Raw genomic sequence first — 40,544 nt, forward strand, 5'->3', positions numbered from 1 at the left:
CATTGGGTGTAAGAGATAATAATGAAGCATCATGGACGCAGGTATTAGATATACTTGAATTTATGAGTGATACGACAACAATTCCCATCCTATTAGATGGGGATACAGGATATGGGAATTTTAATAATGCTCGGAGGTTAGTTAGAAAACTAGAACAATTGCATATTGCTGGAGTCTGTATCGAGGATAAAATTTTTCCGAAAACGAACTCATTTATTAATGGAGAAACACAACCTCTCGCATCGATTGAAGAATTTTGCGGGAAAATAAAAGCAATGAAAGATGCTCAAGAGGATGAAGACTTTATGGTTGTAGCTAGAGTCGAGGCTTTTATTGCAGGCTTGGGATTAGATGAAGCCCTTAAACGTGCGGAAGCCTATAGGAAGGCAGGCGCCGATGCAATACTTGTGCATAGTAAAAAGTCAGATTTTAAAGAAATTGAAGCATTTATGAAGGAATGGAGTGGAAGGCATCCAGTGGTTATTGTGCCTACAAAATATTATACAACCCCAACTAGTGAATTCAGAAAAGTAGGAATAAGTACTGCAATCTGGGCTAACCATAACCTAAGAGCATCGATTACTGCTATGCAGAACATCTCAAAACAAATCCTAAAAGATGAAAGTCTCATTCAAGTAGAGAAATCGATCGTAAGTGTGCAAGAGATTTTTAGACTCCAAAATGCTGAGGAGCTTCAAAAAGCGGAGAAGAAATATTTGCCATCAACTAATAACCAATCAAAAACGGAAACGGAGTGATGGTATGTTAAATACAAGCGAATTTGGAAATGAGCTTAAAAGACATGGTTTTGACTTTTACAGTGGGGTCCCATGTTCGTTTTTAAAGAATCTTATTAACTATTCTATAAATGAGTGTGAATATATTGCGGCAGCCAACGAAGGTGATGCAGTAGCTATTGCTTCAGGAGCATACCTTGGGGGAAGGAAATCAGTTGTTTTAATGCAAAACTCTGGTCTAACCAATTGTATTTCTCCATTGACTTCCTTAAACTACCCCTTTCAAATACCTATACTTGGGTTTGTTAGTCTACGTGGAGAACCCGGGTTGAATGATGAACCCCAGCATGAATTAATGGGGCAAATTACTACACAACTATTAGATCTCATGCAAATAAAATGGCAATTCTTATCTCCTGATGATAGTGAGGCAAAGAGACAGCTTGAAGAAGCTAACAAGTGGATTGAAGTAAATCAACCATTCTTTTTTGTAGTGAGAAAAGAAACATTTAAAAGTGAGAAATTGAAGATAGAGCAACGTCTTAATCATATAAATAAGAAAAAAAGTGAAAAAATTGACTTAGATGAACTGCCAAGTCGATTTGACACTTTAAAAGTGATAAACGGACTTAAAGATATGAAAACAGTACTAATGGCCACAACTGGTAAAACAGGAAGGGAACTATATGAGGTCGAGGATTCTGATAATAATCTATATATGGTTGGCTCCATGGGTTGTGTCGGTTCTTTAGGCTTAGGCTTAGCCTATACACGAAAAGATATAGATGTAGTTGTTATTGATGGAGATGGTTCCCTCCTTATGCGAATGGGGAGCTTATCTACAAATGGCTACTATCAACCTGAAAATATGCTCCACATTCTTCTAGATAATCAAGTTCACGATTCAACTGGAGGGCAAAATACCGTTTCTCACAATGTTGATATTGTCAATATTGCTGCAGCTTGCGGTTATGAAAAGTCATATTATATCCATAATTTGCATGAACTTGAAAAGTATATTCAAGAATGGAAAATGACAAAAGGGCTGACTTTTATTTATTTGAAAATCTCAAAGGGATCTAAACAAAATCTAGGACGCCCAAAAGTTACTCCAAGTGAAGTTAAAAATCGTCTACAGAGATTTATTAAATAATTGTTCTGAAAATGAATATTAGCAGGTTGATCTTGCCTATAAGAAGCCCCTTTCAGTACTAAAACTTAGTTGGAGGGAGATAATTCGAACCGCGTATAAAAGTGTACTAAAAATTAAAGGGAGGAGTACCGTGAAGAAAATTAAAAGAAATATATTACTGAATCCCGGACCTGCTACTACAACAGATACGGTTAAATACGCACAAGTGGTACCTGATATTTGCCCTCGTGAAGATGACTTCAGCCAATTATTGCAATTTGTTACTGCTGAAATTACTAGTTTAGTTTCAGAAGAGAATCAATATACAACCGTTTTATTCGGTGGTTCAGGTACTGCTGCTGTGGAGTCAATCTTGAGTTCAGTAATGACTGATGGGGTTTTAGTAATCATTAATAACGGAGCCTATGGAAAAAGAATATGTGAAATTGCAGAAGCTTATCAGCTGGATTGGATTGAGTTTTTAAGTCCACCCGATCAACCGATTAAATTAGATCAGTTACATTCATTCATTCAAAAAATCCCACGAAAAGTTTCTTTTCTAGCTGTCGTGCATAATGAAACAACAACGGGATTATTAAATGATATAGAATCGATTGGCTCCATTTGTGAAGAAAATGAGATTAATATGATGGTAGATGCAATGAGTTCGTTTGCGGCTATTCCTATTAATATGAGTAAAATGAATATAAGTTATTTGGCGGCTAGTTCCAATAAAAACCTTCAAGGAATGGCAGGAGTCTCTTTTGTTATAGCTAAAAAAAGCGAACTAGAAAAAGGAAAAACAAAAAAGCCGACAAATTATTACTTGAATCTTTATTCTCAATATACCCATTTCATCGAGACGGGTCAGATGCGTTTTACTCCGCCTGTACAAACTATCTATGCGCTAAAACAAGCGATTGTAGAATTAAAAGCAGAAGGAATGGAAGAAAGATATGAGCGATACTCTAAATGTTGGGAAACCTTAATAGAAGGCCTCTCTAGACTTGGTTTAAACTATCTCGTCCCCGTCGAGCACCATTCAAAGATTATTACAGCAATAGTAGAGCCCGAAAGTGAAAAGTATAATTTTAAAGAAATGCATGATTATTTTTATGCTAACGGAATAACGATATATCCTGGAAAACTTTATCAATTAAATTCTTTTAGGGTAGCCAACATTGGTGATATTAGCAAAGATGATATCGAGCTCTTTTTAACTTTATTAGAAGAATATCTTCAAACCTGAATTATTCACGGAACAGTGGAAAACCTACAACTTATGTAGGTGATATTAATAAATTATTTTTAATGCTTTTCCTTGCTCAACTAATGGGGGTGCTTTAGTTGAAGATTCATATTCCGGAAAAATCAATCTTTATTAAAAAAATGATTAACGATAAACAGGTAAAACCTCGTATTTTGATCAAACTTTGTTCAAAATACGAGGCTTATTCTTTTATCCATTTTAATCAATCTTTTTTCAAAAGCTACAGAGGATGGGCGAATTCTTGCGGATCAGCGTCACAGATGAGCCCATGGAGTGAGCCAATAGCGTAAAGGCATCACGTCCTACGATAACGCCCAGCTGGAACGGAAATTACCCTCGTTTTGCCTAAGAGGTGTACTTTTTAATTTACGCCAAGGAGTAATTGATATTCCTTCCTAAAAATAGTGTAGTTCCTATAAGCGAATTATTTCAACTCTTTAGACGTTGTGCTAAAATAATACATATACTATAACGTGGAAAAACACGTAAACTAAGGGAGTCCTACAACATGACAAGTCGTTTAGTAGAAGAGTTTTTTGAGCTCGTACAAATCGATTCAGAAACAAAACATGAAGAAGTAATTGCGCCGATTTTAATCGACAAATTAACAGCGCTTGGTTTTACAGTAGAACAAGATGATGCACATACTCGTAATGGGCATGGAGCAGGTAATATACTTGCTACGCTAAAGGGTTCATTAGATATCGAACCAATTTATTTTACTTCTCATATGGATACAGTTGTCCCAGGTAAAGGGATTAAACCATCTCTTCGTGAAGATGGCTATATCGTTTCAGATGGTACAACTATTTTAGGTGCTGATGACAAAGCTGGTCTCGCCGCATTATTTGAAATGGTTAAACGCTTAAAAGAGCAAAATATTGAACATGGTGATATCGAATTTATTATTACAGCTGGCGAGGAAAGTGGACTCGTTGGCGCTAAAGAGTTAGATCCATCTAAAATTAAAGCAAAGTATGGCTTTGCTGTAGACAGTGATGGTAAAGTAGGAGGAATTGTAACAGCAGCTCCATTCCAAGCGAAAATTTCCGTTAAAATAATTGGGAAAACAGCGCACGCTGGTGTTGCTCCAGAAAAAGGAATTTCAGCGATTACGGTTGCTTCAAAATGTATTGCAAAAATGAAGCTAGGTCGATTAGATGAAGAAACAACAGCAAATATTGGTCGTTTTGAAGGTGGTCAGGCAACAAATATTGTGTGTGATGAAGTAACGATTCTTGCAGAAGCTCGTTCAATCGACAAAGCGAAGCTAGATGCACAGACTAAGCATATGCAGGAGACGTTTGAGCAAGTTGCTGCTTCATTAGGAGCAAAGGCTGAAGTTGAAGTGAAGCTAATGTATCCTGGATTCCGTGTAACAGAATCAGATAAAGTTGTTCAAGTGGCAATGGCAGCTGTTCACAACATCGATCGCACACCAAAGCTTGGTATTTCAGGTGGAGGCTCCGATGCTAATGTTATTGCGGGCTTTGGCATCCCTACAGTAAATCTTTCTGTTGGGTACGAGGACATTCATACAACAAATGAAAAAATCCCAGTAACAGAATTAGAAAAATTAGCAGATTTACTTGTTGAAATCGTAAAAGAGTCTGCGCAAAAATAACAACAGAATCGAAGGATGTGACCGCATGGAAAGTGTAAAGGCAGTAGTTTTTGCTTGTGGTACAGAGGAATATGCAGTGCCTGTGGAACAAGCGATTTCGATTGAAAAGTTAGAGCAAGTAACACCAATTCCTCATTTGCCTAATTATCTTCTAGGCTTCACAAGAATTCGTGGCGAGCTTGTCCCTGTGCTTGATTTTGAGCGTATTCTTTATAATCGTTCTTCTAATGCTGCAACAGCACGGATTATAGTGTTGAACACGGATGTTGTGAATTATGGATTACTTGTAACAGAAGCTCGTGAAATTCTTGATTTTGATGAGTCAGTATTAAAGCAAATGGGACTTGTCAATTATTCAAAAACACGCTACTTTACAGCTGTGGCTAATCTTGAAAATCGCATGATCACATACGTAGACCCGAAAATACTTGTAAATTCATTAGAAGGTATACGTGAAATTATTAATTATTTACACAAAATGCTTGAAAATGAAAAAGAAAATGTAGAGGCATAAGTTTTTGTAGGATTAAATAATTCAACACTTCATGTTGATGTTTTAGACAGAATTACAAATATGTGATTCTGTCTTTCTTCTTTTTAAGCGGTTTCCCAACAGTAAAAGGAAAATGAATACTCGATGTCGAATTTTAAACTTATTACCAAAACGTGTGGTTGATTTCCGTTCCGACTGATCGCTTTCCTGGGGACGTCGTGGCAACATGTGAAAATTATGAGTAAATATAAGACTTTGATTTTGTGTACATAACAAACAAGCATAATTATGAATATATCTATAGTATAAATACGTAAATATTAATAAGGGGAGGTATTTGTCATATGGATTCAAAGAAAACGGAAACACCTGAAGAAAAAAGAGAGCGTTTAAAACAAAGTGAATTAAAAAACAATCCTACTGGTTCTTTAAACGATGGAATAAATAGGGGAATTAGCGGAAATTTAAATGGTATGGGTTGGAAAGAGACAGTGGTATTAGTTTTAGTGTTATTTATAGGATACATTACATACAAATTGTTTTTCAGTTAAAGATATCGAAAGAAATCTTTAACTAATTTTGCATTTCATAATTCTCAATGGCTACACTTACATCTTCACTATCATCCATTCAATATGTTCACCTTCATAATTACTTCTACGTTTTATTCTAATATAGTAAAAATAACCTGTATTCTTATTATCTTATTTGAAAGTTATCAATAAAATTATGCGTTTTACCTACAGACATATTCATTCTAACATCGTATTATGTAAGGTAAGAAAACTACTGAAAAAGGCAAACTTCACCGAAAGGGAAGGACGCAAAGCCATGAGTCTAAACACTATTGTAGTGCATGATTGTCAGGTTGCCAGGTTCCGTTCTATGAGCCTCGGCAAATAGAATGGAGATGTAATCATATGGTAAGTCGTTCACTATCAAAAGCAATCATTGTTTTTATAGTAGCAATTGTAAGTACGCTAGGATCAACAATGGGAAAGGTAGACGCAATGGCCATGCAAGATAAGGCTACTTGGTTATGGGATACGACAAAGATTGTCGAAGATGAATCAGGAGTACTCTTATTTTTAGAAAGCAAACATATTAATAAATTATATTTACAAATTAATAGTGATATAGCAAGTAACTATTACAAAAGTTTTATCGATAAAGCAACGGCAAAAGGGATAAAAGTCTATGCGTTGGATGGTTCTGCAAGTTGGGTTTCAGCAGAGGGCTATGAAATGCAGGATCAGCTGTTTGATTGGTTACATACATATAATGAAAATGCAGCAGCAACAGAGCAATTTTCTGGAGTTCATCTTGATGTAGAGCCCTATTTAAATAGTGGTTGGAACTCGAACCAAGTAAAAACGATTGAATCCTATCAAGCGCTTCTTACTCGAGCGAAAGGGGATACAGATCGATTACACTTGCCATTGGAGGTTGATATGCCATTTTGGTTTGATGAAATTACATACAAAAACCAATTTGGTAAAGGTTTATTAGCTGAATGGGTGATTGACCAAGTGGAAAGTGTTTCGATAATGGCTTATCGAGATACTGCTAAAGACATTATTAATATTGTTGAACATGAAATAAACTATGCAAAAAAAGTAAAAAAATCAATTGTTATTGGTGTGGAAACAGGAGCCTCTGATGAAGGGAATAATATTACCTTCTATGATGATGGAAAAGCCTATATGAATAAACAGTTAGCACAAGTTCATCAACATTATGCCAATAAAAAAGGTTATAATGGTTTTGCCATTCATCATGTTGATAGTTGGATGAATATGCATCCATAAAAAAATCCTCTCCAGCATTAAGTTGGAGAGGATTTTCTTTGCCTTATGAAAGTCGGCCGCTATAGTCTTCAAATTTAAATTCACGAATAACTTTAATGCCTTCTTCATCGTTATAAGAAACGATGGATGGAAGATTTACACCATTAAACATATGATTTTTCACCATTGAGTAATGCGCCATATCTGTAAATACTAGACGATCGCCCGGCTGCAAAGGTTGTTTGAATGAATAATCACCTATTACATCGCCAGCAAGACATGTAAGTCCTCCAAGGCGATATGTGTATGCAAGCTCATTTGGTTGACCAGAACCGATAATCATTGGGCGGTATGGCATTTCTAGAACATCTGGCATATGGCAAGTCGCCGATGTATCTAAAATTGCTAGGTCCATACCGTTTTTCTGTACATCAAGAACAGTTGCTACTAAATAACCTGTATTAAGTGCCACAGCTTCACCTGGCTCTAAATAGACGAGAAGGTTATACTTGTCTTGAATGTAATTAATGATATTCACAAGCTTTTCTACATCGTAATCCTCACGAGTAATATGGTGACCTCCACCAAAGTTTAACCATTTCATTTGATGTAAGACATCACCAAATTTTTCTTCGACAACTTTTATAATACGCTCTAACGTATCAGAGTTTTGCTCACACATTGCATGGAAGTGTAAGCCATCAATACCGTCAAGCTGTGACTTGTCGAAGTTGGCTATTGTTGTGCCAAGACGAGAATTCGTGTAGCAAGGGTCGTAAAGTGCTGTTTCAATTTCTGAGTACTCAGGATTGATACGAATACCACATTCAATTGTTTTACCAGCAGATTTTACTTTGTCCTTATATTGATTCCATTGGTTAAATGAATTAAACACAATATGATCAACATAGCCAAGAAGTTCGTCCATTTCATGTTCCACGTAAGCTGGTGCATAGACATGAACTTCTTTACCCATTTTTTCATAGCCGAGTTGAGCTTCAAATAATGAGCTGGACGTAATTCCTGCTAAATATTCACCCACTAATGGGAATGTTGAATGCATTGAAAACCCTTTTAGGGCAAGTAAAATACGGCAGCCTGTGTGATCTTGAATCGATTTTAAAAGTTCTAGATTTTTTGTTAATAATCGTTCATCCACTATGTAAGAAGGGGATGGAACTTTTGAGAAATCAATTGGCTTCATCGACTTAATTCCTTTACATCTAACTCAAGGTCAAGTAATTCTGGATTATGGCTTTCTTGCCATGGTAGACCCCATTTATTTAGTGCATCCATAAATGGATCTGGATTGAAATCTTCGACATTCCAAACGCCAGGTTTACGCCATTGACCGTTCATCACAAGCATTGCACCAATCATTGCTGGTACACCAGTTGTGTAGGAAATTGCCTGTGAACCAACCTCGTTATAGCATTCCTCGTGGTCACACACATTGTACACATAATAAGTTTTTTCCTTACCATCTTTTAGACCACGAATAATACAACCGATGTTAGTTTTTCCTTTTGTACGTGGCCCAAGTGATGCTGGATCAGGTAGTACAGCTTTAAGGAAGTGAATTGGTTGAATCATTTGTCCTTCAAATTCAATAGGCTCGATAGAAGTCATACCAACATTCTCTAATACTTTTAAATGTGTTAAGTATTTTTCAGAGAATGTCATCCAGAAACGGATTTGCTTTAAGCCTTTAATGTTTTTAGCAAGTGATTCTAGTTCTTCATGGTATAAAAGGTAAATATCTTTTGGTCCGATTTCTGGTAAGTTATAAACCTCTTTTTTCTCAAGTGGTGCAGTTTCAACCCACTCGCCTTCTTTCCAGTAACGACCATTCGCAGTAATTTCACGAATGTTGATTTCTGGGTTGAAGTTTGTTGCGAAATGGTAACCGTGATCACCAGCATTTGCATCCACTATATCTATATAGTGGATTTCATCAAATTCATGTTTTTGTGCATGAGCTGTGAAAACGCCCGTTACACCTGGGTCAAAACCGCTACCAAGTAAAGCAGTTAAGCCAGCTTTTTCGAACTTCTCTTTATAAGCCCATTGCCATTTATATTCAAATTTTGCCGTTTCAGGTGGCTCGTAGTTTGCAGTATCCACATAGTGTACACCTGTCGCTAAGCAAGCATCCATAATCGTTAAGTCTTGATAAGGTAGTGCTACATTAATAACAACTTCTGGTCCGAAAGCTTTAATAAGCTCAATAACCTCTTCCGTATTGTCTGCGTCTACCTGTGCAGTATGAATCTTTGTTTTTCCGCCGTCTAGTTTTTCTTTTAGAGCGTCACATTTTGAAACAGTTCTACTTGCGATACAAATCTCCTCAAATACGTCCGAATTTTGAACACACTTGTGTACCACAACACTGGCTACTCCGCCAGCTCCTATAATCAATGCTTTACCCAATTGTCTACCCCCAAATTCAAATAAGTATTGTCAAACAAGCTGATTATACAGAAAATTGAATTACTACTCAATCATTCTTTTTAAATTTTCTACAAAATTTTTTATTTTTCAACAACAATAAGTCGAATTCATTGAGGAATACCACGAAAAAAGGAGCTTTTCGTGAAAAAAATCCCTTAACTACTGAAGTAGAAAAGGGGAAAATCATTTTTTGTTCAACGTTTGAAGAAATTTAAGGTCACTTCAAAACTGTAGTTTTAAGTCCCCGAGTTATTTAGAAAAACGATTCGATATTTGTTGTTTTTCATCCCCCCATAAATAAAAAAAGATCAGTAGTGATGTGCTTAAAAACCCCATCACAAGGGCATATGTGCTGAGGGCAACATCCACTTGACTTTGCATAGCATAAATGAAAATAGTTCCTAGTGTTAACAAATTTCCAAGAAAAAGCGATACAAAATGAAATCGTCTATTCATAGCACAAGCCCCCTATATATAGTTTACACGCTCTCAAAAAATGAAAATGCACTTCAATTATCTCATAATTCAGAACTTTAACCAACGTTTTTTAATCTGGGGATTACCGTCACAGATGAGGAGGCGGAAAGTCATGTCTTAGCGGCGGAAAACTACGGTCAAGCGGCGAAAAGCCATGTCTTAGCGGCGGAAAACTACGGTCAAGCGGCGAAAAGCCATGTCTTAGCGGCGGAAAATCACAGTCAAGCAGCGGAAAAGCATGCCGAAGCGACGAAACTCCATGCCGAACAACGGGAGTCAGGCTGCTCATCTGGCGCCCCAAGGAAAACGCCCTGTCGCAACGGAAATCAATCCTCGCTGTGTGAAGAACCACAAGGTGAACAAACTTTTATTTATCATGTGGTTTGATGATTCAGCTTTAAATTAAAAGAATTATAGAAAAATTATTGCTATTTAGTTTGTTTTAGATTGAAAGATGGTAAAATACCTATAAGACTTTTCTTTTGGTGAAGGTGAGGATTTAAATAGTGATCAAACAGTTTGATGAGCAAGTCCAACAAATAAATGAATTATTTTTAAACGGTCATGTAAAAGAAAGCTATCAATTAGCCAAAGCACTTATAGCTAATAGTGCGTTTACAGAACATGAATCATTGCCAACAATACAACAGCACGTCGCATTGTTGGAAGCGAACGGTTATGCAAATATGCCTATTCCTACTGCTGAAAAAGTAAAGCAAAGTGTTGAACGAACAGATGGCTCCTATCCAGAGCGTGATGTACTCGCTGCATACATAGGAAGTGAGGATGATCAGCAATTCGGTAAAGTAGTAGATGAATTATTAGCTGGATCGGTCGAGGCACAAGCGAATGCATATTATACAATGGCTGAATATTTTGTTCTTGCTAAGGAGCATGACAAAGCACTTGTGGAATATGCGGAAGCGATAAAACTGCAGCCAAATAAAGCTCTTTACTGGGGAGCATTCGCACAGTTTTTGATTCGAAATGAAGGCAGTCCGTATTTGGCTCTACGTCTTATTGAAGAAGCCATTCAGTTAGATGGCATGAACCCTCGCTGGTATTACATTCAAGGAAATATTTTTTTACAGCTAGTCGCAACTACAAAAAATTTAAGCTATTTACCTGCTCTAGAAGAAGCATGGGAAAAGGCTAAAAAGCGTTGCTCTGCCAAGCAAGTGGCATTAAAAGTGGACATTGCGAAATCCAATGACGTGCTAGTGCAATGGAAAAAGCAAATGCTCTAAAAGAAAAACATACTAACATTAGTAGTACAAACCAAGGTCATGGTTTGTGCTACTTTTTTATTGTAGAAGTGAAGAAAGGTCGAACAGCCTGGGATCTATCTAGTATGAATCCGTATTAAAAACCGACCAATTTCGCCCTTACTTTAAATAATACAAACTAAATGGATGGGGCCATCTCTACAGGAGTGTTTCCTTTTTTGCTCATAAACGCAGAAATGAATAGAATGAATTTTCGGAAAAATAAAAATAATAATAAAGTTTTAGATAAAGAGATTTCAAGCAGAAAAATATCATATAAATCAGTGAATTATCAAATTGTAGATGGTTATCACTTTATCTAGATAGAAATATATTGATTTTTGTAGAAAAAATAAGTATAAAGCAGAAAATTATTTTGTTCGATTTCACTATTTGAAATATAATGCATTTCAAGGAGAAGAGAAGTTGTTATGATTCTAATAATAAATGAAAGGGGGTGCTGTAAATGGATACAAAATTACTTAGACAAACATTTGGGAAATTTCCTACAGGAGTGACGGTAGTTACTTGGTTTGATGGGGCGAGTATTAATGGAATTACAGTGAACTCATTTACTTCCGTTTCGTTAGAGCCAGCTCTAGCACTAGTATCTATCGATAAAAAAGCAAATTCTTTATCTCAAATGAAAAACAAAGCTTTTACAATTAATATTTTGGCAGATCAACAAGAGTCTATAGCATGGCAATTTGCAGGACGAAAGCAAGAAGGGCTAGAAATTACATGGATTAAAGATGGTATAGCTCCGAAAATTGAAGGTGTGTCTGCTTTCATCGAATGTAAACCATGGAAAGAAGTAGACGCAGGAGACCATGTGTTATTTATAGGAGAAATAATAAATTTTGAACGCACTAAAAGGGAAGCGCTTACATTCTTCGAAGGCAAGATGGGCTCGACAAAACAGCTAATACAACAATAATTATTTCGGAGAGGAGGATTTTCAGTTATGGGAATCAGAACAGGACAACAATATATAGATGCATTAAAGTCAAGGAAACCGGAAGTATGGTTAAATGGCCGTTTAGTAGAGAGTGTTTACGATGAACCCTATTTTCATCAACCAATTCAAGAGATTGCAAAGTTATATGATTTACAACATGATCTAAAATACCAAGAAGATTTAACGCATGTATGTGAAGAAACAGGTGAGCGTGTAGCAACTTCATTCCTATTTGCTAAATCTTACGAAGACATCATGAAACGTAGTAAGGCTTTTGAAGTTGTAGCTCGACAAACATATGGTTTGATGGGCAGAACGCCAGATTTTTTAAATACAGTAGTGACTTCATTAGCACAAAATTCTTGGTTCTTAGCGGAATACAACCAAGATTGGGCTAAAAATATTGAAGCTTATTATCGTCATATACGAGATAATGATGTGTTCTTAACTCATGCAATTGTGAATCCGCAAAATGATCGAAGTAAAGCATCACATCAACAGTCAGATATGTTTACGCACTTAGGTGCAGTAGAAGAACGTCCAGAGGGGTTAGTCGTTTGCGGAGCAAAAATGCTAGCAACATTAGCAGCGTTTACGGATGAAGTAATTATCTATTCATACCCAGGATTTGCATCGGGAGATGAGCGTTATGCATTAGCTTTTGCTGTACCAATTGATGTGAAAGGATTAAAAATTATTTGTCGTGAACCAGTTCAAGATGGTACACGCTCAACATTCGATCATCCGCTGGCTTCTCGCTATGAGGAAATGGATGCTCTTCTCATTTTTGAAGATGTATTAGTACCATGGGATCGGGTGTTTTTATATAACAACGTTGAAGCTGCGAACTTATTGTATCCAATGACAGGTATTGCAGAACAGCCAGCACATCAGTCAGGTGTAAGAGGATACATCAAACTTGCATTTGCTGTAGAGGTGGCTTGCAAGGTTGCTGATTCGATTGGTGTAGATCAATTTTTAAATGTGCAACGTGACCTCGGTGAATTAGTGCAATCTGTAGAAGTCATTCGTGCATTGCTTCGAACAGCAGAGCATGAATTTACAATAACAGAGCACGGTGAAGCTCGATTAAACCCAGATGCCTTAGAAACAATTCGCGGCATGATGCCAGAAATGTATCCAAGAGCAATTGAAGTAATGCAAACAATTGGTGCAGGCGGTTTACTAATGATGCCAACTGAAGCGGATTTCCTAAATTCAGAACTCCGTCCAAGCATCGATCGCCATTATGGTGGTCGAGAAGGTGTAGATGCAGAACTAAGAATGAAAATCTTTAAGCTAGCTTGGGATCTATGTGGTGAAGGGTTTGGTATGAGAGCACTTCAATATGAACGCTATTATACAGGGGATCCTATTCGGAAACGTGCTATTTACTACAATAAATTTAAGAAAGGGTACTCTTTTGATTTAGTTGATTCAATTCTTGCTAAGAAAGAAGACGTAAGAGAGAAACAAACACTTTAAATTGAACTTGGAGGTGAAGGACTTGATTTCATCGGTTAAAAAAATCACACGCATTATCGATTTATTTTCGGATGACGAACCATCTTTGAGTAATAAAGAAATTGCAGATAAGCTAAATTTACCTCCGAGTTCAGTCCATCATTTCTTAAAAACAATGTGTAAAGAAAGTATTCTCTTGCAAGGCAGTGATAAGCGTTACCGACTGGGCTGGAAAATTCTTGAGTGGAGTAACAAAGTTATGTATTCCCAAGATATTAATTTTCAAGCAGGACCCATTATAAGTAATTTAGTTGCGCGTTTTAAAGGTACTTCTCATATTGGAATGTTTGATAATGGGGAAGTTCGATTTGTATACAAGGCCATGTCTCCACATGCGGATGTAGTACCAACGTTTGTCGGGAGGACTCGTTATCCTGCTTATTCAACAAGCATCGGAAAAGTATTATTAACGTATAATCCGACATTTATGATACCAATGATGGCAAAAGGAATGTTTAAACAAACGACCAATACCATCACTTCTGTGGATGACTTGAAAAAGGAGCTTGAAGTGGTATATAAAAACGGTTATGCCATTAGCGATTTAGAAAATGAATCTAATACTTATGGAATTGCAGCACCTATTAAAACCTATAATGGTCAGGTTGTGGCGGCTCTTAACTTAGTAGGTGAAAAAAGTTATATGAACGGTAAGGAAAAACATGCGATTGTTCGTGAAGTAATCCGTTCAGCAGAAATGATTTCGAGACAAATAGGCTATATGACAATTAATTATTAAATCTAATAAACAGGAGGAATTCGAATATGTCAAATTCAACGCAAGTAAGTAAATTACAAGCTCGTTCTCAAAACCTTTTAAAAATCATTGAGGAGAACAAGAATTTACTAAAACCGCCAGTGAATAATAAAGTACTATGGGAAGACTCTGAGTTTTTAATTATGTTAATTGGCGGTCCAAATGCTCGTCGTGAATTCCATGTTGACCCATCAGATGAACTATTCTATCAAATTAAGGGTTCTTGTTTTGTAGAGGTTATTAATGATGAAAATAAACGTGAAGTAATTGAAGTGAAGGAAGGCGAAATGTTCATGCTACCGGCGAACGTTCCTCATTCACCGCACCGTATAGCAGACACATATGGAATTGTCGTGGAGAGAAAGCGCAAAGAGGGCGAGTTAGAAGATTTAGTATGGCTATGCAGTGAATGCGACCATGAATTGTATCGTGTACGCATTCAAGTAACAAACATTGGTAAACAAATTGCAGAAGGTATTGATCACTTCAACTCTTCTAAGGAATTACGCCAATGTGATAGTTGTGGACATGTAATGCCTGATACGGTGAGTGAATGGCAATGCGAATAGATTTCCATACACATATTTATCCAAGAGATTTACCGAATTTTGCTATTAAGTATGAAAATGAAAAGTGGCCCGTCCTAGAGCAAAAATGTTCTTGTGGAGCGGATATTATGGTAAGTGGTAAAGTGTTTAGGGAAGTGACCAATCAAGTCTGGGATGCGAAAAAGCGTATAGAGGATATGGATAATGAGGGTGTAGATATGCAGGTTATTTCACCTGTACCTGTAACATTTTCTTATTGGGCACCTATTGAACAAGCGGTAGAGCTTGCACAATTCCAAAATGATTTTATTGCAGAGGTTGTTAAAGAACATCCCAATCGTTTTATCGGCCTAGGAACTGTACCGTTGCAAGATGCAAAAGCAGCAATCGTTGAGTTAATAAGGTGCAAGGGAATGGGTCTAGCTGGAATTGAGATTGGCACCAATATAAATGGAGAAAATTTAGACAGCGAGTATTTACTGCCATTTTTTGAAGCGGCAGAACAATATGAAATGCCACTATTTATTCACCCTTGGGAAACCTTAGCTCAAGATAGAACACCAAGACATAACTTTTTATATACAATCGGCATGCCAAGTGAGACAGCTTTAGCGGCAGCGAGCTTAGTGTGGAGTGGCGTAATGGAAAAGTGTCCGAATTTAAAGGTTTGTTTTGCACATGGTGGCGGATCATTCCCTTACATTCTTCCACGTTTAGACCAAGGGTGGGATGTTTGGCCAAACCTTAGACGTACAAAATATCCTCCAAGCCACTATACGAAAAACTTTTACTTTGATTCATTAGTATATGAATCACAAAATCTACATTATTTAATTGAACGTTTTGGCCATGAGAAAATTATTATGGGGTCAGACTATCCTTTTTTACTGAGAGAAATTAACCCAGGGAAAATTATAGATGAAACCTTGGACTTATCAGAAGAAGTACGTAAAGCAATTTTAGGCGAAAATGCTATGACATTTTTAAATGTAGAAAGGAGCAAGGTTCTAAATGGTAAATCAAGTGAAAACGCCTGAAGAACGATTGCAAGAACTTGGAATAGAGCTTGCTGAGCCTAGGGAAGCGGTTGGAAATTATGTTAGTTGCGTACGAACAGGTAATTTAATTTTTACATCGGGACAAGGCGTCGATCAGTATCATGGCAAATTAGGTGAAGATTTAACAGTAGAGGATGGCTATGCTGCTTGTCGCCAATCAATGATTAACCTGTTATCTGTATTGAGATCTGAATTAGGCGATTTATCGAAAGTGAAGCGTATTGTAAAAATTTTAGGGATGGTCAATTCTACGCCTGATTTTATACAACAACCAAAAGTTATGAATGGTGCATCAGATTTACTAGTGGATGTTTTTGGAGAACGAGGTAAGCATGCTCGTTCGGCAGTTGGAATGGCCCAACTCCCTAATAATACAGCAATTGAAATAGAAATGGTTGTTGAATTTTCTGAATAATCAAAAAGCGACTTTGAGAAATAAGGTAAGAGACTTTTTTTCTTAAAGTCGCTTCATAATTGAGGGAGTGAGAAAAGTGGTGCAACATGCAACGATTAACACGAAAAGTATCAATTGCCGTAATTTTATAAACGGTGAATTCATTGAGACTACAGATGGAAAAGTATTTGAAAATATAAATCCTGCGACAGAAGAAGTCATTGGATGGGTAGCAGAAGCGACTAGAGAAGATGTCGATGCAGCAGTACAGTCTGCAAAAGCTGCTTTGAAAGGCACATGGGGTAAATTCACTGTTAAAGAGCGTTCTCAACTTTTACGACGTATTGGCGACCTCATTTTAGAAAATGTTGAAGAACTCGCTGCTTTAGAGGCAACCGATACAGGCAAGCCGTATCATTTAGCTTTAGAAATGGACATTAAACGTGCGGCACATAATTTCCACTTCTTTGCGGATTATGTTACTTCACTTGGGAATGAATCTTACAACCAAGACAATATGGCACTACATTATTCAGTGACACGACCAGTAGGTGTTGTGGCCATGATAAATCCTTGGAATTTACCATTACTACTTTTAACTTGGAAATTAGCCCCTTGTCTAGCGGCAGGTAGTACCGCTGTCATGAAACCGGCGGAGCTTACACCAATGACAGCTACTCGCTTGGTTGAATTGTGTCAAGAAGCGGGGGTACCAGATGGTGTTGTCAATTTAGTTCACGGTTTTGGTGGGAATTCAGCAGGTGCGTTTCTATCGGAACACCCTGATGTAGATGCTATTACATTTACGGGGGAAACCAAAACAGGTACCACTATTATGAAGGCCGCCGCCCCTACATTGAAAAAAGTCTCATTTGAATTAGGTGGCAAAAATCCAAATATTATTTTTAAAGATTCGGACCTAGATGAAGTTCTTGCGACAACGCTAAAATCGAGCTTTATGAACCAAGGGCAAGTGTGTCTCTGTGGTTCTCGTATATATGTTGAACGTGATATTTATGAAGAATTTGTAGAGAAGTTTGTAGCGCGCACAAAAGAATTAAAGATAGGGGATCCATTTGATGCAACGACAGATATCGGCTCTGTTGTAGGGAAAGAACATTATGAAAAAGTAATGGGTTACATTCAAATTGCGAGAGAAGAGGGTGGCAATATTCTTACAGGAGGTGGTCGCCCGGCTAATAGAGATAAAGGATATTATATTGAGCCGACAATTATTACAGGTTTAACGGACCAAAATCGTTGTGTACGCGAAGAAATCTTTGGCCCGGTTGTTACAGTATTGCCTTTTGATACAGAAGACGAAGTGATTGCACGTGCAAATGATACAAATTACGGCTTAGGTGCAACTATTTGGACAAATGATTTAAGACGTGCACACCGTGTTGCAGGTCAAATTGAGTCAGGAATCGTTTGGGTAAATACATGGTATTTAAGAGATCTTCGGACACCATTTGGTGGTATGAAGCACAGCGGAATCGGACGTGAAGGTGGCGCACATAGCTTTGAATTCTACTGTGAGGTCTCAAACGTAACAATTAAATTATAACATGGGGTGAAAGCATGGTAGTGAATCTAATTGAATGGTCTAGCAAATTATTAGAAGCAGAAAGAACACGCATTGGAATTGCGCCAATTACTCAATCAGCTAAAGATATTTCATTGAAAGATGCTTACTCCATTCAACTTGAAATCATAAATGAGAAGTTACTGAACGGCCATAAAATTACAGGTAAAAAAATTGGTTTGACATCATCAGCAATGCAAAATCTATTAAACGTTGATGAACCGGATTATGGGCATCTTTTATCGAATATGGAAATTACAGAAGGAAAAACCGAACGAACTAGTTATTTAAAGCCAAAAGTGGAAGGTGAAATTGCGTTTGTACTCAAGTCTCCTTTAAAAGGACCTAATGTAACTGTTGAGGAGGTACTAGGAGCAACGGATTATATTGTAGCTAGTCTTGAAATCGTGGATAGTCGCATCGCCAATTGGCAAATAAAATTGCTAGATACAATCGCAGATAATGCTTCCTCTGCAAAATATGTCCTAGGTCAAGTGAAACGCGAGGTCTTCAATATTGACTTACCAGCAATCGAAATGCAGCTTTATAAAAATGGAGAGTTTGTGAATGAAGGTAAGGGAGAAGATGTTTTAGGTAATCCGGCAAGCTGTGTCGCATGGCTTGTCAACCGTCTAGCAGATTTCAACATTGGTGTTGAAGCAGGGGAAGTTATATTATCAGGTGCTTTATCGGCAGCATTAGAAGCTGAACAGGGTGATAAGTTTACAGCAGACTTTGGTGAACTATTAGGTACAGTCGAGCTAGAGTTTGTGTAAAGGGAGGAAGCTATCGTGACAAAAATTAAAGTGGGCATTATTGGCTCAGGTAATATTGGTACGGATTTAATGATGAAAATTCAACGATCTCCGTACATAGAAATGTCAGTACTTATTGGTATTGATCCTGAATCAGATGGTTTAAGACTTGCACAAGAGGCGGGTTTTCAGACGATTTCCAATGGTATTGAAGGATTTCTAGAACAACCACATTTGGCTGATATATTATTTGATGCAACATCAGCAAAAGCACATATTGCACATGTGGCAGCTTTAAAAGGTTTAAACAAAAGATTAATAGATTTGACCCCAGCGGCTGTAGGTCCGTTTGTTGTACCAACAGTGAATTTGACAGAGCATATTGAAAAGCCTGTTGTAAATATGATTACGTGTGGTGGCCAGGCAACCATACCAATCGTCAATGCCATTAGTCGTGTACAAAGTGTTGCTTACGCTGAAATCGTTGCAACGATTGCTTCCAAAAGTGCAGGTCCAGGAACACGAGCTAACATCGATGAATTTACAGAAACAACATCAAATGCAATCAAGCTGATTGGCGGAGCAAAAAAAGGGAAGGCAATTATTATTTTAAACCCAGCAGAGCCGCCTTTACTCATGCGTGATACGGTATTATGTCTACTTGAAGAAGAAGCTAATGCTGAAGAAATTATTAAATCCGTAAAAAATATGGTCGCAAATGTCAATGAATATGTACCAGGCTATCGTTTGAAGCTAGATCCAATTGTAGATGGCAAGAAAGTTACAGTATTTATTGAAGTAGAGGGATTGGGAGATTATTTACCGATCTATGCAGGAAATTTAGATATTATGACAGCCGCTGGGTTGAAAGTGGCTGAAGAAATTGCAAAAACAATGCATTTGAAGGAGGTGGAAGTGCGATGAATAAGATCTATTTAACAGAAGTTGCACTTCGTGATGGTAGTCATGTAGTTGCCCATCAATTTTCTTCTGAGCAAGTTCGTTATGTAACTAAACAATTAAGTGATGCAGGTGTACCGTATATTGAAGTCACGCATGGAGATGGTTTAGGAGGCTCGTCACTTCAATATGGTTTTTCTAAAGAGCACGATATTCAGTTAATTAGAGCGGCAGTAGAAGTTGCTGGGGATTCTAAAATAACAGTTTTACTTATCCCTGGCATTGGCACGATACATCAATTGAAAGAGGCTTATGAAGCAGGTGCTCGAGTTGTTCGTGTCGCAACACATGTAACAGAGGCGGATGTATCAAAGCAACATATTGAAACAGCGAAAGCACTAGGTATGGAGGCATTTGGTTTTTTAATGATGTCACATTCCGCATCACCTGAAAAAGTATTAGAGCAGGCATTGTTAATGGAATCATATGGGGCTGATGCTGTGTATGTTACGGACTCAGCGGGAGCTATGCTACCGTCTGATGTACAGGATCGTATTCGTTTATTGCGTGCTAATTTAAATATTGAGATTGGTTTTCATGCGCATAATAATTTGTCCCTAGCTGTTGCCAACACACTAGTAGCGATTCAAGAAGGTGCTACGCGTATCGATGGAAGTATCTGTTGTTTAGGTGCAGGTGCAGGCAATACACAAACCGAGGTATTGGTCGCTGTATTAGATCGCATGGGTATTGAAACAGGCATAGATTTATACAAAATGCTCGATTTGGCTGAATATGTTCGTGCCAATATTTTGCCACATCCTCAAGATATTACGACAGGTAGTTTAGTAATGGGTTATGCTGGCGTATATTCGAGCTTTTTACGTCACGCAAATATAGCAGCTGAAAAAGAGGGCGTTGATGCTAGAGATATTTTAGTAGAGTTAGGCAAACTAAATGTTGTAGGTGGACAAGAAGATACAATCATTGAAGTAGCACAGAAGATCGCACAACAGAAAGTGGGGAGTGCATAGTGTCTTTATTTGAATATGCTGAGCGAGTAGCAGAAGCACAAGCAACAAAAGAGGCAATTGAAAAGATTACCGAATCAAAACCAAATCTTACAGTAGAAGAAGCATATGAAATTCAAAAAATTAGTATGGAAAAAACGATAACAGCTGACAATCGGTTTATCGGTTGGAAAATGGGTCTCACAAGCATAGCTAAACAGCAACAAGTGGGGGTGGATTCTCCTATTTATGGACGTTTAACTTCACAAATGAATCTTAGGACAAATGAAATTACAGCTTCTGAATATATTCATCCTCGTGTTGAAGCAGAGGTAGCCTTTGTTTTTAAAAAAGAGCTACAAGGTGCGGATTTAACACCTTTAGAAGTATGGGATGCGGTTGAAAACGTATTTCTAGCACTTGAAGTAATTGATAGTCGCTATAAGAACTTTTCATTTACATTACCTGATGTCATAGCTGATAATGCTTCTTCATCGAAAATTTGGCTGAGTGCACAAGCGTTTTCACCTTATGCATGTGATTGGGCTTCTACAGAAGTTTTCTTGAAACAAAATGGAGAAGAAAAATTACATGGTACAGGAGCAGCGGTGCTAGGTCATCCAATTTATTCGGTCATCGAATTATTAACGATGTTAGCAAAAGAAGGTAGAGGTATTTTAGCTGGTCAACTAGTTTTAACAGGCGGCATTACAGATGCAATTCCAGTCAAAGCTGGTGATGACATAGAAGCAGACTATGGGACACTTGGCAAACTAACATTAGTTGTGAAGTAGCGAGGACTTAGTATGCCAATTGTTCAAATTCAGTTGTTAGAAGGACGGTCTGCGGAACAAAAGAAAAAAATTATTCAGGAAGTAACAGCTACCATTGTTCAAACGGCACAAGTTCCTATTGATAGTGTACGCGTTATTTTAACAGAAGTGCCACCCATTCATTGGGGAACTGGTGGAAAGACGAAAGCGGAGCAATAACCAATGCAACATAATAAATCAAAAGTAGAGGGGATATTTTATTATGAAAAAACCGCTAAAGTTTATGCTAGTTAGTTGTTTTTTAGCACTTTTATTTATATTGGCGGCTTGTGGTAACTCGAACGCAACAAAGGAAGCAGATGCAAAGACGGACAACACATCAGCTGAGTCAGATATTCCGGAGAAGAAATTTAAGCTTGCACATATTACACCAACAGATCATATGTGGCATAAAGCAGCTGAAAAATTTAATGAAGAATTAAAGGCACGTTCAAATGGCAAGATGGAACTTGAAATCTACCCTACGAGTCAATTAGGGACTGAAGCAGATATGGTACAACAAGTAGAAGCGGGCTCATTAGACTTTGCTTTTATTACAGCCGCTTATTTAAGTGCACGTACACCTGAGATGGCCGCGTGGTTCGCACCTTACACTTTTAAAAATTTACAAGAAGCTTCTGATGCAAGTAGTACGGATATTGCACGTGAGATTTTAGGGAAAATAGAAGGAACGGGCTTAAAAGGGTTAGATTACCTATTCGCTGGTCAACGTGCGATGGTATTCAAATCAAAAGAAGTAAAAAAAGCTTCTGATTTAGCAGGTTTAAAAATGCGTGTAACACCAAGTCCCCCGCTCCAATTGTTCTATAAAGAAGCGGGAGCTGCGCCAGAAGGCTTACCATTACCAGAAGTATATTCAGCTTTACAAACAGGCGTTATTGACGGAATGGATATGGACTTAGATGCGACTATCACAAATAAATACTCTGAAGTAGCCAAATATGTAGCTGTTACAAACCACATGGTATGGCCATCAATTATCGTAACAAATGAGAAGATGTTTAATGGATTATCTGAAGATGTTCAAAAAATTATTAACGATTCCTTACAAGCAGCAATAGCTTATGCAGTTGAAACACGCTCTGGACAAGAAGAAGAATTCAAAAAGGAACTTGCCAGTCAAGGAATGACTGTTTATGAACTAGGTGCAGATGTATTTAAAGAGCAAATCCAAGCATTCGATGACGAGTACAGTGCGAAATCAGATTTGATTAAAAAGTTTATCGAAGAATTCCGTAAGTAGTTAGGGGGAATTGCTAAGTGGCGAAAATTAGTCAAGGCATTACTAAAATCGAAGAACTTCTGATGATCATTTTAATGGCTGCGCTAGCTGTCTTAATGATATTTGCTGTTATTTTTCGTTATTTTTTAAAAGATCCCATCCCTTGGTCGGGTGAAGTTTCGATTTTCTTATTAATATGGACTTCGTTTATCGGAGGAAGCTGGGGCCTGAAATATGGTACCCAGGCTTCTGTTACATTTTTATACGATGCTGTATCAGAGCGTAATAAGAGAATTTTGAGGATTATTCAGGATTGCATCATGATTGCATTCTTATTTATATTAATCTATTACTCTTACAAATGGATGATGCACCCTTCCATGTTGCTACAAAAATCTAGCTCTTTGCAATTGCCAATGTGGATTCCTTATAGTGCAGTATTTGTTGGATTAATTTTTGCAGCCATTCATCTAATTTCACATTTGATTGACACAATTAAGAATAGAGAGGGAGAAAATACATGACATATATTGTACTCGTAATTTTCTTTCTTTTACTTATAATTGGTATTCCCATCTCGATGGTGCTTGGTATTACGACAGTTATTTATTTCATATTAAATGGTCAGATGACATTATTAGATTCTACACCATTACGTATGTATTCAGGTCTTGAAAACTTTGGACTATTAGCGATTCCGTTATTCATGTTAATGGGGGAAATTATGAATGAGGGAGGTATTACAACGAGGCTTGTTCGATTTGCTCGTGTACTTATTGGGCATTTTAAGGGAGGACTGGCTTATGTTACAGTTGTCGTTAATATGTTCTTAGCATCGATTTTAGGATCGGCTAATGCCCAAGCTGCGATGATGAGTAGAGTAATGGTACCGCAAATGGAAAAGGAAGGTTACAAACGTGAATTCGCAGCGTCTATAACACTAGCATCTTCTATTATCGCACCTATTATTCCACCAAGTATGATTTTCATTATTTATGGTACGTTATCAAGTACATCTGTTGGCGCTCTATTTATGGCTGGAATTGTCCCGGGGATTATCTATGGACTTGTTTTTATTTTAGTTATTTCTTATATGGGCTATAAACAAAATTTCCCGAAAAGTGAACGTGCTTCGTGGGCAGTTATTAGAAGCAATACATTACAAGTAGTTCCAGCACTATTAATACCAATTACAATTGTTGTAGGGATTTTAACGGGTGTATTTACAGCAACAGAAGCTGCTGCTATTGCTTGTTTACTAGCGGTAATTGTAGGTTTATTTTTCTATAGAGAGTTAGATATGAAAAAGCTCCCTAAAATGCTGATTAGTACGGTGACAAATACAGCAACGGTAACGTACTTAATTATTATGGCAAATATTTTTGGATGGATGATTGCATTTGAACGGATTCCACAATTGTTAGTAGAAAGCATGTTAAGTATTACAGAAAGTCCATGGCTATTCTTATTATTAGTGAATATAACATTGTTAATAGTCGGCATGCTACTGGATGGAATTGCAGCATTAATAATTCTAGTACCTGTTATGATGCCACTCGTAATAGCATTTAATATTGACCCGGTGCATTTTGGAGTCATCATTTGTATTAACTTAACGTTAGGCTTATTAACACCGCCAGTAGGTACAGGGCTTTTCATAGTATCATCGATGGCGGATGTGAAATTTGAAACGCTAGTAAAGAATGTTTTTCCATTCATTGTTATTTCATTTATCGTGCTATTATTCCTTACATATATTCCGGACCTTGTATTATTCGTACCAAAATGGTTGGGCATGTAAGAGTATTTAGCTAAAAGTTTTCAGGCGTGTTGATTAGGGAAATATTAGGTTGTATAAACGTATGTTAATGCATTTTTTAGTTGATTGTAGTGGAGGGTGCTCGACTAATAATTGTTTGCGAATGTGCTCATTAAGAGTAAAAGGTGGTTTTGATAAATAATGCAACAGATGAAATTTATTGCAATGTGGGTCATCATTGCTCAATTTTTAACTGCCTTTGTTGGGAGAAGTATCAGCCCTTTAATGTTCTATATTAGTGTTGACTTATCATTGAATAAAGGGCAGTTAGGATTCCTTCCAACTGCCCTTTTTATTGGTCAATTTATAGCAACGTTGCTAATTGGGTATTTAGCAGATCGATTGAGTACCCGCAAAATGATGGTTTGCTTGATGATTGTTGTAGGAGCGGGCTTTTTAAGTTTTGCTTGGATAGATAATTATGGGGTTGCCTTAGTATTTGTTGTACTAGCAGGGATGGGTTATGGAGGAATGCATCCTGTCACAAACCATTTTCTTGTGAATACATTTCCGGTAAATAAAGTGTCATTACTAATGGGGTTAAAACAGATGTCTATTACACTAGGTTCAGCAGGCTCGAGTGTTGTGCTGATTCCTTTGGTAGCGTACATCGGTTGGCGCTACACATTGTCTGTTGCGGCAGTTTCATTAGTATTGTATAGCTTGATAATACCTTTTGTATTAAAGCTAAAAGAAGATTCACAAACTGATCTGGCTACTAAAATGCCTTTACGTCAGCAGTTACGCATTTTCGTTCACTCAAAATGGCTCTTTTTTACGAATAGCTCTGCATTCGTATTAATGGGTGTTCAAATTACATTTAACACGTACGTTATATTATTTTTGTATGAAGTAAAGGACTGGTCGATTTATAGTGCTGGAATATGCTTGGCTATTTCTGAAATTAGTGGGGCATGCGGGCGAGTGCTATGGTGTATTATTAGTGATAAATTTTTTAATAAAAATCGATGGGGCGTATTATTAATCATTACTATACTAAGCACAATTGGGATAACCCTTATGTACTTTATACATTCCTCTATGTTAATAGTTATATGTATAGCTATTGTAGGTTTTTCTCTTGCTGGCTTTAATGGTATATGGATGACGCTAACTGTTGAAAGTGTGGAAAAATCTATGAGTGGTTTTGCAAGTGGATTTAGTATAATGGTTGCGTCCATTGGTGTATTTTTAATTCCACCGATTTTTGGTTCGCTTGTAGAATATTGGGGTTATACGGTAGGTGGGGTGTTTTTAATTAGTCTATTTGCTTGCTGTGCAATATTGATGGTAATTGCTCTGTTTACTGTAAAGAAAGTTAACATTCAAAACGGCTAACTGACCCGCATCGGTAAAAACACCATGTCCTGTGGTATTACCGAAATGACCGACATCGGCCAGGGCGCAATTCAAAATCCGGACGTAATTATGCCAAGGCGAATTAAATAGCAATAAGAATAGATTTACCAATAATATCATACAAATAGATTAACTAAGTATCAAAATATAAAAAAATGAATATTTATTAGTAAAAATAACATTTTATGTATTTTTATGCTATAATACAATTATAAACGGACGTATGAAACTTATCTTATCTTCATTTAATAGAAGACTCCCACCTCTAAATTTGAAGAAATGAATGCGGATGTGGTTCCTTTTCAGTGGGTGTCCAAACACCTACTGAAATAGAGGAACTCAGTCTAAGAACGCCACGTCCTGTGGCAACAACTGAGTGACCAACATCACGTTGGCCCAAAGTCTCCGGCGGATGTCACGGATTGTTTATCTGCGCGAAAGCGAAGCGTCAGCGGCAATTACGCCAAGGCGAAATTGATCATGAAAGAAGTGTTTAGTTGAGTTTATATGTAGCGTATGTATTGGTAGGACTTGCGATTGCCATGCCTGTTGGGGCCATTACAGTAGAAATGACAAAGCAAGGACTAAAAAATGGCTTTATGCATGGTTGGGCTGTCGGGCTTGGTGGTATGACAATTGATATTGTATTGGTTTTTGCATTGTATATGGGACTAGCGTCCATTTTAGCAATGCCTATCATTCAAATTCCAATGTGGATTATAGGGGCTGGCTTTTTATTCCTTTTAGGGCTGGATTCTATAAAAAATGCTGATCATGGTATTACGCTTGCAGGAGAGAAAGTGACAAAATCGTTTTTTGCTTCTTATCGTAATGGTTTACTAGTTGCAATTTCGCCCGGAAATCTAGTGTTTTGGGTAAATGTTTTCGGTGTTGTACTAGCTAAATCTTATGGACAAGGAGAGTCAGCAAACTTTATAGTGATCGCTGCAGGGGTTCTGAGTGGCATATTGTTGCATGATATTGGCTTGATGACCATTGTTTCAGTTACCCGTAAAGCGATGAGTCGTAAGGTCATCAAGTCGCTTACAATGGTAGCGGGTGTATTACTAATTGGCTTTGCCGGATATTTTATTTATGAATTTATACAAGCAATTAAGATTTATATATGAAAAGTGTGATCCCGAAAGATCGCACTTTTTTTATCCTATATTACCGATCAGTAAAAGATCAAAGTCTCATTTTATGCTGAAATCTCGGCATTTTCATGGATACAAGCTAAAATTTCTTCTGCTACTTGATGTGCTAAAGAAAGTTCAGAAGTGAAGCCTACACATGAACAATTCATTTCCCCTAGAATATAGCAATCTTCACCAGCTTCGTTTGTATCAAGCATGAAATCAGCAGTCCATATAAGCGGTAAAGCATAATTGCCCAGTAAACTAGTTACGAGTGGTAGCTGTGTTAAAAAGTTGTGGACAAGCTCTTCCCAATCCTCTGGTGCATCATAGCGATATTGCGCGCCTGAGAAAAGTGTTGCACTAAATGCGTCCTCAGAATCTGCCGGTTTTTTATGTACTACGTAAACTGGTTTATCTCGTAACATAAATAAGCGGATTTCGCCTTCAGTAATACGAGGTAGGAAGCGCATATCAACTAGCATGCCATTTGTGCCTGTAATATATTGCTCACAGAATGACATGAAGTCGCTAAGTTTCCAATATTCCACATGATTATCTTTTGCTTCTGTACATTTAATCTCTGCATCAAGTGGTACTTCTGTAATTCCCTCAGCAAGAGGTTCAACCAATTTAACTCGCCATATACCTTCGCCCGTCGATCCGCGATTTTGCTTTAGGACGCGTTCAGTCATAGCAAGAGAAGTAGGGAACTGAGCTTTAAATGCTTCAATTGTATAATATGCAAATGTATCATCAGGCACTAAAGCTGTTGAGGATAGCTTTGATAATGCATCTTTAGAACCATAGCCAATCATTGCATCAGGATGAGGTATGCCGATGACACTCGCATTACATAGTTCACGCAACATATCAAAATACTCTTGTTCATGCTGTAAGTTTCCTGGATTAATACGTGATACATAAGCAATACCATGCCCTTTGACGTAATTAAAAATTTCCTCTTTTTTTGTAACATCAAAGAAAATGACTTCTGCATCCTGTCCACGTTGTTTTAGCGCATTCACCATAGGCATTGTATCTTGTCGATAGCCGTCAGGACCCTTATCTGTGCCGCCACGAACCTCGAAAAAAATAACCTTTTTATCCATAAAAATACCCCCTTGAATGATGATATTTTCAGTATAATAGACAGCTAAGGAAAAAAGATATATATAATATGTAAATTTTATGTAGAAATTCATAGTTTATATATTTTGCGTAGTAATTTATGACTAAAAATTTATGAATTATCCTAAATTGGTTATGCCTTCCACTCGGTGCTTTTTCTGAAAAACTGTGAGATATAAAATCATGCAGAGAATCAGCATTGTCCCAATAAACTGAACCCCTCCAAAGGCAATTTTTAGCCAAACGACACTTGTAATAACAGCTGTTAGAGGCTCCAGGCTACCAAGTAAACTAGTTTCTTTTGGCGATAAATAATGCAAACTTGCAATATAAAACCAAAATGCTAGCATTGTCCCGAAAATCACAATAAACAGAAAGTAAGCAAATGTCGAAAATGCCCAGTTTGACATATCAATTTGCCATGGTTGATGGAAAAGACTCATAACACTCCCGCCTATAAGCATTGACCAGCCTACAACTAACAATGAATGAAACTGCTGTAAGAGTGAGACGGCATATAACGTATAAAAAGCAGCCGAAAGACCAGATAAAATCCCCCAAAAAACTGCCATCGATGGCACAGAAAGTGTAGACAACGAGCCATTTGTTAGTAATAAAAAAGTACCAACAAGTGTCAGAGTCACAGCTATTCCATCCTGCCTTGTCAATTGACTATGCTTCGTTATTAAATAATAGGCCATAATAAAAAGAGGTGCTAAATATTGCAATAATGTCGCAACAGCAGAATTACCTATAGCAATCGACATCATATAAGTATATTGAACCGCCAACATTCCTAGTAAACTAAATAAAATTTGTCTAAAAGCATTGTGCTTTGTCCGCCACATCACAAAAATAGACTCTTTACGATGTGTAATTTTATAGGCAGAAATGAGTAATAAGCCTGCTAAAAGAAGACGACTAGAAACGAGCCAGCCAACCTCTATATTTTCCTGCTGAAAAAGCTTTTGTGCGACGGTGCCACCAATACCCCAAAAACTAGCCCCTAAAATGACAAGAATAAAACCAAGAGTACGATTTTTCTGTGCTGATTGATTCATCTTAAAACATCCCCTAAACTATCAATATAAAACAATAATAAAGAAGTTTAAGCACAAGAAATATCGATTTATAGGGTTAAAAATATCAATATATTGAGGTGAACGAAGTAGTGGCGTTAACACATATTAAAATTGCGAAGGATTTACAAGAACTGACGTTACATGGGACGAAGGAATTTCCAGTTGCACTGTATGAGACGGTTTTACGACTAGATAGTTTGGATTTTTTACCGTTACATTGGCATAAGGAAATTCAATTTGTCTATGTGAAAAGCGGTCGTGTGGAATACCGAGTAGGGGCAAATGTTTTTGTACTTGAGGAGAAAGAGGGGCTATTTGTCAATGCATCGGGTTTACATGAAGCAAAACCTTTTCAAATAGACCAGGCAATAATTTTCTGTATTAATGTGGACCCATTGCTATTAGGCGGACACAAGGACAGTATTTTTGCTACTAAATATGTACTGCCATTTATAACGAGCAATAGACTGCCCTATGTAAAGCTGTCCGGCCAATTGGCGCAAAAAGTAGAAATCGTGGCCAAATTACTACAAGAGCAAGCCGTTTTTTATGAGCTAAAGGTATGGAGAGAGCTATCAGTCATTTGGGAAACTATTTTGTCACAGTCAATGCTAACAGAAGAAATACTGGATCCAGCAATTATTGTCCAGCATGAACGAGCGAAAGATATGCTTGATTATTTACATGCTCATTATCAGGAGAAAATATCTTTAGAAAATTTAGCTGCACATGTTTTTTTAAGCCGTGCAGAATGTAGCCGCTTTTTCAAGAAAATGGTTGGCATGACACCATTCACATATTTACTACACTATCGTCTTCGCAAAAGTATGGAGCTATTACGTGATAGTGAGCAATCCATCACTACAATTGCTACAACAACAGGCTTTAGTACAGTAAGTTACTATATTGAAAAATTTAAGAAATATACAGGATACTCCCCATATGTTTATCGTAAACAATTTTTTGATAAAGGATAGTAGAGCATAATCGCACGAAGCAAGAGGATCTCCGCGGAAGAGAAGCGAATTTCCGCACTTGCAATGAATCGCTTCACCTTAATCATAAATTATGAAAAATTTTTGAAAATAACCGGAATAGACCACGCTGTTTATCACTGGACATATTGACAATAATAACCATATATAATAAAGTAAAGTTAATAGTAAAGATGCCTTTACTATTAACTTTACTTAAAGGATTGAATTAGTTATGACAAAGGATGAAGAACTTATCTATAAGCTTGTGGAGGAAATAAATGAAGCTATTTATTCGATGGATAGCCATTTTATAAAGTTACATCAAAATTTATTAAGTGATGAATTATCCCCTAAACAAATAATTCTATTAGACTTTATTAAAAAAAATAGCCAAGTGACGATTGGACAGATTGCAAGTTATATGAATATAACTTCAAGTGCTGTCGGACAGTTAGTTAGTAAACTTGAAGAGCAGCAATATGTAACTCGGAGCATTAATCCTGAAAACCGACGTGAAATATTTGTAAATCTTGATACTTCAGGCATTAAGTATTTTGAACGAGAGGAAGAAATAAAACGATTTATTATCTTAAGATATTATTCGAAGCTTGAGCACAGTGAGATCGTGCAATTAAAAGAAATTGTTCAGAAGCTCAATCAAATTGTATTAAAGGAAGGAATTATACATGAAATAAATGATATTCATTTGAAAAAGGGGGAGATTTAACATGGTTGCATTAAAGAAAAAGCAAAATAGATGGCTAGCATTTTTGTTAGTCGTACTTGCTAGCAATTACACGCTTTATAACACTGGTTTCGGTTTATCTATTTTACCTTCTGAAACAAATGGAGTTGTTATTGGCTCATTACTTGATTTTGTTCTTGTTATGCCTGTTTTATTTCTGCTGTATAAAGGAAAGTTTTCTATAAAACAAGCGATTATTTTAGCAGCGGCTGGTTGTATTGCAGCTCGTTTTATTATTCCAGTAGAACATCTGCAGCCATTTGTTGCAGTGACTTGGACTGGGTTTGCGATTGAAGGTACGCTTATATTATTTGAAATTTTACTAGTTGCAACGCTTGTTCGTTATATGCCGAGAATTCTAGTGGATGTACGATCAACTACTTTACCCGATTTGTTCTCATTTCCAAAAGCAGTTGAAAAACATGCGCCGAAGCATCCTATTATCCAAGTGTTTTGCGCAGATTTTGTAGTATTTTACTACGCTTTTGCAAGCTGGAAGAGGAAAGAGCAACCTGGGTTAACCTTGCATAAAAATTCGAGCTATATTGCCTTTATCATCATGCTTATCCATGGAATCGCCATTGAAACAATAGGGATTCATTGGTGGCTACATGAAAAATCACTTGTTCTTTCTATTCTATTGCTTATTTTAAATGTATACTCTGTACTATTTTTTGTAGCGGATATGCAGGCTATTCGTTTAAATCCTGTCCATGTAACATCTGATAAATTGTATTTGTCTTTAGGATTGATGAAACGAGCGGAAGTTCGCTTTGAGCAGATTGAAGAGCTTATTGAGGATAAGGAACAATTGGAAAGAAAATTATCCAAGGATACAATTGATTTTATAGCACGTGATTTTGAAGTGGCATATCCACAGTTTATTTTAAAAATGAAGGAGCCAGTGGAAGTGACTTTCATGTTTGGGTTTAAAAAACGTTATAACAATATAGCCATTAAAGCCGACCAAACACAGGAATTTAGAAAAATGCTTCTACTAGGAATGGAAGATAATAAATAATATACAACAGGTGCTAGCAAACTAAGCTGGCACCTGTTTAATTTTTAAGTTGATTTCCGTTCCGACAGACGCTCCCAGGAATGCGCACATTGGGAACGGAAATCAACCCACGTTATGGTGAGGAGCCTTATTTTACAAGAGTAAAAATAACTAAGATAATAAGGACACACAACAATGGGAGATTTACAAATCCCTTTAGCAGCCGACTGTTAGCAGCCTGAATTTGTTCATTGGCTACTTGAAAGATTGACCAAATTTTATGCTCGAAAATTTGTTGGATCACCGATTGCATCATAGAGCGTAAAGTAAAATAAAGAATTCCAAGTATGATAAGTTTCGCCCACGATGGCACAATAATAGTTAGCCCGATACCCATTGATAAAAAACGCAGATAGCCGAAGAGATACTGTTTTTGGCGAAGCATCGTTTTACATACTATTTCCTCTATATAATAATCGGAACGTCGAAACATGCGCTTTGAATTTTTCCATAGTAGGCGAGGCTTTTTTAATTTCGGTACTAACTGACTTCGAAGCTCAGGAGCAATCTGGAATAAAAGACTTTGCCATTTATAAAAAGCTGCTTGATCGAGCTCCACCTGTTGATCAAAATATTTAGAACTATAAACAAAATGTCTATTATAATAGCTTGTGCAATAAACAAGAAGTATTAGATAAATAAGTGCAGTGATAATAACTGGCACATATAAAAAGCAAACTGTACCGAGAATGCACATAATAACTTTACTTAATAGCTGCTGCCATTAATGATGTTTTAATTGTAGAAGCACGTTAGTAAAATTAGTTGTCAATAGTAGCAGAAGTAAAATAAGTAATTCTAATATCGTTACATGATGAACGATTATTAAAATGGGCGCTAATAGAGCAAGGACAGAACCTAGTAAAATTAGGTGCTTACTTAACGTCCAATAAAGACCAGCTCGTTTTAACTGTATTATTTGTTTTCGGTTTTGGATTAAAAAAAGACGATCGGCTTGGTGCAAATAAGTACGAATAGTTTCAATACGTGTAATAAGAAATAACAGTACAATAAAGAAAATTAGCGGAATATGTATGACCCATGATGTACTTATGTTTAAGATAAAGTCTTTATAAAGGAAAAAGCCAATGACTAGAGCTGGCACAACAACATATAAGGAGACTGTCCAATCAATAATGCTTGCCAATAGCTTAAAATTGTGGGAGCGCTCTAATTTTCTTCGTTGCTGCAATATGTTAGTCATGGTGGTTTTCCTCAAGTAGTGTGTCGAAAATATCAAGAAGAGATGCTTTGTCCTGCTTCACAGCTATACGTAATGATGCGAGTGTACCTTGCTGTAAAATTCGCCCATGATCAATCAAGATGAAACGATCACATATTTTTTCTGCCGTATCGAGTGCATGTGTACTCATTAAAATGGCAGCACCTTGCGCTTTTAATTCTTCTAAAATCGTTAAGAGCTTGCGCATTGCCTGCGGATCTAGGCCCATAAATGGTTCATCTAATATATAGGTAGAATGCTTGTCGAGAAATGCTAAAATAAGCATCACTTTTTGTTGCATACCTTTGGAAAACGTTGTGGGATAATCGTGTAGCTTATGGTCCAAATGAAAAATTTTCAGTAGTTCATTTGCACGATTTGTTAAAGAATTCTCTTTACCAGCGACACGCAAATAGAAATCTATATGCTCCCATAATGTAAAATACTCATACAAAATGGGTCTTTCTGGTACGTAGCCGTAAGTTCCTATTGTCACTTGACCATCCACTATTGGTAGCACACCCATCATTGCTTGTAACGTTGTACTTTTGCCGGCCCCATTTGAACCGATTAATCCAACGAGCTCACCACTGTTTACTTGAAATTGAATGTTTGAAATAATGGCTTCGTTTTCAACATAGCCCCTTTATGTATGTTAATATCCATTGTCATTAACTTCCTCTCCTTATTTTATTTACGAGCGGAAGAGGAAAATGTTTCAAATTTTGAGACTTTCAGAAGAATATCGTTTAGAAGATGAGTTTACTGATAGAGGAATGAGGGAATTTAATAATATTCAAAGGATCGTCTTTGCAACTGCCCACCTACTTAATCTAGGTGAGCAATTGCATTTAATATATCTTCACTTACTGCATCCCAAAATTGTTGCTGTACAGAATCGCAATACACATATAGCTCTTTATTTTGGACGTGCTCATATAGCTCAGATATCGCTTCTTTATGAAAACGAAGTCGATGATTTAATGCTTCTCGTTCTTCCTCAATACAAAACGATTTATACATATCTGCGAGACGTTCAAACTTTGCTAATTTTTGTTTCGTTCCCTCGTATTGTGTTTGGTGAAATCGACCTACTGCTGTAGACATAGAGATCTTTGCTCGATGCTCGGTATTTAACGTTCGCAACTCTTCCTGACGAATAGCCACACGATACCAAAATTCATAGCGAATAGGTAAGTCTTTTAGCTCGTATGTGAGCAAGGATTTTAAAATAAAACTAACATGCTCATAAGAATCTATAGTCTTTTCTGATTCTTTAAAAATACCAAACATACAGCCACCCCCGTTTAGATTAATACTACGAACGAAGAGTAAAACCCTTTTAATTCCCCGTAATATTCAGAAAAGTAATAAAGCAATAAAATTCTCTGGATATTAATAGAAATATAGCTGAAATACAAGCTTTAAAGTTGATAAAAGGTTAGTGTGTTTATAAAAAAATAAATCTTGCTACATTTACTAATGTAACAAGATTTTAAAAGTTGAATTATAAAATTAAATTTAATTTAATTTATATTTTGAGGTTTAGTTTTTTTAATTATTCCCACTAATAACAAAATCCATAGTAAACTATTTCCAACAGAATGAGTTACAAAAGAAGCCCATGTTGAATTAGTAAATTGGGCGATCCATGGAGCAATAAGCATGCTAGGAAGCATATTGATAAAATGCCACTTCAAACAAGCATGAACAACCCAAGCCCAAAGTAATCCATTTATTACCCAAGCCCAATTCCCGAAAATCTCTTGTTGGATAGGAAGGAGAAAACCTCGCCACATTATTTCCTCACTTAGCATAGCAAAAAGGTGTAACGGAATAAAAATGGTTATCATTTTCCAATTACCATAAAGCGTAACACCGAAAAATTCTGTTGGAGGTAATTCCATCCTTTTTAATGGATTAAATGGAGCTGGAAGATAACTTGGTGGGGCAAGCATTGGAAGTCTCGCAAAAAACTTACCTAAAGGTTCAAGAAATAGGTCAGCGAATATTGTAACAACAATTGCTCCCACAACCCAATACCAATCGTTTTCTGTTAAAGGATTGAAACGAAATCTTTCCAAAATATTTTGCCATGTCCAAGTATTTCCCTCTAAATGATACAGTAGTAATGATACTGGAAATAAACTCATTACAGGAAACCATAGAAAGAACCAAAAAGCATACATTAATGGGACACCTTTTTTAATTAATAGTGGTGTTCCATAGTAAACACCATAGTATACTAACGAACCTGTTATGCCGAAAATGAGTAACTGCACCAGATAGGACATTAGAAAACCCCTTCTATATAATGGATATACTTACAAATAATATATAAACATAAATTATTATATTTTTCTATATATTTTTGTCATAGTTACATCTAATCTGCACTAAAGTTTCATAGGGCTCTACGTTAGAATAGCCTTCTAATTAATAAAAATGGACAAAGATGATTATTAACATACCTGTGAAAATATACATTAACCAGCACTAGATTTTGCCACATGGTAAAAATCTAGTGTTTTTTATTGATGAAAAAAACGTATAAGTTATCACAAAATTCTCTATCTTTCGCATAGAAAGGGGCTGTTTTTGAAGAAATATGGAAATAGCATTTACAAAATAAAATTAAATGTGTTAACTTAAAAAATATAAAAAGTTGACTTAAAAAGAGGGGGAGGTTAACGATGCAACATTTTTGGGTTGTTGGAACGGATACAGATGTCGGTAAAACAGTTATCACTACATTACTGATGCGACAGTTACAAAAACATGATTTACAAGTCACGCCTTATAAGCCCGTGCAAACTGGCGAAATTAATGACAATGGGCATTGCTATTACTACGATACAGCAATGTATGAAAAGTATTCATTACAAAGACTAAAGCAAGAAAATTTAAATGGCTATTCGTTTAAGGAAGCCGCATCACCACATTTTGCTGCACAACTGGAGGGTCAGCAAATAAATGTGGAGCATTTATTACAGCAAATGCAGTTGTTACAGCAAACATACGATGTCGTGATTTGTGAAGGAGCAGGAGGGCTGTTTGTCCCTTTAGATACATATGGAGAAAATACGCTTCTTGATGTCATCGTTAAAAGTAAGCTTCCAGTCGTTCTTGTCACACGAACAACACTAGGAACGATTAACCATACATTGCTTACACTTGAGGCATTACATGTTCGTAATGTTGAGGTTCTTGGCATTGTATTTAATAGAGATACAGGTAGTCAGATGGAACGAGATAATGTGAAAATGATTCTACAATATCATGATTTGCCATATGCGACGATCCCAAAGCATCAGGATATTTCACATATTATTGACTATTCCATTTCACACACATCTTTGTTTGAAAGGTTGTTCAAATATGAAACAAGCATTAACTGAATTGCAGAAGAGAGATTTACAGCATGTTTGGCATCCTTGCTCACAAATGAAGGACTATGAGCAATTTCCGCCTGTTGTTATTAAAAAAGGACAAGGTGTATGGCTTTATGATGAGAATAATAATCGCTATTTAGACGCTGTATCTTCCTGGTGGGTCAATTTATTTGGACATGCGAATCCGCGTATAAGTCAAGCATTAAACGATCAAGCGTTTACATTAGAGCATACGATCTTTGCGAATTTTTCACATGAACCTGCCATTAAGGTGGCAGAAAAATTAGTCGCCTTAACACCAGACAGTTTAAATAAAGTGTTTTTTGCAGATAACGGCTCGTCAGCAATAGAAGTAGCGTTAAAAATGAGTTTTCAATATCATATGCAGACGGGAAAAACAACGAAAAAGCGATTTTTAGCTTTAACGGATGCTTATCACGGTGAAACACTTGGTGCCTTATCTGTTGGCGGAGTAGGGCTGTATAACGAAGTGTATCAACCACTTTTATTGGATACCGTACGTGCGCAAGGACCAGATTGCTTCCGATGTCCTTTTCAAGAGAAGTCTGAAAGCTGTCAAGCTCAATGTATTCAATTTGTTGAAGAGGAGCTTAGTCAGCACCATGAAGAAATTACAGCTGTTATTATTGAGCCACTCATTCAAGCAGCAGCTGGCATGAAAATGTACCCTCCAATCTATTTGAAGCGATTACGAGAGCTTTGTACAAAATACGATGTTCATTTTATCGCAGATGAAATTGCAGTAGGGTTTGGACGTACAGGTACATTATTTGCCTGTGAGCAAGCGGGTATTGCTCCAGACTTTATGTGCTTGTCAAAAGGTTTAACGGGTGGTTATTTACCACTATCCGCAGTTTTAACGACTGATGATGTATACAACGCTTTTTATGATGATTACGGTACAATGAAAGCGTTTTTACACTCCCATAGCTATTCTGGAAATACATTGGCTTGTCGTGTAGCTCTAGAAGTTTTGACCATGTTTGAAGAGGAGCATGTGATTGACATGATTCAAAACAAAGGTGAACGTATGCGAAAGCTAGCTATGGAGGCATTTGAAAAGTTGCCGTTTGTTGGTGAATATCGACAGGTAGGACTAGTTGGCGCAATTGAGTTAGTCGCCAATCGTGAAACAAAGGAGCCGCTACCGAGTGAGGAACGTATCGGCTATCAAATCTATAAACGTGCCTTAGCAAAAGGCTTACTGATTCGCCCTCTCGGCAATATATTATATTTCATGCCTCCTTACATCATATCTGATGATGAAATGCGTTTTATGATTGATACAACAAAAGAGACAGTCATGCAATTTTTTGAGGAGAGGGAGGGAATAAGTTGTTCAAACGACAATCAACACTGTCACTTGTGATGATTGCGATGTTTGCCGCTTTAACCGCAATCGGTGCATTTATTAAAATACCGCTACCAATAGTGCCATTTACATTACAAATTGTTTTTGTATTTTTAGCAGGCTGTTTACTTGGCAGTCGCAATGGATTGCAAAGTCAGCTCGTCTATATAGGCGTTGGTTTAGTTGGTTTGCCAGTTTTTACACAAGGTGGTGGTATCACCTATGTATTGCAACCAACATTTGGCTTTCTTATCGGTTTTGCACTGTCCGCTTTCGTAATTGGATTCATGATTGAAAGAGTGGATACTCCAACGAGAAAACATTTTATCGGTGCAAATATTGTTGGGCTTATTATTATTTATGCGGTGGCAGTTCCATATTTATATGTGTCTTTGAATTTCTGGTTACATATGAAAACGAGCTGGTCGCATATTTTCGTAGTTGGCTTTTTAAATAGTATTGTTGCAGATTGTTGCTTAGCGATTGCTTCTGCATTTTTGGCCGAGCGACTTTACAAAGTATTTAATTCAGCAAGAACATTAAAAATTATCCAAGTTGAGAGGGAGAATGTTTAAATGAATTGGTTACAGTTAGCAGAGGAAGTTATTGCAGGGAAGATCATTAGCAATGAGGAGGCTCTTGCCATTTTAAATAGTGATGATGATGAACTATTGAAGTTGATGGACGGAGCCTTTGCTATTCGTAAGCATTACTATGGGAAAAAAGTGAAATTAAATATGATTATGAATGCTAAAAGTGGTTATTGCCCAGAGGATTGTGGCTATTGTTCACAGTCATCTAAATCAACAGCACCGATTGAAAAATATCCATTCATTACGAAAGAGGAAATTTTAGCGGGGGCAAAACGAGCATTTGACAATAAAATTGGCACGTATTGCATCGTGGCAAGTGGTCGTGGGCCAACTCGAAAGGATGTCAATGTAGTAAGTGAAGCTGTTACAGAAATTAAAGAGAAGTATGGCTTAAAAGTATGTGCTTGTCTTGGCTTATTAAAAGAAGAACAGGCACAGCAATTAAAAGAAGCGGGGGTGGATCGTTACAACCATAACTTAAATACATCAGAACGACATCACTCCTATATTACTACGTCCCATACGTATGAAGATCGTGTGAATACGGTTGAAATTGCGAAGAAACATGGAATATCACCTTGCTCAGGTGCCATCATTGGTATGAAGGAAACAAAAGAGGATGTCGTAAATATTGCGCGTGCACTTCATCAATTAGATGCGGATTCCATTCCGGTTAACTTCTTGAATGCGATTGATGGCACGAAACTAGAAGGGACGAAGGAATTAAATCCACGCTATTGTTTAAAGGTTTTAGCGTTGTTCCGTTATATTAACCCGACAAAGGAAATTCGTATTTCTGGTGGTCGTGAAGTCAATCTTGGGTCGCTTCAGCCACTAGGCTTATATGCAGCAAACAGTATCTTTGTTGGGGATTATTTAACAACTGAAGGACAAGAAGCAAACAGTGATTATCGTATGCTTGAGGATTTAGGCTTTGAAATTGAATTATCAGAGAAGCAAGAAGCAGCATTCTGCTAAATAAAAACTTATCCCGCATTAACGGGCAGTACAGAACTGCCCGTAAAAGCCCGATTGGTGAAGACTAATATTCAGTGGGGATAAAGAAACCCCACTGATTAAAGTTTCACTTTATGAAATAAAATCTACTACTACTTAATTATCATTGAATTGGAAAGCCGTATGTGCGTCGTGGGAAAGGCGTATATACGGCTTTTTCTGTTGGAAGGATAAAATCGTAGAAATGCTCAATTAGGGTTACCAAGAAAACGGCTCAGATCCGTCGAAAACCCAAGATTGGCTTATTAGAGATAAAAAGTGATGGATGCTAAAACGAAAAGAACTGTTTTTATGCCTTTAAAAATCTGGTTTTCACAAATTGTTCAATGAAAGCGTTTTGAAATTGAACAGTTTGTGAAGAGATTCACATAATGCTTTATTTTTAAAAAAATCGGCGTAAAATAAGAATCAAGTAAGGAATTGTTATAAAACAGTTTGAATAAAGTATCACGATTTTCGGTGGTTGTTATATTACAAAAACAAATTGGAAGGGAGAATTTAATTATGTGGGTTATTACAGTATTTGATAAAAAGGATGTTCGAATTTTTGAGTATACAAACAAAAATGAGGCAACACAAGCTTTAGCTAAATTCAAGAAAAATGCAGTTTTAACGTATACAAAATAATTTCAGATTTGAGCGATGCAACCCTTTTCGACGCTATAGTGCACGAAGAGGGTTGCTTTTTACTTTGTGCTGTATATCTTGCATCTATTTTTCAAACTAAATCGATAAACGGGAAAACCGTATAAGCACATAATAAAAATGAAGTGACCCCTAAAAGTTAGACACGGTTATTTCATTAGGCAGCTCGGGTAAAATGAGTTCGGTATTGCACCGGACTCATTTTTAATTTTGC

41 protein-coding genes, 1 pseudogene and 1 riboswitch (1 of these 43 cut by a window edge) are annotated in these 40,544 nt (G+C 36.9%); of the genes and pseudogenes, 33 read left to right on the plus strand and 9 right to left on the minus strand.

All coding sequences use genetic code 11. The annotated features are described in order from the left end of the window. From aepX to ACIQLB_RS15515, 7 genes are all read left to right on the plus strand, one after another. On the plus strand, window positions 1-758 hold the 3' portion of the coding sequence (gene aepX, locus ACIQLB_RS15485; RefSeq protein WP_400727400.1) for a phosphoenolpyruvate mutase. 145 nt of this gene lie to the left of the window's left edge; 758 of the gene's 903 nt are visible here — the last part of the coding sequence; its start codon lies off the left edge, out of view; it ends in the stop codon at window positions 756-758. A gap of 4 nt (window positions 759-762) precedes the next feature. Then, window positions 763-1,890 (plus strand): phosphonopyruvate decarboxylase, encoded by a 1,128-nt coding sequence (aepY, locus tag ACIQLB_RS15490; protein ID WP_400727403.1) that lies wholly within the window; start codon window positions 763-765, stop codon window positions 1,888-1,890. 130 nt (window positions 1,891-2,020) lie between these two features. Next, window positions 2,021-3,118 (plus strand): 2-aminoethylphosphonate aminotransferase, encoded by a 1,098-nt coding sequence (locus ACIQLB_RS15495; protein ID WP_400727406.1) that lies wholly within the window; start codon window positions 2,021-2,023, stop codon window positions 3,116-3,118. Window positions 3,119-3,647: 529 nt separating this feature from the next. Next, a complete protein-coding gene (locus ACIQLB_RS15500; RefSeq protein ID WP_400727409.1) occupies window positions 3,648-4,763 on the plus strand; it encodes a M20/M25/M40 family metallo-hydrolase in 1,116 nt (371 codons plus the stop codon). Between the two features lie 25 nt (window positions 4,764-4,788). Next, complete coding sequence (locus tag ACIQLB_RS15505) at window positions 4,789-5,277, plus strand: chemotaxis protein CheW (protein ID WP_053483746.1); 489 nt, start codon at window positions 4,789-4,791, stop codon at window positions 5,275-5,277. Between the two features lie 323 nt (window positions 5,278-5,600). After that, on the plus strand, window positions 5,601-5,807 hold the full coding sequence (locus ACIQLB_RS15510; protein WP_400727412.1) for a DUF6366 family protein: 207 nt from the start codon (window positions 5,601-5,603) through the stop codon (window positions 5,805-5,807). 236 nt (window positions 5,808-6,043) lie between these two features. Then, window positions 6,044-6,132, plus strand: a riboswitch (cyclic di-GMP riboswitch). Between the two features lie 44 nt (window positions 6,133-6,176). Continuing rightward, a complete protein-coding gene (locus ACIQLB_RS15515) occupies window positions 6,177-7,064 on the plus strand; it encodes an amidase (protein ID WP_400727415.1) in 888 nt (295 codons plus the stop codon). Window positions 7,065-7,107: 43 nt separating this feature from the next. Here the strand turns inward: ACIQLB_RS15515 and nspC are convergent, their stop codons facing one another. From nspC to ACIQLB_RS15530, 3 genes are all read right to left on the minus strand, one after another. Continuing rightward, window positions 7,108-8,247: a carboxynorspermidine decarboxylase gene (gene nspC, locus ACIQLB_RS15520; protein ID WP_400727418.1), complete on the minus strand. Its 1,140-nt coding sequence runs from the start codon at window positions 8,245-8,247 to the stop codon at window positions 7,108-7,110. Further along, complete coding sequence (locus ACIQLB_RS15525) at window positions 8,244-9,473, minus strand: saccharopine dehydrogenase family protein (protein WP_400727421.1); 1,230 nt, start codon at window positions 9,471-9,473, stop codon at window positions 8,244-8,246. The genes nspC and ACIQLB_RS15525 overlap by 4 nt, the downstream gene beginning before the upstream one ends. A 270-nt stretch (window positions 9,474-9,743) precedes the next feature. After that, window positions 9,744-9,950, minus strand: a complete 207-nt coding sequence (locus ACIQLB_RS15530) for a hypothetical protein (RefSeq protein WP_400727424.1) — start codon at window positions 9,948-9,950, stop codon at window positions 9,744-9,746. Between the two features lie 527 nt (window positions 9,951-10,477). Here ACIQLB_RS15530 and ACIQLB_RS15535 point away from each other — a divergent pair. The 18 genes from ACIQLB_RS15535 to ACIQLB_RS15620 all read left to right on the plus strand — a co-directional run bounded on the left by ACIQLB_RS15535 (window position 10,478) and on the right by ACIQLB_RS15620 (window position 27,088). Beyond that, a complete protein-coding gene (locus ACIQLB_RS15535) occupies window positions 10,478-11,218 on the plus strand; it encodes a tetratricopeptide repeat protein (protein WP_400727426.1) in 741 nt (246 codons plus the stop codon). 484 nt (window positions 11,219-11,702) lie between these two features. Further along, the gene (locus tag ACIQLB_RS15540; RefSeq protein WP_400727429.1) at window positions 11,703-12,173 is read left to right on the plus strand and encodes a flavin reductase family protein; all 471 of its coding nucleotides are present in this window, start codon (window positions 11,703-11,705) and stop codon (window positions 12,171-12,173) included. 27 nt (window positions 12,174-12,200) lie between these two features. After that, window positions 12,201-13,679 (plus strand): 4-hydroxyphenylacetate 3-hydroxylase family protein, encoded by a 1,479-nt coding sequence (locus ACIQLB_RS15545; protein WP_400727432.1) that lies wholly within the window; start codon window positions 12,201-12,203, stop codon window positions 13,677-13,679. A gap of 22 nt (window positions 13,680-13,701) precedes the next feature. Beyond that, the gene (locus tag ACIQLB_RS15550) at window positions 13,702-14,457 is read left to right on the plus strand and encodes an IclR family transcriptional regulator (protein ID WP_400727434.1); all 756 of its coding nucleotides are present in this window, start codon (window positions 13,702-13,704) and stop codon (window positions 14,455-14,457) included. A 26-nt stretch (window positions 14,458-14,483) separates the two neighbouring features. Beyond that, window positions 14,484-15,044 carry a 3-hydroxyanthranilate 3,4-dioxygenase gene (locus ACIQLB_RS15555; RefSeq protein ID WP_400727437.1) on the plus strand — a complete coding sequence of 187 codons (561 nt, stop codon included), beginning with the start codon at window positions 14,484-14,486 and terminating at the stop codon, window positions 15,042-15,044. Then, on the plus strand, window positions 15,029-16,060 hold the full coding sequence (locus ACIQLB_RS15560; RefSeq protein ID WP_400727440.1) for an amidohydrolase family protein: 1,032 nt from the start codon (window positions 15,029-15,031) through the stop codon (window positions 16,058-16,060). The genes ACIQLB_RS15555 and ACIQLB_RS15560 overlap by 16 nt, the downstream gene beginning before the upstream one ends. Continuing rightward, the gene (locus ACIQLB_RS15565; protein ID WP_400727443.1) at window positions 16,035-16,496 is read left to right on the plus strand and encodes a RidA family protein; all 462 of its coding nucleotides are present in this window, start codon (window positions 16,035-16,037) and stop codon (window positions 16,494-16,496) included. The genes ACIQLB_RS15560 and ACIQLB_RS15565 overlap by 26 nt, the downstream gene beginning before the upstream one ends. A 79-nt stretch (window positions 16,497-16,575) precedes the next feature. Then, the gene (locus ACIQLB_RS15570) at window positions 16,576-18,042 is read left to right on the plus strand and encodes an aldehyde dehydrogenase (RefSeq protein ID WP_400727514.1); all 1,467 of its coding nucleotides are present in this window, start codon (window positions 16,576-16,578) and stop codon (window positions 18,040-18,042) included. Between the two features lie 14 nt (window positions 18,043-18,056). Beyond that, window positions 18,057-18,836: a 2-keto-4-pentenoate hydratase gene (locus ACIQLB_RS15575; RefSeq protein WP_400727445.1), complete on the plus strand. Its 780-nt coding sequence runs from the start codon at window positions 18,057-18,059 to the stop codon at window positions 18,834-18,836. A 15-nt stretch (window positions 18,837-18,851) separates the two neighbouring features. Then, entirely contained in the window at window positions 18,852-19,739 is an 888-nt protein-coding gene (locus tag ACIQLB_RS15580; RefSeq protein ID WP_400727448.1) for an acetaldehyde dehydrogenase (acetylating), read from the plus strand. Then, a complete protein-coding gene (gene dmpG, locus ACIQLB_RS15585; RefSeq protein WP_400727451.1) occupies window positions 19,736-20,749 on the plus strand; it encodes a 4-hydroxy-2-oxovalerate aldolase in 1,014 nt (337 codons plus the stop codon). The genes ACIQLB_RS15580 and dmpG overlap by 4 nt, the downstream gene beginning before the upstream one ends. Continuing rightward, window positions 20,749-21,519 carry a 2-keto-4-pentenoate hydratase gene (locus ACIQLB_RS15590; protein ID WP_400727454.1) on the plus strand — a complete coding sequence of 257 codons (771 nt, stop codon included), beginning with the start codon at window positions 20,749-20,751 and terminating at the stop codon, window positions 21,517-21,519. Before dmpG ends, ACIQLB_RS15590 begins: the two co-directional genes overlap by 1 nt. Before the next feature lie 12 nt (window positions 21,520-21,531). Then, window positions 21,532-21,717 carry a 2-hydroxymuconate tautomerase gene (locus ACIQLB_RS15595; RefSeq protein WP_400727457.1) on the plus strand — a complete coding sequence of 62 codons (186 nt, stop codon included), beginning with the start codon at window positions 21,532-21,534 and terminating at the stop codon, window positions 21,715-21,717. Between the two features lie 43 nt (window positions 21,718-21,760). Beyond that, window positions 21,761-22,801 carry a TRAP transporter substrate-binding protein gene (locus ACIQLB_RS15600; protein ID WP_400727460.1) on the plus strand — a complete coding sequence of 347 codons (1,041 nt, stop codon included), beginning with the start codon at window positions 21,761-21,763 and terminating at the stop codon, window positions 22,799-22,801. A gap of 17 nt (window positions 22,802-22,818) precedes the next feature. Then, entirely contained in the window at window positions 22,819-23,304 is a 486-nt protein-coding gene (locus tag ACIQLB_RS15605; protein WP_400727463.1) for a TRAP transporter small permease, read from the plus strand. Then, on the plus strand, window positions 23,301-24,581 hold the full coding sequence (locus ACIQLB_RS15610; protein ID WP_400727466.1) for a TRAP transporter large permease: 1,281 nt from the start codon (window positions 23,301-23,303) through the stop codon (window positions 24,579-24,581). The genes ACIQLB_RS15605 and ACIQLB_RS15610 overlap by 4 nt, the downstream gene beginning before the upstream one ends. 159 nt (window positions 24,582-24,740) lie before the next feature. Next, on the plus strand, window positions 24,741-25,937 hold the full coding sequence (locus tag ACIQLB_RS15615; RefSeq protein WP_400727469.1) for an MFS transporter: 1,197 nt from the start codon (window positions 24,741-24,743) through the stop codon (window positions 25,935-25,937). Between the two features lie 518 nt (window positions 25,938-26,455). Beyond that, complete coding sequence (locus tag ACIQLB_RS15620; RefSeq protein ID WP_400727473.1) at window positions 26,456-27,088, plus strand: LysE family transporter; 633 nt, start codon at window positions 26,456-26,458, stop codon at window positions 27,086-27,088. 71 nt (window positions 27,089-27,159) lie between these two features. Here ACIQLB_RS15620 and ACIQLB_RS15625 read toward each other — a convergent pair whose 3' ends face one another. Together ACIQLB_RS15625 and ACIQLB_RS15630 are read right to left on the minus strand one after the other, a co-directional pair. Next, window positions 27,160-28,206, minus strand: a complete 1,047-nt coding sequence (locus ACIQLB_RS15625) for a Cj0069 family protein (protein WP_400727476.1) — start codon at window positions 28,204-28,206, stop codon at window positions 27,160-27,162. 138 nt (window positions 28,207-28,344) lie between these two features. Beyond that, window positions 28,345-29,286, minus strand: coding sequence for a DMT family transporter (locus ACIQLB_RS15630; protein WP_400727479.1), 942 nt, complete (start codon window positions 29,284-29,286; stop codon window positions 28,345-28,347). Window positions 29,287-29,396: 110 nt separating this feature from the next. Between ACIQLB_RS15630 and ACIQLB_RS15635 the strand changes: the two genes are divergently transcribed. The 3 genes from ACIQLB_RS15635 (at window position 29,397) to ACIQLB_RS15645 (ending at window position 32,050) form a co-directional block, all read left to right on the plus strand. Further along, on the plus strand, window positions 29,397-30,284 hold the full coding sequence (locus tag ACIQLB_RS15635; protein ID WP_400727482.1) for an AraC family transcriptional regulator: 888 nt from the start codon (window positions 29,397-29,399) through the stop codon (window positions 30,282-30,284). A gap of 232 nt (window positions 30,285-30,516) precedes the next feature. Beyond that, window positions 30,517-31,011 (plus strand): MarR family winged helix-turn-helix transcriptional regulator, encoded by a 495-nt coding sequence (locus tag ACIQLB_RS15640; RefSeq protein ID WP_400727485.1) that lies wholly within the window; start codon window positions 30,517-30,519, stop codon window positions 31,009-31,011. Window position 31,012: 1 nt separating this feature from the next. Continuing rightward, window positions 31,013-32,050 (plus strand): beta-carotene 15,15'-monooxygenase, encoded by a 1,038-nt coding sequence (locus tag ACIQLB_RS15645; protein WP_400727488.1) that lies wholly within the window; start codon window positions 31,013-31,015, stop codon window positions 32,048-32,050. Window positions 32,051-32,177: 127 nt separating this feature from the next. Here ACIQLB_RS15645 and ACIQLB_RS15650 read toward each other — a convergent pair. From ACIQLB_RS15650 to ACIQLB_RS15665, 4 genes and pseudogenes are all read right to left on the minus strand, one after another. After that, window positions 32,178-33,293: pseudogene (locus ACIQLB_RS15650) on the minus strand (ABC transporter permease). Beyond that, the gene (locus ACIQLB_RS15655; RefSeq protein WP_400727516.1) at window positions 33,286-33,933 is read right to left on the minus strand and encodes an ABC transporter ATP-binding protein; all 648 of its coding nucleotides are present in this window, start codon (window positions 33,931-33,933) and stop codon (window positions 33,286-33,288) included. The pseudogene ACIQLB_RS15650 and the gene ACIQLB_RS15655 overlap by 8 nt, the downstream one beginning before the upstream one ends. Before the next feature lie 206 nt (window positions 33,934-34,139). Continuing rightward, window positions 34,140-34,604: a hypothetical protein gene (locus ACIQLB_RS15660; protein ID WP_400727491.1), complete on the minus strand. Its 465-nt coding sequence runs from the start codon at window positions 34,602-34,604 to the stop codon at window positions 34,140-34,142. Window positions 34,605-34,837: 233 nt separating this feature from the next. Further along, window positions 34,838-35,500, minus strand: a complete 663-nt coding sequence (locus ACIQLB_RS15665) for a CPBP family glutamic-type intramembrane protease (RefSeq protein WP_400727494.1) — start codon at window positions 35,498-35,500, stop codon at window positions 34,838-34,840. Between the two features lie 504 nt (window positions 35,501-36,004). Between ACIQLB_RS15665 and bioD the strand changes: the two genes are divergently transcribed. The 5 genes from bioD (at window position 36,005) to ACIQLB_RS15690 (ending at window position 40,312) form a co-directional block, all read left to right on the plus strand. Continuing rightward, the gene (gene bioD / locus ACIQLB_RS15670) at window positions 36,005-36,709 is read left to right on the plus strand and encodes a dethiobiotin synthase (protein ID WP_400727497.1); all 705 of its coding nucleotides are present in this window, start codon (window positions 36,005-36,007) and stop codon (window positions 36,707-36,709) included. Continuing rightward, entirely contained in the window at window positions 36,690-38,093 is a 1,404-nt protein-coding gene (gene bioA / locus ACIQLB_RS15675; protein WP_400727500.1) for an adenosylmethionine--8-amino-7-oxononanoate transaminase, read from the plus strand. The genes bioD and bioA overlap by 20 nt, the downstream gene beginning before the upstream one ends. Continuing rightward, a complete protein-coding gene (locus ACIQLB_RS15680) occupies window positions 38,060-38,650 on the plus strand; it encodes a biotin transporter BioY (RefSeq protein WP_400727503.1) in 591 nt (196 codons plus the stop codon). Before bioA ends, ACIQLB_RS15680 begins: the two co-directional genes overlap by 34 nt. Then, entirely contained in the window at window positions 38,651-39,646 is a 996-nt protein-coding gene (gene bioB, locus ACIQLB_RS15685) for a biotin synthase BioB (RefSeq protein WP_400727505.1), read from the plus strand. Between the two features lie 543 nt (window positions 39,647-40,189). Then, window positions 40,190-40,312: a hypothetical protein gene (locus ACIQLB_RS15690; protein ID WP_277815945.1), complete on the plus strand. Its 123-nt coding sequence runs from the start codon at window positions 40,190-40,192 to the stop codon at window positions 40,310-40,312. Window positions 40,313-40,544 lie beyond the last annotated feature (232 nt).

This window comes from Lysinibacillus sp. NPDC092081 (genome assembly GCF_044755845.1).
Classification (GTDB): domain Bacteria; phylum Bacillota; class Bacilli; order Bacillales_A; family Planococcaceae; genus Lysinibacillus.

What these genes read in the sequence shown, in the direction of transcription:
- bioB (WP_400727505.1), top strand. Translation starts at nt 38,651, where the DNA reads ATGAATTGGTTACAGTTAGCAGAGGAAGTTATTGCAGGGAAGATCATT.
- ACIQLB_RS15665 (WP_400727494.1), bottom strand. Translation starts at nt 35,500, where the DNA reads ATGTATGCTTTTTGGTTCTTTCTATGGTTTCCTGTAATGAGTTTATTT.
- ACIQLB_RS15615 (WP_400727469.1), top strand. Translation starts at nt 24,741, where the DNA reads ATGCAACAGATGAAATTTATTGCAATGTGGGTCATCATTGCTCAATTT.
- ACIQLB_RS15595 (WP_400727457.1), top strand. Translation starts at nt 21,532, where the DNA reads ATGCCAATTGTTCAAATTCAGTTGTTAGAAGGACGGTCTGCGGAACAA.
- aepY (WP_400727403.1), top strand. Translation starts at nt 763, where the DNA reads ATGTTAAATACAAGCGAATTTGGAAATGAGCTTAAAAGACATGGTTTT.
- ACIQLB_RS15565 (WP_400727443.1), top strand. Translation starts at nt 16,035, where the DNA reads ATGGTAAATCAAGTGAAAACGCCTGAAGAACGATTGCAAGAACTTGGA.
- ACIQLB_RS15690 (WP_277815945.1), top strand. Translation starts at nt 40,190, where the DNA reads ATGTGGGTTATTACAGTATTTGATAAAAAGGATGTTCGAATTTTTGAG.
- ACIQLB_RS15530 (WP_400727424.1), bottom strand. Translation starts at nt 9,950, where the DNA reads ATGAATAGACGATTTCATTTTGTATCGCTTTTTCTTGGAAATTTGTTA.
- ACIQLB_RS15555 (WP_400727437.1), top strand. Translation starts at nt 14,484, where the DNA reads ATGTCAAATTCAACGCAAGTAAGTAAATTACAAGCTCGTTCTCAAAAC.
- ACIQLB_RS15510 (WP_400727412.1), top strand. Translation starts at nt 5,601, where the DNA reads ATGGATTCAAAGAAAACGGAAACACCTGAAGAAAAAAGAGAGCGTTTA.
- ACIQLB_RS15630 (WP_400727479.1), bottom strand. Translation starts at nt 29,286, where the DNA reads ATGAATCAATCAGCACAGAAAAATCGTACTCTTGGTTTTATTCTTGTC.
- ACIQLB_RS15515 (WP_400727415.1), top strand. Translation starts at nt 6,177, where the DNA reads ATGGTAAGTCGTTCACTATCAAAAGCAATCATTGTTTTTATAGTAGCA.
- ACIQLB_RS15610 (WP_400727466.1), top strand. Translation starts at nt 23,301, where the DNA reads ATGACATATATTGTACTCGTAATTTTCTTTCTTTTACTTATAATTGGT.
- ACIQLB_RS15500 (WP_400727409.1), top strand. Translation starts at nt 3,648, where the DNA reads ATGACAAGTCGTTTAGTAGAAGAGTTTTTTGAGCTCGTACAAATCGAT.
- dmpG (WP_400727451.1), top strand. Translation starts at nt 19,736, where the DNA reads ATGAATAAGATCTATTTAACAGAAGTTGCACTTCGTGATGGTAGTCAT.
- ACIQLB_RS15660 (WP_400727491.1), bottom strand. Translation starts at nt 34,604, where the DNA reads ATGTTTGGTATTTTTAAAGAATCAGAAAAGACTATAGATTCTTATGAG.
- ACIQLB_RS15600 (WP_400727460.1), top strand. Translation starts at nt 21,761, where the DNA reads ATGAAAAAACCGCTAAAGTTTATGCTAGTTAGTTGTTTTTTAGCACTT.
- bioD (WP_400727497.1), top strand. Translation starts at nt 36,005, where the DNA reads ATGCAACATTTTTGGGTTGTTGGAACGGATACAGATGTCGGTAAAACA.
- ACIQLB_RS15645 (WP_400727488.1), top strand. Translation starts at nt 31,013, where the DNA reads ATGGTTGCATTAAAGAAAAAGCAAAATAGATGGCTAGCATTTTTGTTA.
- nspC (WP_400727418.1), bottom strand. Translation starts at nt 8,247, where the DNA reads ATGAAGCCAATTGATTTCTCAAAAGTTCCATCCCCTTCTTACATAGTG.
- ACIQLB_RS15625 (WP_400727476.1), bottom strand. Translation starts at nt 28,206, where the DNA reads ATGGATAAAAAGGTTATTTTTTTCGAGGTTCGTGGCGGCACAGATAAG.
- ACIQLB_RS15545 (WP_400727432.1), top strand. Translation starts at nt 12,201, where the DNA reads ATGGGAATCAGAACAGGACAACAATATATAGATGCATTAAAGTCAAGG.
- ACIQLB_RS15640 (WP_400727485.1), top strand. Translation starts at nt 30,517, where the DNA reads ATGACAAAGGATGAAGAACTTATCTATAAGCTTGTGGAGGAAATAAAT.
- bioA (WP_400727500.1), top strand. Translation starts at nt 36,690, where the DNA reads ATGAAACAAGCATTAACTGAATTGCAGAAGAGAGATTTACAGCATGTT.
- ACIQLB_RS15575 (WP_400727445.1), top strand. Translation starts at nt 18,057, where the DNA reads ATGGTAGTGAATCTAATTGAATGGTCTAGCAAATTATTAGAAGCAGAA.
- ACIQLB_RS15540 (WP_400727429.1), top strand. Translation starts at nt 11,703, where the DNA reads ATGGATACAAAATTACTTAGACAAACATTTGGGAAATTTCCTACAGGA.
- ACIQLB_RS15505 (WP_053483746.1), top strand. Translation starts at nt 4,789, where the DNA reads ATGGAAAGTGTAAAGGCAGTAGTTTTTGCTTGTGGTACAGAGGAATAT.
- ACIQLB_RS15560 (WP_400727440.1), top strand. Translation starts at nt 15,029, where the DNA reads ATGGCAATGCGAATAGATTTCCATACACATATTTATCCAAGAGATTTA.